Genomic DNA, 57,671 nt, shown 5'->3' on the forward strand with positions numbered 1-57,671 from the left:
ACATTGTATAATCTCGCTGCGTGCGCTTGGCTTTTATCTTATCTCGATTTTCCATAATAAGTCTATTTTGTGTAAACTTATTGTAGGACGGGACATAGATACAAAAAGAGGCTGTCTCAAAAGGACAGTCTCTTTTTTTGTTCAAGTTAGTTGAAAAATTATTCTGAAAAAAATTTGAGCTTTAAATGAATCAATCTTTTCAGAATAATTTTTTTCTATTTTAAACAGCCTTTTTATTTTCGGCTAAGAGATTTTTTAATTCAAACATATCTCTGCCAATTTTTTTATCCTGTATTTTAGCGTAGTGCTGAGTCATTCTGATATTAGTATGTCCAAGCATTTTACTGACAGTTTCCAAAGGCAACCCATTATTAAGGGTAACTGTAGTAGCAAAAGTATGTCTTGCCGTGTGGAAGGTAATATCAAAATCAATTTCACATAATTCTCCAATTTCCTTTAAATATTCGTTCATCTTTTGATTGCTGAATACGGGTAAAACAGTCATTTCATTTACACATTTCGGATGATTTTCGTACGTATCTAAAATTTCCTGTGCAGCCTTTAATATCGGAATACTCGCTTCAACATTCGTTTTGGTTCTCTTGATTTTTATCCATAATCCGCCGTCAATTCCTTTCATTACTTTATGCTTTACAAGGCTCTTAACATCAATATAAGCAAGACCTGTATAACAGCAGAATACAAAAATATCACGAACAATTCTCAAGCGGTCAGAAATGAATTGCTTTTCCCTAATTTTTTTTAATTGCAGATCTGTTAAGAATCTTACATCAACGTTTACGATTTTAGATTTATAGCACGTAAAAGGGTTCTTGTTGATTCATTCATTATCAATACAGATATTGATGATTTTTTGAAAATTCTTAATATACTTGACCGCAGAATTATTGGAGCAATTTCTTACTGTTCGCAAATAAAATTCATAATCAGCAACAAACCCAGGATTAATATGACGAATATCAATTATACTAAATTTCCATTTCATAAATGCCTGAGTATGTCTTAAAGAGGTCTCATACCTTTCCCATGTTCCCTTGTAATATGCTTTTCCTATAAGCTCCTCCATCTTTGAGTTATCATCTTTAAAAGCCTCTATCAGCGTAACTTTTCTATCTTCAACTCCTAAATACCTGTTACGGAGATTTTCGCAGGTTATTTCTTTGCCTTCATTAAACAGGTTATTGTAGCATTCGAATAATCTCGCTCTTACTCCCTCTAAAAAAGAATTTAATTGTTTTGTACTCGGAGTATTGCCAATGTTTTAATAATCTGACCTGTTGAAATTTCTGTTCTTTTACCGGAAATTGTAATTCGTAAGTAAATGGTAGAAATTGTGGGATTGTTTTTGACTTTTTTTGCGTAGAAAAGTACATTGTAAGTTTCCATAACTTTAGATTTTTAAGATTAGTAATTTATTTGAGAATCTTAAAACCTACAAGATGTTCAATAGATGAATAGGCTATTTACGTGTTTTTCGGTGAGTAAAAAATGTGACTTCAAGCCACTCACCGAATTACTCACTTTCAATTTGTATTTCTTTGATATATTTTGACAACTTCAAACAACAAAAAAGCCTTTAAATACTAAAATTTAAAGGCTTTTGATTTTATTTGTTTCTCCAACTTGCGGAGAGTGAGGGATTCGAACCCCCGGACCTGTTACAGTCAACAGTTTTCAAGACTGCCGCAATCGACCACTCTGCCAACTCTCCTTAAACTCCGATAATATCGTTGTTTTCAGTGGTGCAAATATAGAACGTTTTTCAATTCTGACAAAATATTTTTAATACAAATTTTAACAAAACTTAATAATCGACTAAAAACCAGCTTAATTATTTTCATCAAACACTGATGAACATTAGAAAAATTAATATTAAAAAATAAAAAAACGCACCCCGGAAGATGCGTTTCATATTTTAAATTAAAATGAATTAATGTAATTCTGCCAAATATTTTTCAGCATCCATAGCCGCCATACAACCGCTTCCTGCAGCCGTAATTGCTTGTCTGTAGATATGATCCTGAACATCTCCTGCAGCAAAAACTCCGGGAAGATTTGTTCTTGAAGAACCTTTTTCAGTTTCTATATATCCGTTTTCATCCAGGTCAATCTGCCCCGCAAAAATATCTGTATTCGGTTTGTGACCGATAGCAATGAAAATTCCGTGAACATCAACCGTAGATTTTTCCTGAGTCTGATTATTGATAACAACCGCTCTTTCCACTAAATTGTTTTCCCCTTCAATACCAATCAGTTCGTGATGAAATTTCACGTCAATATTCGGGGTATTCTGAACTCTGTGAATCATGGCTTTAGAAGCTCTAAACTCATCTTTTCTCACCAACATAGTTACTTTATTCACCAGTTTTGCAAGGTAAGTTGCTTCTTCAGCTGCTGTATCACCTGCTCCTACTACCACAACATCTTTTCCTCTGTAGAAAAATCCGTCGCAGGTTGCACATGCAGAAACTCCGCCACCGTTATATTTCTTTTCATCGTCAAGCCCTAAATATTTTGCGGTAGCTCCGGTAGAAATAATCACTGTTTTAGCAAATATTTCTTTGGTTCCGGCATATAGTTTATGAACACCGCCCACTTCTTTAGAAAATTCAACTTTAGTGATCATTTCATAATGCACTTTAGTATCGAATCTTTCTGCTTGTTTTTGCAAATCCATCATCATTTCAGGACCTGTAATTCCTGCAGGATATCCTGGAAAGTTATCGACTTCAGTAGTGGTAGTCAATTGTCCGCCCGGCTCCAATCCTGTATATAATTCAGGTTTTAAGTCTGCTCTTGCAGCATAAATTGCCGCTGTGAAACCAGAAGGTCCAGATCCAACGATCACACAATCTAAAATGTTTTGCTCCATAATTTGCTTTTCAAAAGATTTAAAAATTTACGACTGCTAATTTCGTAATTTTTAATATTTAATTAAAGTTATTTTAATGATACTTGTCAATATTTAATATGTTCGTTTTCGATGATGTTATGAGTTATAAATTATGAGTTACAGGTTATTTAAAAACTAATTTGTATTACTAAAAACTCTTAACTCTTCACTTAAAACTTATAACTATTTTACACTTTCATCTTAATTTTATCGACATTGATGATTTTATAAACCAGTTCCTTGATGAGTTCGGCTTCATTCATATTTACAGCTCCCAGACCTTTTCCTTTCATATCAAATTCTCTTAAAATTGAAATGACTCTTGTGGCATGCTTTAAAGGATACAATCTTGCCGATTCTGCATAATCTTTAATAAAATAAGGATTCACCCCCATCTGAGAGGCAATTACCTGAGGTGGCTGACCCATCATTGTATTATAAATAATGACATTGGAAAAATAATTGTAAAGGCTTGCCAACATCATTACAAAAGGATTGTTTTTAGGATTTTTACCCATAAAATGAGCAATTTTAAAGGCTGCATTAGCATTTTTGGTTCCTAAAGCCTTCTGTAATTCGAAGACATTATATTCTTTACTGATTCCGATGTGGTTTTCAATAATAGCACCATCAAGAATTTCACCTTCTTTAAGGATAATCTTCAGTTTATTAAGTTCGTTGGCAATTCTTGAAAGGTCATTTCCAAGATATTCAGCCAGCAAATGAGAAATATTCGGGGCTGTTTTTATTTTTAATGAAATACATTCGTCTGCAATCCATTTGGGAAGCTGAGCTTCTTTGACAGGTTCGCTTAAAAATAAAGCATTGGCTTTATCCAGAGATTTTGTAACCTTTTTCCGGCTGTCAAGTTTTTTATGTTTGTGGGCAAAAACCAAAACCGTGGAGATTACGGGGTTCTGAATATACGCTTCCAAAGCCGTATTCTCACTTTCCGCAAGCCTCAAATCCTGAGCTTCTTTCACAATGATCACCTGCTTATCGCCCATCATCGGAAACTGTCTTGCCAGAGAAAGAATTTCATGATATGTTGTGTCTTTTCCGTATACTACGGTCTGATTGAAAGCCTTTTCATCTTCGTTCAAAAAGTCGTGTTCAAGAGCTTTTACCGCAAGATCAATAAAGTAAGGTTCTTCTCCGTGGAAAAAATAAATCGGTAAAACTTCTTTATTTTTAATATTTTTGAGGATTAAATCTAATTCTTTCATCTTATAAATGGAACTTCCAAAACTGAATTTTCAGGAAACTTTTGATTTTAAATTCAAGAAAGACAAAGATAAGTTTTTTATTTATGATTTAGTTCGTAAAACTTACCTTTTGCTCACCCCGGAAGAATGGGTGCGCCAGCATTGGATTCACTATTATCTGACGGTTAAATCCTACTCTACTTCTGCTTTAATTACAGAAAAAAAGATCGTTCTCAATGGTTTGACAAAACGAATTGACCTTCTGATTACTGAAAAAACAGAGCCTGTTATTCTGATCGAATGCAAGGCTCCGCAAATCAAATTAACTGAAAAAACATTTGAACAGACCGCGAGATATAACTCTATTATCGGAGCAAAAGAAATCATTTTAACGAATGGTCTGCAGCATATCAATGCCTATTATGAAAATGAACAATATCAGTTTTACAGATAAGATTGAGGTAAGGTCCAGATAAAGCTTAATTATCATATCTGGATCCTTTATAACAATTTATTAATCCTTTTTCTGAGTTATTTTATTAATTTAGATGAAGGATTTTCTCTTTATGGCGAGAAATGGGATAACAAATGACCCGTTGAATTTTAAATAAAAATATGATTTGATCATGAACATTTGAAAATCACGCAAAATACCTAGCCCCGATTGAAACGACATCCTTTTTGGTTGCGGTCGGAGCGAAGCGGAGACCGTAACCAAAAAGATACAGTGGAAAGCGGGAATCTGCTCCTTAAAAACAATGAAAATAATTAATTTCAAATACAGTTAAATTACAAAATATGATACGTTCAATATTATTATCCGCCTTTCTGATGACATCAGGATCAATTTTCAGTCAAAATCTTAAATCTGTTTCTTATCAGGACGGTTCACAGAAGCTCAACGGTTTGGTAACTTCCAATGCAGGAAAAAAACTTCCGGGAGTTTTGATTTTACCGGCCTGGAAAGGTATTGATGATGAGGCAAAAACAGCTGCTGCAGAATTGGAAAAACAAGGCTATATTGCTTTTGTTGCAGATATTTACGGAGAAGGAAATATACCTTCTGACAATGCAAGTGCAGGTAAAACCGCAGGTTACTACAAACAAAATTATGAAGCTTACCAGAAAAGAATTTCTCTGGCTTTGGAACAGTTAAAGAAAAACGGGGCCATTTCTAATAAGATTGCAGTGATCGGATATTGTTTTGGGGGAACAGGAGCACTGGAATCTGCACGAGGAAGCCTTCCGGTTGTGGGAGTTGTTTCCATTCACGGAAGCATAGGGAAAGATCAGGCAAGAAAAAACGGGCCTATTTCTGCTAAAATTTTGGTTGAAAACCCTGCAGACGACCAGAGCGTGACGCCGGAAGATTACAATAATCTGATCAAAGAGATGAATGAAGGGAATGCAGACTGGCAAATGATCACCTACGCCCATTCAAAACATACGTTTACGGATCCAAAATCACCGGATTACAATGAAGTGATGGCGAAAAGAGCGTGGAATCATACGCTGATGTTTCTGAAGGAGATTTTGAAGTAAAATTTAGTTTAAATAAAAAATGCTTCGACAGGCTCAGCATGGCATCGCTACAAATTAACTGCTAATAAAGTAATTAGTATTAGAAATGTCATGCTAAGCGTAGTCGAAGCATTTTTTATTTTGCTTCCTCTAACTCTACAATATAAGTCTTCGGAGAATATTTCGTTAAAGAACCTGTAGCAGCATCAATACCAACACCGATTGCTCCTCCAAGAAGAATATTGACTAAGGTAACTGCATTAAAATTTTTCGTTAGTTTTACTTCTTTGTCATTAAATCCTTCTTTCTGAAAGATAACCGTCTGTTTGCTTAATGATCTTGAGATCTCGGCAGTACAAGGGGTAGTACATTTTTCGACTCCTTTATGGAATACCTTTGCTCCTTCCGGAGTTGAGCTGAAAGATATTTTATCCTTAGTTCCTGTAATAATGGTTGCACACGAAGTTGTAGATAAGGTAATACCTAATAATATTACCATTGACAGCCTGCTTTTCATAGTTAAAAGTTTAATTCCTAATTAATTTTTTCAGTGCGCGAACTTACAAAAATTATTTAAGCAAAAAACTTTGAATAGTTTTTACAAACAAGATTTAACTAAAAAAAATCAAACTATATTTCCATCTCATTGATTTCATTACAATTAGAACACCACCAATATTCTCCTTTTTTATCTTTCAACTTAATTTTTGTACTCTTATCACAATTTTCACAGATACATTTATCACTTTCGCTTTCTTTTGCTTCATAATCACAATCGAAACAACTCCAACTCGTAAAATGAGTTTTTCCATTAGTAAACCAAGTAAATGAATTTCCCTTACATTTAGGACAAATTTGTAACGCCATATTTAAATTATTTCTTCTCTGTTCACCAAATCCATAGAAAATGCCGGAAGGCAAACAGCAACATATTCACAAGGTTCCGAAAACGGGTTGCTGTAACGAACCCTCGCTCCTTTTTCCACCAAAATGCTCTGCCCTTTTTCTAAGATAACAATCTCACCATCAATTTCGAATTGTTTTTTACCCGAAATAATCAATGTATACTCATCGAACTGAGGGGTTTGGTACGGCTCACTCCAATCCGGAGGAGCAATCATATGAGCGATTGAGATATCAGAATTCTGGGTAGAATTTCCCCAGTGCTCTTCAATCAGTTTTCCATCTGTGGTAGGAACGACAAACGGTGATTTTTGAATTTTATACTTTTTCATTTCAGACGGTTTTTATTTTTTGATTTCGTAAACAAAATTAGTTCTTGTCGGTTCTCCAAAATAGGCTACTTCCTCTTCAGCTACTTTTTTTCCGCCTAATCTTTCCAGTGCAATCTGGGAACGGAAATTTTCTTTTCCGATATGAAAATGCACTTTATCTACAAATTGAAAAATATAGTCAAGCATAAGCTTTTTAATCTGAGGATTGATGCCCTTTCCCCATGATTTTGTTCCGTAGAAAGTATATCCTATGAAAATGCTGTTTCCATTTTCATCATAGTCATAAAAACGGGTACTTCCCAATACATCACCGGTTGATTTTTCAATAATCTTAAAAGCTCCTTTGCTTTCCAGAGCTCCTTTAAAAAAGTTTTCAAAAACTTCCCGCTGATAACGGTCTTTATTGGGATGCTGTTCCCAAACCCTCGGATCGGAGGCTACTTCATATAAAGACTCAAAATCCCCTTGCTTTAAGGGGATTAATTGATATTCTTGATTTTCTAAAACAGGTTGAATAGAAAAATTCATCTTAAATATTTTTGTTTAAAATCATCAGACCAAATCTTGCGATCTTATGTCTTAGCTTTTTGCTTTTGCTGCGTCTGATTCTATTTTTTTAATTTCTTTTAATTTATCTGCAATCTTAGTGACAGCATCCGGGCTTGATGGTCTTAAAGCTACTTCAGCCTGAGCCATATCCCACTTGATTACAAGGTTTCCTGTATTTTCTCCTGTTGGATTTAAAGTAATTTCAAACCACTCCTGTTTGTCTGCCAGTTTATTTACAGGCACGGTAACATCTACCACATCCTGTTTTGGATCATAAGTATAAGCTCCCCACTGTTGGAAATCTTTATTTAAGATCACTTTCCATTCTTTTTCTGTCGGAACAATAAATAGTCCGTAAGTTCCTGCAGGAACTACTTTTCCTCCGAAGTTTATAGACTGTCCGAATGTAATTTTTGTAGATGAGTTAGCACCCGCTCTCCAAACCTGTCCGTAAGGTACCAATTCTCCGAAGATCTTACGTCCTTTCACTCCAGGTCTTCCGTAATCAACAGAAACTTTAGACATTGAAAACTGCTGCTCTACCTTCTGACGCGGGCTCGCTGCCGGTACAGAATAATCCTGAGCAAAACTTAAAGCTGAAGCTGATATGCAAAGTGCAAATAGTAACTTTTTCACGTGTAAATTTTTGTTTAAAATTACAAAATCAAAACAGAATAGCCTTCTCCAATTCCAATAATTTTTGTTTTCTCCAGATTCCTCCTGCATAGCCTACCAATTCTCCGCTTGAACCGATTACCCGATGACAGGGAATTAAAATCGCTATTTTATTGATCCCATTAGCCGTTCCAACAGCCCGGATTGCTTTTGGATTTCCTAAAAATTCAGATTGCTGCTTATAAGTGCGGGTCTCTCCTATCGGGATCTCTCTCAATAACTGCCATACTTTTTGCTGAAACTCGGTCCCTGTGATATATAACGGAACATCGAATTTTTCTCTTTTGCCCTCAAAATATTCTTTCAATTCATCTTCCAGCTGCCTGAAATGTTTATTTTCGCCCTGTACAATTTCTGCATTTAAAGCTTTGGACAAGGAAATGAACTGTTTTTCCATATTTTTGCGGTCTGTAAATTCCAGCAGACAGATTCCTTCATCTATTGCGCAGGCATACATCGTTCCGAGCGGAGTTTCGATTCTTTTAAGATCGATGATCATTTGTACTTTACTCTTTTTAGGCGAAATTCCGAGAACATTTTTAAATCGTTCGTTGAATCCGCTCAAACTTTCATATCCGGAATCTAAAGCCGTTTCTATAATGCTTTCACCATTTTTAATTTTCTTAAAAGCGGCATTCATCCGGAATTCTCTCTGAAAAGCCTGGAAGGTCATTCCATGATTTTTTAAAAACCATCGACGAAGTGTCACCGGTTCTATATTTCTTTCTAAAAGATCCACATCTTTTATCTTCAGCGATATATTTTGTGCGAGTTCTGCCAATAATTCCCGGATATATTGGGGTGTTTCATTTAGTTTTTTTAGAGGCTTACATACTTTACAGGCTCTGTATCCTTTTTCAATAGCCTCTTCTGTGCTAAGAAAAAATTCTACGTTTTCCTTTTTTGGCTTCCGTGCAGTACAGGTCGGCCTGCAGAAAATTCCGGTAGTTTTTACAGCCATCCAGTAGGTTCCTTCAAATGAAGAATCCTTATCCAAAGATGCCTGATACATTCTATCCTCTGTCAGTTTCATTATGCTGTAAAAATGGGTAAAAAACTGTTATCATTAATAATTTCTCTACCTTTTTCTTCTAGTTTTTTATAAATATAGCCGTTGGCAAAATTTCCTGAAGAAATTCTTTTCACGCCTAATTTTTTCAGTGTATTAAAATCCGGAAGCTCAGGCATCGCCATTACATTAACAGGGATTTTTGTTGAATTTACAATGGTTTCGATATCATTTTCAGACGTGATACAGGGAACAAAAATTCCGTCAATCCCGGTTTCTTCAAATAATTTTATTCTCTGAAGCGTTTCCCCGACAGGATTTTCCAGTCCTAATAAAAACGGATCGGTTCTCAGATTGATGAAAATATCAATATTCTTTTCTTTTAATTTTACAATAATGGATTTGAGTTTTTCAGCAAAAACTTCTGCATTTTCAATTTCCCTGATTCCGTCAATAAAAGTGCTGTCTTCAATATTGATCCCAACTGCTCCTACCTCAGCAAGTTTTGAAATATTTGAAACAATTTCTTCAGCATTTTCCCCGTAACCACCTTCCAAATCAACCGTTAATGGAATTGATACTGATTTTAAAATTCTTTCTACGATATAAAGATATTCTCCAAAAGTCATATTTTCACCATCTTCATATCCCAAACTATGGGCAACGGCCGAACTGGAGGTTGCCAGCGCTTTATACCCCAAGCTTTCATAAACTTTTGCACTTTGTGGATTCCATACATTTCCCAGCAATAAAGGTTCTTCATTTTTATGCAGTTCTTTAAAAGTCTGAATATTTGTCATATTGTTTTTTTTACAAAACTAGTGTTTATAGCCGTCTGTATACAACCGAAAAATGGACAAGTATTTTTACCTCTTTTTTTCAAAAATAAAAGAGTAATTTAATCCTTCTGAATTTTAAACTGATAATCCATTCATAAAATGTTCAAAAAACAAACCCTCGCAAAAAGTATTGCGAGGGTTATTATTAAATTATTGTGGCAGTGACTTCCATTTCTTGAGTACAGCAGTATAAAAATACATGAATATAAAGCCGGAAATCAATATAATATAGCTTAAATTCAGATCCAGTTTAGTGATAATCGTTTTACAGTCGTAATATTTACCACCAAGATTTGAAGCTTTGCAGGCTGCCTGCTGATGAATGGAAATAATTACAAAAATCAGAAGGACAAAAAGAACAAATCCGTTTATTGAGATATTTACAAAAATTGAAGATATCAGTTTGCTTAATTTTCGCATCATCAAAAGGGGCATCAACAGAATAAAAAGACTGATTCCGAGAACAAGGTAAGCAATAAAAAACTCTTCCCCATGTCTTCCTACAGACAAAGTATATAAAACTGTAATTAAAACAACCGCCAGCACAAGCACTCCCGCACTGATTACGCTGAACAACAGTTGTTTTAACCCCGTAATTCGGAAGCTAAAGACTCCTGTAGCCAGGAAAAAAGCAATCCAAAGATAAATATGAATATTCTCTGAGAAAAAATCAGTAGATTTTACGATATCCACATTCCCTAAAAAGTTTCGGAGATCATCGGTATTGTAATAATAGTCTGTAAGATTAGCTTTAAAATAATCCTCTGGTGATAGCTGATTATTAATCTCAGGATTAAAATCTTTTATCTGCACCTCATCATCAACTACTTCTCCATTAACAACTCTCCTTGCATCTGCCACCGCAACCGTTGAATCTACAGCTACAGCTGTCTCCGTAGTAACATCATAGCCATAATCGTCATCATATCTTCTGTTCTTATTGGGATCATAATCTTCTCCGGATCTGTTTTTATATTTTTTGATAAAATAGTGAACTTCAAAATTTTCAGGAAGATAAACCATTTTCATCCAGCCTTTCGCATCAAGATTGGTATCAATGGCAAATTCTTTTGAAAGCTTAAGAAAATTATTCATTAATTTATCCAGTTCTGGAGGATTTTTTTTATTTAAAAGCGCAGTCGTAAGTCTATTGATTTCAAACGCTTCTTTCTTATAGGTATCTTTAGGATCTATATTATCATTGTAATAATCTCTTCTCAGATAATTTTTTTCCTTTAAATTATTCTGATAAAAAATATTTGAAAAATTATAATATGTTAAGCCCGTTATTTTAATATAAGGAGATAAATCAAGAACGTCTTTTTTGAAATAATACGTTTTAGCGTTTCCTTTTTCTTCGGAATAAGCAAGATCACTTTCGGCTTCATGATCCGGAAAATAATAATCTCCGTACCGGTTCTTTTTATAGATTGTTTTCGAATATAATGTATAATATTGATATACCCTGTCATAGTAAACAAAATACTTTTTGTTTCGGTCTATTTTTTCAATATCTGTTTCACAATAGATATCCGGATATTGAGGATAGACTTTGTTGTCCAGTGTGTAATTTTCCAGTTCCTGAGAAAAAAACGGATAGGTTTTATTGATCAGCTCTACACTTTCCGCCATTTTATCATTCGGATATTTATTTTCAACAAACATCTTAAAACCTGCCATGTAAGAGAAAAAGAAGGTAGTGGAGGCAAATACAATCACAAAATACTGTACAAACTGTGAAAACAATTTCCATTGAGAAGATGGATAAAAGTTTTTGAAAGCGTTATTTTTAAACATCAGAATCAGCCATCCTACAATCATCAAAATTGAAATGATCAAGTGGATAAAAATCATTCCGTCTTTAAAATAATCGTCCCTCACATCGAACTTCTGAAGGGTAACAGGATCAGCATGGGAAACATAACCGATACTAAAAAAGATAATATGAACAAATACACTCGCCAAAAGCATCCAGACAATTTTGGTATTCCAGAGGGTAGGATATTTTTCGAGTAAATATTGATTGAATTTATATATTTTATGCATTTTTTTGTCGAATTAAGGTATTTAACTTACAAAGAACCTTCTGGTAGAAGATGAAATATTACGGATGTACACAATATCTATTTTTGCATTTCCCAAAGCAGCCATCACATCATAAAACTCTGTACCCACCGCAAAATAAGCTACATACACACCTCCGTTGAAATTCAGTTTTTCAAGATTAAAATTTTTGAAAACTTCCAGTAAGTCCTCTCTTGAATTCTGAGTATCAATTTCTATAATGACATTGCTGTTTTCATCATTCTTCAGTTCAGAATTGTCTTTATACTGCCCGTTTTTAAGAAAAATTACCTTATCCGAGACTTTTTCTACTTCGTATAATTGCTGCGAACTTAAAATCAGTGCAATTGGGTTGTTTACTGAGTTAGCAATTGATTTAAGATCTTCCAGAATAACCTGTTGAGCCAAAACATCAAGATTGGCCAGTGGCTCATCCAGCAGTAAAATTTCAGGTTTTCTTAAAAGAGTACGTGCCAGTTCGAACCGCATTTTGTAGCCCGAAGACAGTTCATTCCATTTCAGATGTTTGTAGTTCCAAAGTCCGAGACGAGCAATCATCAGTAATGTCCGGATTTCATTTTCTTCAGGTTTCACACCATAACTTGACAGGACAAATTTTAAATTATTCTTAAGACTTCCGTACCATTTTGCTGTTCGCTGCGGTATATAAACCAGCTTGGTCCGAAGATCGTAATCCTCTTTTGGATCTTCATTAAAAGAATAGTGCAGTTCACCTTCGTTAAAAGAAATTTCTTTTGCTAAAATCCTTAAAAGTGTCGTCTTTCCGTTTCCGTTCTCTCCTACCAATCCGTAAACCTGACCTTTATTAATTTCCATGGACACCGGCCCTAAAGAAAACCGGTTGCTTCCATAAGATTTTAAAATATTTCTGGCCCGGAGAACAGATTTCTCCAGTAGATGCTCTTTTACCGGAATTTTTTCGATTTTCTGAAGAAGATCTTTAGATTTTTCAATGAGCTCTTCGGTATAGGTCGGAAATTTCTCTTTCCAGTCTGTTAGCTCAATTGACGCCTTATAAATATCCATATTCTGAGTATCCATGGCACAGTCGAGCAGTTTTCTGAACCCCAGAACAGTGTCTTTATTCTCAAAAAAATGATAGACTTCGGCTACTCTTTGCTGATGTTTCGTCATTTGGTTTTTAAGTTATTAATTTAGGTTGATAAAGATATACATTACATTTTAATCATTGTATAACAAAAAACTTTCTTAAATATTTTATAAATTTGTTCAAAACAAAAAAGATGGAATCTATTACTTTAAAAAATATCAATGAAATCTTAAAAGATGCTCCGGAGAATATTCTGGAAAGGGTTTTAGGTTATATTGAAGGAATTTTAGAAGATGAAAATACCGAATTTGTTCTTTCAGAGGAGCAAAAAGAAAGCTTAAAAAAAATAAAAGACAGATCTTACGAACAACATACTGAAATTGATGTTTTTCTTAATGAAATGAAGTCGAAATATGGTATTTAAAATTATTATTTCAGCTGAAGCAAAAATTGATATCGAACATTCTTATCTTTATTATCTGACTAAAGTCAATACAAAAACCGCCAATAATTTTTTCAAAGACTTTAATTCTTGTGTAAATACTATTTCTAAAAACCCATATTTTAAAATTTGGTTTGAAGATTTTCATGCAAAACCAATGAAGAAGTATCCTTTTCTTATATTTTATAATATTAATAAGGAAAAGAAAATAGTTGTTATAGCGAGAGTTTTTCATACTTCGCAGAATCCTAAAAAGTATGATGCCATTTATTGGTAAAAATCAGGGATTATAGTTCTAATTTCATTTGAAACATCTTCTATTATTTTAACACAGGCCAAAACAAACTTATCATCGACTTCAATTAAAGTTGCAACTTCTGAAACATCACCTTCGTTGAAAAAATCTTCATTTGGTAATTTAATTCTAAAAGGTAATGAACTATATTTATTAACTAATGAATCATAACTTCTTCCTTTTCCGTGTTTAAGTACATTTATTGCACAGTTGAAATCTACAAATAAGTCATAAAGATCATTTTTATCTAAATTAATGAGAATCTTTTTTGCTTCTTCAAAGCCATTTTGGCATTGTAATCCCTCTTGAAGCATGGATTCAAATAAAGAAAAAATTCCAATCGAGATAATTACTTTATTTAATTGTATCATTTGAAGATTTTTTACAGCAACGGTTGATCCATTTGTTTGTAAATCTTCAATTATTTTAGATTCTGCATCTTTCATCATTTCTAATGAAAAATTGGCACTCCTGAATGCTAAATCATTAAAACTATGCATATATATTTATTTTGAAAAAAATACAAAATTTAATTTATTCTTTATTTATATAAACTTACAAAAAAACCTCGCAAGAAAACTTACGAGGCTTAAAAATATTTTAATCTGAAAATTACATCGTTTCCATTTTGAAACTCATACTTTCGATAACCTTCAGAATTGCTTCAACCGTATCCATTGATGTTAAACAAGGAACACCGTTTTCCACACTCATTCTTCTGATTTGGAAACCATCTCTTTCAGCTTGTTTTCCTTTCGTAGTCGTGTTCACAACGTATTGAACTTTTCCTTTCTGAATCAGATCGATCAGATTAACACTCTCCTCTCCGATTTTGTAGCCTATTTTGCAAGGAATTCCTTTTTCTTCGAAGAATTTTGCAGTTCCTTCCGTTGCCCAGATTCTGAAACCAACTTCATGGAATCTCGCTGCCAAATCTGCCGCTTCCTGCTTGTGTTTATCCGCTACTGTGAACAAGATCGAACCGTGCATCGGAACTTTTCTTCCTGCCGCGACCAATCCTTTGTACAATGCTTTTTCCAAAGTTGTGTCTTTCCCCATAACTTCTCCTGTAGACTTCATTTCTGGTCCTAGAGAGATGTCAACCTTCGTTAGTTTTGAGAAAGAGAACACAGGAACTTTTACGAAAACACCTTCTTTATTTGGAACCAATCCGTTTTTGTAGCCTAAATCCGTCAGTTTTTTACCTAAAATTGCTTTTGTAGCCAAATTAGCCATCGGAACTTCCGTAATTTTAGATAAGAAAGGAACCGTTCTTGATGAACGTGGATTTACTTCGATTACATACACATTTCCTTCGAAAAGAACGTACTGAATATTCATTAATCCAATCACATTCAATCCTTCAGCAAGTCTTTGCGTGTAATCTACCAGCGTTTCGATTTCGCTTTGTGAAATATTCTGAGGAGGATACACTGCAATTGAGTCTCCGGAGTGAACTCCCGCTCTTTCAATGTGTTCCATAATTCCCGGAATGATAACCGTTTCACCGTCGCAGATCGCATCAATTTCGATCTCTTTTCCGACCATATATTTGTCGACTAAGATTGGCTGATCAGGGCTTGCTTCTACCGCAAACTCCATATAGTGAGCTAATTCCGTTTCTGTGTAAACAATTTCCATGGCTCTACCTCCCAATACGTAGCTTGGACGAACCAATACCGGATAACCGATTTCGTTGGCAATTTTTATCGCTTCTTCTTTTGAAGTCGAAGTTTTTCCTAAAGGCTGAGGAATTCCCATTTCCTGAAGGGCTTTTTCGAACTTATCTCTGTTTTCAGCTCTGTCAAGATCCTCCAGAGAAGTTCCTAAAATCTGAACTCCGTGAGAAGCCAATTTATCCGCTAAGTTGATGGCTGTTTGTCCACCAAACTGTACCACAACACCTTTTGGTTTTTCAAGATCGATGATGTTCATTACATCTTCTTCCGTTAAAGGTTCAAAGTATAATTTATCTGAAATTGAGAAGTCTGTAGAAACTGTTTCAGGGTTGTTGTTGATGATAATCGCTTCGTAGCCCATTTCTTTGATTGCCCAAACTGAGTGAACTGTCGCGTAATCGAATTCAACTCCCTGTCCTATTCTGATTGGTCCTGAACCTAGAACGATGATTTTCTCTTTGTCTGAAACTACACTTTCGTTTTCTTCTTCGTAAGTTCCGTAGAAATATGGCGTTTCAGATTCGAATTCCGCAGCGCAGGTATCTACCATTTTGAAAACCGGCATTACTCCGTTTTCTTTTCTGAAATTGAAGATTTCACGCTCTGTTACATCCCAAAGAACTGCGATATTTACATCCGCAAAACCTAATTTTTTAGCTTCCAGTAAAGTGTCTTTGTTGAATTTATTTTCAGCAATTACTTTTTCGAAATCAATTAATTTCTTGATTTTCCAGATGAAGAATTTATCAATTTTACTCCATTCTACGATTTGCTCCCAGTCGTAACCTCTTCTTAAAGCATCTCCGATGATGAACAATCTTTCGTCATCACAAACTCTGATTCTTCTTTCGATTTCTTCCGCTGTAAGAGCTTCAGCCTGCTTCTTTTTTAAACCGATATGCTTAATTCCAGTTTCAAGAGAACGGATTGCTTTCTGTAAAGACTCTTCGAAATTTCTTCCGATCGCCATTACCTCACCCGTCGCTTTCATCTGTGTTGATAATCTTCTGTCCGCTGTTTCGAATTTATCAAAAGGGAATCTTGGGAATTTAGTTACTACATAATCCAAAGCAGGCTCAAAACAAGCGTACGTTTTTCCTGTAACCGGATTCATGATTTCATCAAGAGTCAATCCTACCGCAATTTTCGCTGCAATTTTTGCAATCGGATATCCTGTTGCTTTTGATGCTAATGCTGATGAACGGGAAACTCTCGGGTTCACCTCGATGATATAATATTCGAATGAATGTGGATCTAAAGCCAACTGTACGTTACATCCACCTTCGATTCCTAGTGCTCTGATGATTTTTAGTGATGCATTTCTCAACAATTGATACTCTCTGTCAGAAAGCGTCTGAGAAGGCGCCACAACGATTGAATCTCCTGTGTGGACTCCAACCGGATCTATATTTTCCATGTTACAAACCACAATCGCGTTGTCGTTTGCATCACGCATTACCTCATATTCAATTTCTTTGAAACCTGCAATTGATTTTTCGATAAGACATTGGGTAACAGGACTATATTTTAATCCTAATTCAGCAATCTCTTTCAGTTCAGTTTCGTTGGAAGCGATACCTCCTCCTGTTCCTCCCATTGTGAAGGCAGGACGAACAATGACAGGATATCCGATCTCATCAGCAAACCTTAATGCTCCTTCAACCGTATTTACGATATCTGATTCTGGAACCGGCTCGTTCAATTCTCTCATCAATTCACGGAACAAATCTCTGTCCTCCGCTCTGTTGATCGCCGAAAGTTTAGTTCCTAAAACCTCAACTTTACATTCTTCAAGAATTCCTGATTTTTCCAATTCTACTGCCATATTCAGACCGGTTTGCCCTCCCAAAGTCGGTAAAAGTGCATCCGGACGCTCTTTTCTGATGATATGACTTACAAACTGAAGTGAAATCGGCTCGATGTATACTTTATCTGCGATTTCAACATCCGTCATAATCGTTGCAGGGTTTGAATTGATCAAAATTACCTTGTAGCCCTCTTCCTTCAAAGACAGACAAGCCTGCGTTCCTGCGTAATCAAATTCCGCCGCCTGACCGATGATGATAGGTCCTGAACCGATTACTAAAATTGTTTTTATGTCGTTTCTTTTCATTTTTTTCTTTTTTATTGTTCCATGGATTTCATCCGTGGCTATTGTTGTTGAACCACTTCGTGGTTCTTTATCTTTTTGAGCAGCCACGAAGTGGCTGAATCTTAATAGCCGTAGGTGAAACCTATGGATTGGATAATTAAATCATTCCGACAACCCATGAAATGGGTTGAATATTATTTACCAAAGATATTTTTCGTCAAATTCAACTCCATTAGATTTTAGCAAATTTTTATATTCATCTTCAAAAGATTCATTCTTATGATGTTCTTTTTGATTTTTAATATAATTGACAATTATATCTTTCTCTCTTTCCGAATAAGTGAATGCGCCATAGCCACTCTGCCATTCTTCAAAATCAGGAAATAATCCGCTTTGCTTTATCCATAAGTTTGTTGAAACTTTGATATCTTTTACAAAACTGCTTAAAGAAACTGATGGATGCAGATCTATAAATAAATGAATATGATCCGGCATTCCATTAATCCTATAAAGTTTACAGTTTTTATTTTTAACAATTCCCCAAATATATTTGTATAATTCATCTTCATGCTCAATATTCAACACAGATTTTCTGTGCTTAGTACTGAATACAATCTGATAATATATTTGGCGAAAAGTTGACATTTATATTTCTAAATTTATTGATTCTTCTTATTCTTAAAATCCTCCATCAAGTGGATGAAATCATCGAATAAATAGTTCGCATCTTCAGGGCCTGGACTTGCTTCCGGGTGATACTGAACAGAGAAACAAGGGTGAATTTTATGTTTCAGACCTTCGTTCGTTCTGTCATTTAATGCGATGTGAGTTTCAATTAAATCTGTATCTTTTAAACTTTCCTGATCAACTGCATAACCGTGGTTTTGAGAAGTAATCGCTACTTTGTTTTTCTCTAAATCCAATACCGGGTGATTCCCACCTCTGTGTCCGAATTTTAACTTGAACGTTTTCGCGCCGCAAGCCAAACCGATTAATTGGTGTCCTAAACAAATTCCGAAAATTGGAACTTTTCCTAATAATCCGCGGATCATTTCCAAAGCCTGTTGGTTATCTTCCGGATCTCCAGGACCGTTTGATAACATGATTCCGTCTGGATTCATTAATAAGATTTCTTCTGCAGTTGTATCATGTGAAACAACGATGATATCGCAATTTCTCTGAGATAATTCTCTGATAATACCTAATTTCGAACCGAAATCTACCAGTACTACTTTAAAACCTCTTCCAGGATTGGCATAAGGTGTTTTTGTAGAAACCTGCTCCACCTGATTTGTAGGGAACGTTGTAGATTTTAATTCTGAAATGATTGCCTGATCATCCGTATCAGCGTTTACGATTTTTCCTTTCACTACTCCGGAGTTACGAAGAATTCTTGTCAGTCTTCTTGTATCGATTCCTGAAATTCCTGAAAGGTGTTTCTTTTTAAATAATTCATCTAAAGTAATCTGAGTACGGAAATTCGACGGCAAATCACAAAGTTCTTTTACGATAAGACCTTTTATAGCCGGCTCAATACTCTCATAATCATCTCTATTAATCCCATAGTTTCCGATAAGCGGATAGGTCATACAAACAATCTGACCGCAGTAAGACGGGTCAGAGATCAGTTCCTGATACCCTGTCATTCCGGTATTGAAAACCACTTCTCCTGCAGTTTCCAATTCTGCTCCGAAACCTTCTCCATGAAACACTTCACCGGACTCCAGTATTAACTTTTTCTTCATTTTTTAAATTAGATATTAGATTTTAGAAATTAGAAGCTAGACTTCTGCATTCTGTTATTTTATTTCTTATTTTTTCTATTTATTGTTTGAACCACCCCGTCAAAAATTTTTTGAATTTTCGCCACCCCTCCAGAATAGGGAAATTGGAGTACGTTCTACTTTAATCTTTTAACTTAGCTCTTATTTAAAAGTATATCCTTCTTTTTCTAAGGCTTCTTTTAAAATTGCCATTCTTGCGAAAACACCGTTCTGCATTTGTTTAAAAACTCTTGAACGTTCACATTCTACAAGGTCTGTATCAATTTCCACTCCTCTGTTGATTGGAGCTGGGTGCATGATAATCGCCTCTCTTTTCATCGCTTTTTCTCTTTCTTTCGTCAAACCGTATTTTCTGTGATAATCTGAAGCCGAGAAACTCATTTTTGCATCGTGTCTTTCGTGCTGGATTCTTAATAACATCAAAACATCCACTTCATTAATCAGCTCATCTACTGAAAGATAGGTCCCGTTGATCAGAGCACCTTCGTCAAACCATTGTTCCGGTCCTGAGAAGTAAACTTTAGCGCCTAATCTTCTCAAAGCTTCTGCGTTTGAATTCGCAACACGACTGTGTTTTACATCACCTACAATCCCAATTTTTAAACCTTCAAATTTTCCGAATTCCTGATAAATAGTCATCAAATCCAGCATACATTGAGATGGGTGATTTCCGGTTCCGTCTCCCCCGTTGATGACAGGAATTTTAATTTGAGTTAATTCGTCAAAATATCGGTCTTTCTTATCTCTGATTACAACAAGATTTACTCCAAGACTTTCAATAGTTTTTACCGTATCATAAAGACTTTCTCCTTTGTTTACCGAACTGTGAGACGCATCAAAAGGAACCACCTGTAATCCCAGCTTTCTTTCAGCAATATCAAAACTTGTTTTCGTCCTTGTACTGTCTTCGAAGAAAAGGTTTGAGCAAAAAACTTCCCCTTCAATTTTGGCAGTTTTTCCGTTTGCAAAAGCCAGTGCTTCTGTTACTATACTGTTGATTCTCTCGGTGCTTAGTTCTGTAATCGTAAACATAATATTTTAATTTTTTCACAAAAAAAAAGCGAAGAAAATATCTTCGCTTACTATAAATAAATATCGTAAAGGGCGTCTACGCCCGGTAATTCTAATGATATAAATACTGTGTTATTCATTAGGTGCAAAGATACAAAAATTTTACAAACCACCAAAACCAAAGTTTCAAATAAATTAAAAAACTTTAATCTCTCCTTATTTTCATTTTTAAATACTATTTTTGTTACAACTCAACCTTATTATATGGATTTAAAAGACAAAATGATTCTCAGTATTATTCAGGAAGACTCTACTTATTCGGTGAAAGAAATTTCAGAAAAGATTGGTCTTACCTTTACTCCGACCTATGAACGTATCAAACAATTGGAGAAACAGGGAATTATTGAGAAATATGTAGGTCTTTTAAACCGTGAAAAATTAGGTCTAAATATTGTCGTTTACTGCAACGTCCGTCTGAAAGAACAATCTCAAAAAGTATTGGAAACATTCGAAAAAAACATCGGAAAACACGATGAAGTTCAGGAAATAATCAGTCTTTCCGGAGAATATGATTATATGTTGAAAATCATTGCTAAGGATATTAATTCTTATAATGAATTTGCCGTAAACATTATTTCAAACATTCCTAATATCGGACAATACCACAGTTCTATCGTACTTCACGAGGTAAAAAAATCCACTAAGTTTAAAATTGATTTGGATTAAAATTTTATTTAAACCTAATTTTTTCTTAATAAATTAAAGATGCTTCGACTTCGCTCAGCATGACATCTCTAATACTAACGTTTTTTATTAGCGATTCATTTGTAGCGTTGTCATGCTGAGCTTGTCGAAGCATCTCATCATCAATCTTAAACATTCTTTTGTTTAAAATCAACCCAATAATTTATTTTTCAGTTTATTAAACTGATATTCTATTTTATCTAAACATAGATTTCCAATACTTCCCTGATGAGTATGATTCAGATTTCCGATTTCAAAATCAAACTCATTATTTTCAATCTCCTGCCCTACTTTTACATACGCATCACGGAATGAACTCCCATTTTTCACCTCTTCATTTATTTTCTCTACGCTGAAAAGATATTTATACTTTTCGTCTTCCAGAATTCCATCTTTCACCTGAATATTTGGCAATGTATAACTTAAAATCTCCAAGCATTCTTTTAAAGAATCAATGGCAGGGAAAAGAATTTCCTTCGTCAGCTGCATATCTCTGTGATAGCCTGAAGGCAGGTTATTTGTTAACAAAATAAACTCATTCGGCAACGACTGGATTCTGTTGCAACGTGCACGAACCAATTCGAAAATATCAGGATTTTTCTTATGTGGCATGATGCTGCTTCCCGTTGTAAACTCTTTAGGAAAGCTTATAAAATCAAAATTCTGACTTAAATACAGGCAAACATCATAAGCAAATTTCCCCAATGTTCCTGCCAAAGTTGCCATTGCCATCGATAACATTTTCTCTGATTTTCCACGCGTCATTTGAGCATACACCGAATTGTAATTCATCGATTGGAAACCTAAATTATAGGTCGTACTCTCACGGTCGATCGGGAAAGACGAACCATAGCCCGCAGCAGAACCCAATGGATTTTTATTAATGATATTTTTAACCGAGAACAACATTTCAACATCATCTAGCAATGCTTCAGCATATGCTCCAAACCACAATCCAAACGATGATGGCATCGCAATCTGTAAATGCGTATACCCAGGAAGCAGAACATTTTTATGCTGATCTGCCAGTTTGATTAATATTTGAAAGAATTCATCTGTCAGTGCCGCAATTTCACGAATTTCATCAACTAAATATAGTTTGATATCCAATAAAACTTGGTCATTTCTTGAACGTGCTGTATGAATTTTTTTTCCTGTATCCCCTAATTTTTCAATTAAGATAGATTCTACCTGCGAGTGAATGTCTTCCGCAGTTTTATCAATTTCAAAAGTTCCGTTTTCGATATCTTTCAAAATTTCTTCCAAAACAGATAACATCTGCTCTGATTCTTCATTGGAAATAATTCCAACTTCGGCCAACATTTTACAGTGCGCCATCGAGCCTTTAACATCATATTTTGCTAAACGCTCATCAAAGTCAAGATCTTTTCCAACTGTAAATGTATTGACTAATATATTGGTGGCAAGGTCATCTTTCTGCCAAATTTTTTTCATATTTTTTTCTTTAAAAATTTAGTTTGTTTTGACAACTCAGCAGGACACCCTTATTATTTTGTACAAGCAATAAACATTTCCACATGTAAAGCCTTTCATTTTTAATTGTAAATTTTTGCATAAATCTTTATTAAAAATATTCAAACTTCATCGCCTGCTGAGTAAGGTCAAAACATTAAAAAAACTAACTAAAATAAATTGTTTGGAATGGAAGTATGAAGCTGGATGCTGGAAGTTAATCCTCACACCTCACCATTCTACTTCTTCCCTATATTTTTTGAAAACTGAAAGAGTTTTATTGTAACACTCAAAAACCTCCTTCATCCCTCTTCCAGCTTCCAGCCTATAAAACTTTCTCTAGAATTTCGATATAAATCTCAATTCCTTCTTTTATTTCATTGATGTAAATAAATTCATCCGCCGTATGGGAGCGCCTGCTGTCGCCAGGACCGATTTTCACTGATGTACAAGGAATAATCGCCTGATCGGATGAAGTGGGTGAACCGTAAGTTGTCCTTTCGATTTCCAGACCGGCCTGTACAAAAGGATGTTCCATTTCAATTTTTGATGAATTTAATCTGAAAGACCTTGCCGTTAAGGTCGATTTCATCTGCGCCTGAATAATTTCAAACGCTTCTTTATTAGAATATTCATCTGTAACCCTCACATCCAACGTGAAAGCACACGATTCCGGAACTACATTATGCTGAACTCCGGCATGAATTCCCGAAAGCGTAACTTTAACTTCACCTAAATAATCTGAAACCTTCGGAAATTTGAAGTTTAAAATTTGCTGCAAATCTTCCATACATTTCACAATCGAGTTATCGTCATTAGGATGAGCGGCGTGAGAAGGAGTACCTTTCATTTCCCCGTCAATGACCAAAAGTCCTTTTTCCGCAATCGCCAGATTCATCTGCGTTGGCTCTCCTACAATAGCGAACTCCACATTCGGAAGCTGCGGAAATAAAGCTTCGATCCCGTCAAACCCTGAAATCTCCTCCTCAGCCGTCAAAGCAATAACTAAATTATATTTTAAATCTTCTTGAGCATAAAAATGTAAAAAAACCTGCGCCATCGAAACCAGAGAAGCCCCCGCATCATTACTTCCCAATCCGAATAACTTTCCATCCTTCTCAATGGCAAGAAACGGATCTAAAGTGTAAGCTTTATTTGGTTTTACCGTGTCATGATGGGTATTCAACAAAATTGACGGCTTGAAAACATCAAAATTTTTGTTCACCGCCCAGATATTATTTTTAAAACGTTTTGTTGGAATCTGATGTTTTTTGAAAAAATTTTCAATCTCCATCGACGTATTAAATTCATCCTTGCTGAATGACGGAATCTCAATCAGTTTTTTCAACAAATCTACTGCGTTATTCAGTAATTCTTCTTTATTATAAACAGATTTCAGTTCCTGCATGATGATTTTCTATATGGTTTTTTAGTTCGGTTTCTTTAATTAAGAATACCTTATTGACTTTATTTTTCACAGCTCCCAAAGCGTTTTCTAACTTTGGAAGAATTCCTTTATGAAGTCTCCCTTCCTCTTTTAAGATTGAAAACTCTCCTTCGGAAATATTTTTTATAACAGATTCTGGATTGTTTACATCTTCCAAAACGCCTTCTTTATCGAAACAATACAACAATTCAACATCATATTTTATTGATAAAGCCTGAGCAATCACCGAAGCAATCGTGTCTGCATTTGTATTAAAAAGATGTCCTTTTTTATCATGAGTAATCGCAGAGAATACAGGAACCAATTCAAGCTTCAATAACTTTGAAATCAACTTTCTGTTGACGCTTTTTTCAGTAATATCTCCTACAAACCCGAAATCTATTTCGGCGTGTTCTCTTTTTTTAGCCTTAATTAAGTTGGCATCAGCCCCCGAAAACCCCATTGCTTTGCATTTTTTATGCTGAAGTTTCGCCACAATATTTTTGTTGATTCCTCCCGCATATACCATTGCTACAATATCCAATGTATCTTTATCTGTGATTCTTCGTCCGTTAATCATTTTTTGTTCAACGCCTAGTTTATCAGCCAATGTGGTTGCTAATTTTCCCCCTCCATGAACCAGAATTTTCTTTTCCTGAATATCAGAAAACTGCTCCAGAAATTCGTTCAATAATTCCTCATCATCAATTAAAGCACCTCCGATTTTTATGATGTATAATTTTTCCTTCATTACAAACCTTTTTTAGAACCTTGTCAAGGTTTGCGATTGTAAATCTCATAGGTTTTTAAAACCTATGAGGTTTAGTTGTTAAGAATTCAAACCTTCCAAAATTTCAGAAAAAACCGCCTGAGCAGAGAAAATTCGGTTTTTTGCCTGTTGGTAAATGATAGAATTTTCGCCATCCATTACCTCGTCACTCAATTCCACGTTACGACGAACCGGAAGACAGTGCATTACTTTTGCCTGATTGGTATTTTCAAGTTTTTCATTCGTCAGCATCCAGCTTTCTTTTACTTCAGGTATTGCTGCATAATCATCAAAAGACGACCAGTTTTTCACATACACAAAATCTGCATCTTTTAACGCTTCATCCTGATTATGGATTATTTTAACATCTTTGGTGAAGTTTTTATCCAAATCATAACCTTCAGGATTCGCAATCACCAATTCCACATCCATTTCCTGCATCCATTCTGCGAAAGAATTTCCTACCGCATGGGCAATTGGTTTGATGTGAGGAGCCCAAGTTAAAACCACTTTCGGTTTTTTTTCTTCCTTCCAGTTTTCTGTAATCGTGATACAATCTGCCAAACTTTGTAAAGGGTGACGCGTTGCAGATTCCAAAGAGATAACCGGAACTTTTGCATGTTGCTCGAACTGACTTAAAATACTTTCGTTAACATCATCTTCCTTGCTTTTCATTCCAGCGAAACAACGAACCGCAATGATGTCACAATATTGATTTAACACTTCAATAGCATCTTTTATGTGTTCAACAGTGTCGCCGTTCATCACAGCTCCGTCTGCAAATTCCAGATTCCAGGCCTCTTGAGCTGCGTTTAACGTTAATACATTTAAGCCTAAATTTTGTGCCGCAATCTGACTGCTTAAACGGGTTCTCAAACTTGAATTTAAAAAGACAAGTCCAATTGTTTTTCCTTTTCCCTTTTCGGTTTCCGAAAGAGGATTTTCTTTAATTTGTAAAGCTTTTTGTATGATTTCCTGTAAGTTTTCAACATCACTTACAGAGGTAAATTTTTTCATTTTGAATTGATTTTAAACCAAAAAGTTTTAACACATTAGTACACTTTAAAAGTTTTATAATATTGAAATACTTAGAACACATGAGTTGAAAATCAAAGATTTTCAAAATCTTAAGTGAACTTCTTCAACTTTATTTTTTAACTTAATTAAACTAAAGTGGTTAAAATTTTGTGGTTAATTAAAATTTAAAGATTTTCTAAAACAGTTTTCAAAGCACTGATGAATAAATCAGTTTCTTCTTTTTGAATGTTAAGTGCCGGAAGAATCCTCAACACAGCCTTATCATTGGAGTTTCCGGTGAAAATATGATGATTGTACAACAGGCTGTTCCTCACTTCTGAGCAATCCCTATCGAGTTCAATTCCAATCATCAAGCCTTTCCTTCGGATCGTTTTAATATGTGGAAAATCTTTAATTTCATTTTCAATATATTCGCCCATTTCCTGAGCATTTTGGATGAGATTTTCATCTTTCATCACGTCTAAAACGGCAATCGCAGCGACACAAGCTAAGTGATTTCCGCCAAATGTTGTGCCCAATAAACCGTTGCTTGCCTTAAATTTCGGATGAATCAAAACACCACCGATTGGGAAACCATTCCCCATTCCTTTTGCTGTTGTAATGATATCGGCTTCAATTCCAAATTCCTGATGAGCAAAGAAATATCCGCTTCTTCCATAACCGGACTGAACTTCATCTAAAATCAAAACCACATCATATTTTTCGCACAGTTCTTTGATTTTCGTTAAAAATTCAACCGTTGGAATCATAATTCCTCCAACTCCCTGAATTCCTTCAATAATTACGGATGAAATTTCACTTCCCTGATTTTTAAAAACAGTTTCAAGCTGTTCTATATTATTCCATTCAGATTTAATAAATCTTTCGTCATAGTTTACCGGAGCAACAATTTTAGGATTATCAGTGACAGAAACCGCGGCTGAAGTTCTTCCATGAAACGAGCCTGAAAAGTAAAGAACCTTGCTCTTTCCGTTGTGGAAAGACGCCAGTTTTAAAGCATTTTCATTTGCTTCAGCTCCTGAATTACATAAAAACAAGTTGTAATCTTCCAACCCTGAAAGTTTTCCTAATTTTTCAGCCAATTCATTCTGCAATTCATTCTGAACCGAATTTGAATAGAAAGATATTTTATCTAACTGGTTTTTTAATTGAGTTTGATAATGCGGATGGTTGTGCCCGATAGAAATCACTGCGTGACCTCCGTAAAAATCAAGATATTTTTCTCCTTTATCGTCCCAAAGAAATGATCCCTGAGCTTTTACCGGATTTATGTTGAATAATGGATATACGTTGAATAAATTCATTTTCTAGTTGATTGTTGTTGGTTGATAGTTGTTAGTTTTACAACTTCATCTTTAAATTTTTCTTTTCTAATTTTTCTTTTGTCTTGAAACAAAAGAAACAAAAGTTCAAGACTTGGAAACTTTCGCTAAAAATTTAAATTAAATCCTAAAATCCCCAAAACTCGCACGAATTGAAGATTTGTTCTTCGATTGAAAGCTTGCCTAGTGCTCAAACAGTGGGAATTTCTTAACGGATTAAATTTCAATTTTCTTAACGCTCCATTTTCCTAGGTCGGTTTTGATTCGAGTTTTTAAAATTAATTAAAAACTACGATAGAGATGCTTCGACAAGCTCAGCAGGACAAACCTTTTACTTTGATATTAAAATGCTACTGGTTTCAAGTTTAATCCTGAATTTTCTTCCCAGTCCATTGCAAGATTCATGTTTTGAACAGCCTGCCCGGACGCTCCTTTCAACAAATTGTCAATCGCTGAGTGAATAACCGCAAAATTTCCACTCTTTTCTATATGAATCACACAGCGATTGGTATTGACAACCTGCTTTAAATCAATTGCTTTTTCGCTTACCTTTACAAAAGGTTCATCTGCATAAAAATCCTTAAACAATTGATGAATATCTGAAAGTTCTAAATCTGTCTTCACCGTGGAACTCGTAAAAATCCCTCTCGCAAAATCCCCTCTCCATGGAACAAAATTCAGACTGATTTCATTTGTATTAAAAGAAACTAATTGCTGTAAAATCTCATCCACATGCTGGTGGGTCAAAGTTTTATAGGCTGAAATATTATCATTCCTCCAGGTAAAATGCGTCGTTGCCTGCAAAGACTGACCCGCTCCTGTAGAACCTGTAATTCCCGTTGTGTACACTTCATTCAACAATCCTTTTTGAGCTAATGGAAGCAAAGCCAGTTGAATCGCCGTAGCAAAACATCCCGGATTTGCAATACTTTTCGCTCCTAAAAGTTGTTTTTTGTTAATTTCAGGCAGACCGTAGATAAAACTTCTGTTTGCGAAATTTCCATCTAAACGAAAATCATTTCCTAAATCGATGACCAAAGTTTCATCTTTTACTCCATTTTGAGCCAGCCAATTCTGACTTTCTTTGTGAGGAAGACATAAAAATAAAATATCTACCTCTTCAGGCTGATCTGTTAAAACCATTTCACAAACCGTCGTTAAATCCGGGTACAAATCTGAAATTTTTGTCCCCGAATTCGAACGACTATATAAAAAACTCAAAGACACATGAGGATGAAAAGCCAGCAGACGAACCAGTTCGCTTCCTGTGTAACCGTTGGCACCGATAATTCCTGCTGTTTTATTAATTTCAATCATTTTTATTTTTGCCATAGGTTTCACCTACGGCTACTGTTATTGAACCCTGCGGGTTCTCTGTTTATGTTGATCTTTTTTAATCCATAGGTTTCACCTACGGCTATTCCTATTGAACCCTACGGGTTCATCATCAAAACGCTGAATTAATCTGATGATATATATTTAAGGAATTACTTACAATTTTCGTGTAGCCTTTCACATCTTCGCCTGTCCATGCTCTGTTTGCTTCGCCATAACTTCCGAATTTATCGGACATTAGATCATGCTTAGATTCAATTCCATTTAAGATAAATCTGTACGGATGAAGCGTTACAAAAACTTTTCCGCTTACTGTTTTTTGAGAATCATCCAAAAAAGACTCGATATTTCTCATCACAGGATCTAAGAAAAGTGCTTCGTGAAGCCAGTTTCCATACCAGTCAGACAATTGAGATTTCATCATCTGCTGATATTTTGAGAGCGTATGTTTTTCCAATAAATGGTGTGCTTTGATAATCACAGACGCTGCTGCCGCTTCAAAACCTACTCTTCCTTTGATTCCGACAATTGTATCTCCAACATGGATGTCACGACCGATTCCGTAAGCTGAAGCTAATTCTTCAATTTTTTGAATGGCATAAACCGAGTGTTCAAAATTTTCACCGTTTACCGCTACAACTTCACCATTTTTAAACTCAATTTCCAGTTCTGAAGGCTGAGTTTCTTTAATTTGCGAAGGAAAAGCTTCTTCAGGAAGATAATTTCTTGATGTTAAAGTTTCTTTTCCACCGACTGAAGTTCCCCAAAGTCCTTTATTCACAGAATATTGTGCTTTTTGGAATTCCATTTCATAACCGTGGATTTTCAAAAACTCAATTTCTTCTTCGCGAGATAAAGCCATATCACGAATTGGCGTAATGATTTCCACATTCGGACACATTACTTGGAAGATCAAATCAAAACGTACCTGATCATTTCCAGCTCCCGTACTTCCGTGAGCGATGGCATCAGCCCCGATTTCAATGGCAAATTTTGCAATTTCCTGCGCCTGAATCGTACGCTCAGCACTTACAGACAAAGGATAGGTATTGTTTTTCAACACATTTCCAAATATCAAATACTTCACACAAGAATTGTAATAATCCTCCTGAGCATCTACACACCTGTATTCCTTTACCCCAAGATTGAAGGCTTTTTTCTCCAGTTCTTTTTCCTCTTCTTTAGAAAAACCTCCGGTATTTACAGTGACTGCATACACCTCATATCCAAGTGTTTCACTCAAATATTTGGCACAGTAAGAGGTATCGAGACCTCCGCTAAACGCTAAGATTACTTTCTTGCTCATTTCTATATTGATTTTCGGGCTGATTACTTACAACACCATTTACTTTATTATTATCCGGAACGAAAAGCATTGCTGTACAAAGGCAGTTTTTACGTTCTTTTTTCATTAAAATTTCATAATTCACACAGTTTTTGCAACCGTTCCAGAATTCTTCATCCTGTGTCAATTCAGAATAAATAACAGGTTTGTATCCTAAGTCACTGTTGATTTTCATGACTGCCAAACCTGTTGTCAATCCAAATACTTTCGCATTCGGATATTTATCTCTAGATAACTGGAAAACTTTATTCTTAATTAAAGTTGCGACTCCTCTGTTCCTGAAATTTGGTGAAACAATTAATCCGGAATTGGCCACAAACTGACCATGCGACCAGGTTTCTATATAGCAGAAACCTACCCACTCTCCATTTTCAGTAGCTACCACAGCATTGCCTTCTGAAATCTTTTTACTTAAATATTCTATGGAACGTTTCGCAATACCCGTCCCTCGTCGCTGTGCAGAATCGTACATTTCCTGCTGTATTTCACTCACATACATCAGATGTATGGATGAGGAAATTTCTATTTCCATTTATTTATCTGAATTTTTTGGCAAATTTAAAACATAATAACTTTAAAAACCAAATAAAAAAGATAATATTTTTGTTTTAATGAAATACACAGGTAAAATTATCTTTACATTGAATTAACATTTTGCTAAGTTATTATATATTTGCTAAAAAGATATAGTTATGGAAAATCAATGCCCAAAATGCAATAGCTCTAAAGTGGTGAAAAGCGGAATCGTGAACGAAAAACAACGCTTCCTCTGCAAAGACTGCAACTATTATTTTACGGTTAAAAAGCTCGGAAAAAAAATAGACGATTATTACGTAACAAAAGCATTACAACTTTATCTTGAAGGTTTAAGCTTCCGCGAAATAGAGCGAATCATAGGCGTTTCTCACGTTACGATCAGCTCCTGGATCAAGAAATATAATATCACAAGACCACCCCACTCAGAATTCCATCCCGTGTATAAAATTTTAAAACAAAATGAGCTCATTGAATATATGTCCAAAGAAGAAAACTTAAAAAATTCAGGTTTAATTATCACTCAATTTGCCGACAAATATATGCTGATCAAATGGGAAAGATTTAAAAAATAGGATTTTTGGGATTATAAGTTTTGAATTATAAGTTATGAGTTTATTTATCATGCATGAAACAACTTAAAACACAATAAATCAATATACTAAATTTAAAAATTAAAACATTTTAAAAACTCATAATTCATAACTTAAAACTCATAACTATATAATTAGCACTAATATATATTAAATTTCTTCAAACAAATTATTAATTACAATTTGGTCTTCATAAAAAACAACGCCAAAAATTGATAATTTATGAAGAAATCACTCACTTTTATTGGATTGGCTTTAATCAGCAATTCTTTATATTCTCAAGGTTCGCCTGATTATGGAAGTGGACTGAAAATTAACTTAAATCAGCAAGGCGATAAATACGTCAGATTTATTTTGTGGGACCAATTTTGGTTGAGAAACACCCAAATGAACCCAGGAAGTATGGTGGGTGGTGAAACTACTGACAATTCCTGGAGTCTAGGCAACAGACGATTACGCGCTCTGGCGTATGCTCAGATTTCCAAAAGATACATGATTTTAGCGCATTTTGGAATTAATAATCAAACATTTATCAACGGCGGTGGCTCAGGGACTTCAGGAACAGGAGGTTACGGAAATGGTAAAAAACCACAAATGTTTTTCCACGATGCCTGGAACGAATACGCAGTTATTTTACCTGGAGAAGCTGGAAAATTCAGTTTATCTTTAGGAGCGGGATTACATTATTACATGGGACTTTCCCGTATGACCATGGCTTCAACATTGAATTTCCTTACCGTTGATTCCCCTATTTTTTCATGGCCTTTGATTGATAATTCCGACCAATTTGCAAGGCAATTAGGAATGTTCGCGAAAGGAAAATATGGAAAATTTGAATATCGTTTTAGCTTAAACAAACCTTTTGCAACAGATTTAATACCTACAAACGTTACAGATCCAGCAAAAGCTATAGCCGTCGACAACAACGGAAATCCAAACTTTTCAAAAGCAGGTTATGTTGAATATCAATTTTTGGATGAAGAATCGAATTTATTGCCTTTCAAAGTGGGTTCTTATCTGGGAACGAAGAAGGTTTTCAATGTAGGTGCAGGTTTTTATCATCAAAAAGACGGAACACGAACTTCCGTGAATTCAAACATAGAAAAACACGACATTACACTCGTTGCCGTGGATGCTTTCGCAGATATTCCTTTGGGAAATGCAAAAAATAAAATGGCGGTTTCAGCATATGCAGGTTATTACAACTATCAATTTGGACCGAATTATATCAGAAATTTAGGAATTATGAATATCGCTTCATCAGATCCAAATTTCATCGGTGATAAAGCCATTGCAGGACCGGGAAATCTACAACCAACCATCGGAACAGGTAATATTATCTACGCACAAGCTGGTTTATTATTACCAAGTCAGGCCGAGAAGCCAAAAATCAGAATTCAGCCGTTTGCAGCGTATACACACAAAAACTTTGAAGCTTTTGATAAATCTTCATCACAATTTGATGTCGGTGCAAACTGGTTTATCGATGGTCATCATGCGAAAATCACTACACAATATTCTACAAGACCAATGTACACAAGCCCAACGGAAAGCCCGAAATCTAAAGGAGAATTTATTGTACAGTTTCAGATTTATTTATAAAACTCAGAAAACTCAATATCAATTAAACTAACATCAAAATTCAAGCAATATGAGCGAAAATCATCACGATGCCTACGAAAATATGACCGACAAGCAGAAAAACCGCACGATTTGGAGCGTTATCACTGCCTCATCACTCGGCACATTGATAGAATGGTATGACTTCTATATTTTTGGAAGTTTAGCCATCGTTTTAGCAACGAAATTTTTCCCAGCAGACAACCCGACCGCAGCATTTTTATCTACGCTTGCTACTTTTGCTGCAGGATTTGTGGTAAGACCTTTCGGCGCTTTGTTCTTCGGAAGATTGGGAGATATTATCGGAAGAAAATACACTTTTTTGGTAACTTTATTAATCATGGGATTCTCAACATTCCTTATCGGGTGCATCCCAAGTTATGAAACCATCGGATTTATGGCACCTGTTTTAGTTTTAATTTTAAGATTATTACAAGGTTTAGCTCTAGGCGGAGAATATGGAGGTGCCGCAACTTATGTCGCAGAATATGCACAACCTCACCGAAGAGGTTATTGGACTTCATGGATTCAAACGACAGCAACAGCAGGACTTTTCATTTCATTAATTGTAATTTTAATTACCAAAAACACCCTTTCTGCAGAAGAATTCGATGGTTGGGGATGGAGAGTTCCATTTTGGATTTCCATTTTAATGGTCGGTGTTTCTTATGTCATCAGAAAAAACATGAAAGAATCTCCTCTTTTTGCAAAGGCTAAAAGTGAAGGCAAAACTTCAAAAAATCCTTTGAAAGAAAGTTTCGGCAATAAATACAATTTCAAATTTGTCTTACTGGCGTTATTCGGAGCCGCAATGGGACAAGGGGTAATTTGGTACACAGGGCAATTTTATGCCATGAGTTTCCTGCAAAAAGTAATGAATGTAGAATCTGCACAGGTTGATTCATTAATGGCAACGGCTTTACTTTTAGGAACCCCATTCTTCGTATTTTTCGGTTGGTTATCTGATAAAATCGGACGAAAAGCCATTATGATGACCGGAATGCTAGTCGCTATTTTAGCCTACAGACCGATTTATGATGCGATGTTTAAAAGCGTAAATCTTGAAACCAAAACAGTCGCAGCCAACGGAATTACAGAAAAAAGAACCGCAAAAATTCATAAGGATATTGCGACTGATAGCTTAGTGACTTTTCATAAAGAAACTCTTTTCACAGACGGAACTTTAATTAAAAAAGACAGCGTTGTGCATTGGTCACCGAGCGGAGCAGTCATAAAAGACGGAAAAGCCGAAGAAGCAAAAGTTTCACAAACAGTAAAATTAGCTGATAATACAAAATGGTATTTGGTATTTCTGGTTTTCATTCAGGTGCTTTTTGTGACGATGGTGTATGGCCCGATTGCAGCATTTTTGGTGGAAATGTTCCCGGTGAGAATCCGTTATACCTCAATGTCTCTGCCTTATCACATCGGAAACGGAGTGTTTGGAGGATTGCTTCCGGCAGTTGCCACCTATTTAGTAACAACAGGAAAAGATGCTGGTCACGCAACATGGTATCTGGAAGGACTTTGGTATCCGATTGGAGTTGCCGCAGTCTGTTTACTCATCGGATTATTTTATCTTAAAAATAAGAACAATAATATTCACGATTAAGCACAGAATCACTTAAAAATTTATTAATTTTAAAACTACTAAAATGAACGGACTAAAAAAAATATTAGGCATACTCTGGATAGCCATTGCGCTGGTGGTGGGATATTTCGGAATTACAGTGTTGGGAATTCCAAAAATCTCTTCAGGGAAACAGGAAGACTTGGTTTTCGGAATCATTATCTTATTTGTTCTGATGCCGATTATCTCAGGTGGATTAGCAATTTTCGGTTACTATTCGCTGACAGGAGAATATTCTGATGAAAATGTTTAAATAAAAATAAGTTAGTGGTAATTGGCGGATAATTTCTGTCCGTCAATTATCTTTTTAATTATGAAAAAGAGACACGAACAAAAGCTGATCATTCTAAGCATCGGACTTCTGATAGCATTCAGCATTCCTATTTCATTGTTATTCAACAGTGAGCAGAAAGTTTTCGGCTATCCGATGATCCTGATCTACATTTTCGCTGTCTGGATGGTTTCCATCATTATTTCTTTTGTAATCGTAAAAAAATATGATGAGTAGTTTCGCGTTATTTACCGTGGTTTTGTTTTATCTGGCACTTTTATTCTTAGTCGCTCATTTGGCGGAGAAGAAAAAAAGTAAGCTTTGGATTAACAATCCTTACATCTACGCGCTTTCTTTGGCGGTGTACTGCACAGCCTGGACATACTACGGAAGCATTGGAGTTGCAGCGACAAGCGGCCTCAACTATCTCCCGATTTACATTGGTCCCATCATGGTAATTCCGGCATGGATTTACATTAATACCCGAATTGTACGGATTTCAAGAGTGAATAAAATCAGCAGTTTGGCAGATTTCATTTCGTTGAGATACGGCAACAGCAGAAGCTTCAGTGCAATTATTACGATCGTCTGCCTTTTGGCTATTGTTCCCTATATTGGTTTGCAGATTAAAGCTATTTCCGAAACTTTTCATTTAGTGACAGAAACTCCAATGTCGAATGATATTTTAACAGATAACGCAACTTTTGTTGTTGTCTTAATTGCTTTATTTTCTTCCTATTACGGAACAAAATACGTTGACGCTTCCGAAAAACGGTTGGGAATTATTTCAGCGATTGCTTTGGAGAGTTTTCTGAAACTTTTTTTCATTATTATTTTAGGATTTTTCGTGATTTATTTTGTCTTTGACGGATTTTCGGACATCTATGAAAAGGCGAGTAAATTTGAAGATTTTAAAGCAAAAAATACGTTCAACGGAATTGAGGGTGCGATGAACTGGATGGTGCTTTGTCTGATTTCAGGAACAGCGATTTGCATTCTCCCGAGACAGTTTCACACCGCGATTGTGGAGAACAGACAGGAAAAACATATCAAAACAGCGATTTGGTTTTTTCCTCTTTATTTATTGATTTTCACCATTTTTATCTTTCCAATCGCTTGGGGTGGAAGGCTAATTTTTGATGGGCAAAACGTTAATCCTGAGTTCTACTCTATTTTAATTCCGCAACATTTTGGCAATACCTGGATTACGGTTTTTGTTTTTCTAGGAGGGTTAAGCTCTTGTATTTCAATGATTATTATATCTGCAATTACTTTGTCCATCATGCTTTCAAACAATTTGATTATTCCGTATGGTTTATTAGGAAAATTCAAATCAGAAAATGAAGTCCAGAATACGAGAAATATTACCAATATCCGAAAATTCAGCATTTTCGCACTGATTATCATGGCGTTTGCCTTTTACAAATATTTTATTTTAAAAACTTCGCTGGATTCAGTAGGTTTGATTTCATTTGTGGTGATCGGGCAACTTGCACCTGCTTTTTTTGGCGCTATTTTCTGGCGAAGAGGAACTTATAAAGGTGCCGTAATCGGGCTATTGGCAGGATTGGCAATTTGCTATTTCGGGTTGATTATTCCTCAATATTATTTCTCTTACAATCAGGAACTCAAAGGCGTTTTGAGAGAAATGTATAATGCTTTTGACTTTTTTAAAATTTCGTTTTTGGGAAGAATTCCACAGATTTTCTTTTGGTCGATTTTAGTTAATACAGCACTTTTCAGCATCATTTCCGTAAGCGTAAAAGGAAATTATCGGGAAAGAAATTTCGCCGAATTATATGTTGATATCGATAAATACATTCAAAACCACGAAAATGCTTTCATCTGGCGCGGAACGGCTTATGTTTCAGATATTAAAAATATTCTGGAACGATTTTTAGGTAAAAACAAGACAGAACAGGCGCTCAGAATTTTCAATTTAAAATATAATATTGATTCCCAGACTGAAACCGCAGATTCAAGATTTATCAAATTCTCGGAAAACCTTTTGGCAGGAAGAATAGGGACCGCTTCAGCAAAAATTTTAATTGAAGGAGTAACCAAAGAAGATAAAATTTCGTTAAAGGAAGTTTTAAACATTTTAGAAGAATCTAAAGAAAATATTACACTTAATAAAAAACTGACCGAACAGTCCGAAGAACTTCAAAAACTATCCGATGATTTACGGAAAGCCAATGAAAGTTTAATCATCAAAGACCATCAAAAAGACGATTTTCTGGATTCCGTTGCCCACGAATTAAGAACTCCGATTACCGCGATTCGTTCAGCCGGAGAAATTTTAGCAGACGATGACGATATTCCCTTAGACATCAAAAGAGAATTTTTAAATAATATCATCACAGAATCTGACAGGTTGAGTGAAATTATTAATGATATTCTGTATCTGGATAAACTTCAACATGGCGAAATTGTTTTACATATTCAGGAAAATAATATTATTGAAACGTATAAAAAAGCATTAAATCCGCTTTTACATCTGATTCAGCAGAAAAATATTCATTTGAGTGAAGTCAATCTTCTCAATAACTTTTTGTTTGAATATGACGAAGCAAGGATGATTCAGTTATTTCAGAATATTTTAGGAAATGCTTTAAAATTTACGGATGAACAGGGAACAATTCAGGCTAAACTATCTGAAAAAGAAAATAACTTAGTCATTAAAATTTTCAACACCGGAAAACATATTCCCGAAGAAGATCTGGAAATGATTTTTGATAAATTTTACCAATCGAAAAATCAAAACATTTTAAAACCAACCGGAAGCGGACTGGGATTAGCCATTTCTAAAAAAATCGTTCAGGCTCAGGGCGGAACGATAAAAGCAGAAAACAGCGGACTGGGCGTAACTTTTACGATTACTTTACCCAGAGGAAATGGAATTGAGGACAGAGAACCCGAAGGGTTCAACAACAATAGCCGTAGGTGAAACCTATGGAAGAAATAAAACACAAACCAGAACCCGACACGGTTCAATAATAAAAACACAAATGAAAAATGGGAACATATCGATAAATATTTTATCATATCGTTTTCGGAACAAAACATCGGGAACCAACAATTAATGAAAATAATGAATCAGAGCTATACAAATATATTTGGGGTATTTTAAAGAATAAAAAATGTAAATTATATAGAATTAATGGAATGCCAGACCACATTCATATTTTTTGTGATCTGCATCCCAACATCAATCTCAGTAATTTGGTAAAAGATATAAAAGTTGCAACCAACTTATGGATGAAAGAATCGGCAATGTTTCCTGAATTTGTCGGATGGCAGGAAGGCTACGGAGCATTTACCAGTTCAATGAGAGATAAGGAAAGAATTATAAATTATATAAAAAATCAAAAAGAGCATCATAAAACGGAAAATTTTGAGGATGAATTTAAAAAGCTTTTAGCAGAACATGGAATCGAACCAGAACAAACATTAAATTAATAATATTCAACCCTTTCGGGTTGGTTTATTGCGAATTATAATACGTATTCCATATTCCATAGGTTTTACCTACGGCTATTAAAATTGAACCCTTCGGGTTCTCTATTAAAAAAGAAAAAACAATGAAGTTGAACACAGCTAAACATACAAAAAGCACCTTATGAAAAAGATAATTATTGCGGATGATGAGCACAAAATATTAATGTCACTGGAATACAGTTTTAAGAAAAACGGCTACGATGTATACATTGCCAGAGACGGAACCGAGGTTTTGGAGTTTTTAAAAACCATGATTCCGGACGTTATTTTACTGGATATTATGATGCCGAATCTGGATGGTTACAGTACATTGGATATCATTAAACAAGACGAAAAATTAAAAGATACAAAAGTCATTTTTCTGAGTGCAAAAAACAACCCGAGAGATATTGAAAAGGGGTTGGAAATGGGAGCCGATGCGTATGTTACAAAACCTTATTCTATTAAGAAATTGATGCAGCAGATTGAGGAAATGTTTGAATAGACCAAAGAAGATAGAGAAAAGACTTCCACACCAGTCATTGCGAACGAAGTGAAGCAAACTCAAATAAAACATGAAGAGATTGCTTCGTCGCTACGCTCCTCACAATGACCCCAAACACAAAAATTAATATGAATACAGACGATTTATTTAAACAAAGCATAGAAAATAAAGAGAATTTCTGGAAGAAACAGGCTCAGGAAATCGACTGGTTTGAATTCCCTACCCAAATTCTTTCAAAAGACAAAAATGAATATTCTCAATGGTTTTCTGATGGAAAGCTGAATATGTGTTATTTATGTATTGATAAACATATTGAAGACGGTTTTGGAGAGCAGATCGCGATCGTTTATGATTCCCCTGTTACCAATCAAAAGAAAACCTATACTTTCAGTCAGGCGAAGGAAGAAATTTCAAAACTGGCGGGAGGTTTGGCTTCTTTGGGACTGAAAAAAGGAGATACGGCTGTTATTTACATGCCGATGATTCCACAGACGCTTTTCGCCATGTTAGCCTGTGCGAGAATTGGCGTCATTCACAATGTGGTTTTTGGTGGTTTTGCACCGAATGAATTGGTAGTAAGAATTGACGATTGCAAGCCAAAAGCATTAATTACAGCAACAGCCGGAGTAGAAATAGCCAAGAGAATTCCATACTTACCTTTGGTTGAAAAAGCAATCGAATTAGCACAGGATAAAGTTGAAAATATTATTGTTTACAACAGAAAATTAGTAGATAATCAACACGAAATGTTTGAGGGACTGATTGATTATGAAGAATTAGTTCAACAATCAGCACCTGCAGATTGCGTTTCTGTTGAATCTACCCATCCGCTTTATTTATTATACACCTCAGGAACAACAGGAAAACCTAAAGGAATCACGCGTGACACAGGAGGTTACGCTACAGCTTTGAAATTTTCCATGAAATACATTTACGGCGTTGAACAAGGAGAAACGTATTGGGCGGCATCCGATTTTGGTTGGGCTGTCGGCCACAGTTTTTCAGTTTACGGACCATTAATTAACAGAAATACCACTATTATCTTCGAAGGAAAACCTATTATGACGCCGGATGCGGGAACATTTTGGAGAATCATTTCAGAATATAAAGTTTCGGTGATGTTTACGGCTCCAACAGCAATTCGAGCGATAAAAAAAGAAGATCCGAATGGAGAATTGGTTAAAAAATACGATTTAAGCCATTTCAAAAAACAATTTTTGGCGGGTGAAAGATGTGATGTTGCTACGTTAGATTGGTTTGCAGAGCACATCGGAGTTCCTGCGATCGACCATTGGTGGCAGACAGAATCCGGTTGGCCGATGTTGGGTTTAATGACTTTTGATGAAAATTATAAAATTAAAAGAGCTTCCGCCGGAAAACCAATTCCGGGCTATGATATTAAAATTTTTGATGAAAACGGATACGAATTGGATGCCCACCAGGAAGGGTATTTAATTATCAAACTTCCACTTCCACCTGGAGCTTTGCTTGGAATCTGGAATGATAATGACCGATTTCAGGACAGTTATTTATCACAATACAAAGGCTATTATTTCTCCGGAGACGGCGCGATAAAAGATGAAGACGGTTATATTTTTATTACAGGACGAGTTGACGACGTTATCAATGTTGCAGGACACCGGCTTTCGACTTCGGAAATGGAAGAAATTGTTTCATCACATCCTGATGTTGCAGAATGTGCGGTGGTCGGAATTGATGATGAACTGAAAGGACAAATTCCTTTTGCATCGGTTGTTTTAAAGAACGGATCAACAATTTCAGAAAAAGAGGTTGAAAAAGATATTGTAAAATCAGTTCGTGAAAAAATAGGAGCTGTAGCCTGTCTTAAAAATGTAATGACTGTCAAGCGTTTGCCCAAAACACGTTCAGGAAAAATTTTAAGAAAACTGATAAGAACACTATTAGACAGGAAAGAATTTCAGATTCCGTCGACGATTGATGATGAAAAAATTATAGAAGAAATTCAGCAAAAAATCGAGGTATATAGGGCTTAAACAAGAAATTAAGTATAAATTTAAAATAAATAAAATTCAAATTTCAAAAACGAAAGGGATATGAGAAATTACCTAATAGAAGATTTGCCACACTATTTTGAAGAGTATAAAAAGTCTATCAAAAATCCTAAAAAATTCTGGGACAAGATAGCGGATCAAAATTTCGTATGGTATCAGAGATGGAGCAAGGTCGTAAAATATGATATGAATGAAGCCAAAATCACTTGGTTTAAAAATGCTAAATTAAATATTACAAAAAACTGTCTGGACAGGCATTTGGCCGTAAGAGGAGAAAAGACAGCAATCATTTGGGAACCGAACGATCCAAAAGAAGAAGCACAGCATATTTCTTACAACGAATTATACACAAGAGTCAATAAAACAGCCAATGTTTTAAAAGGTATGGGCATCGAAAAAGGCGACAGAGTCTGTATCTACCTTCCGATGATTCCTGAACTGGCGATTACGATGTTGGCTTGTGCGAAATTAGGTGCGGTTCACTCCGTTATTTTCGCCGGATTTTCCGCTTCTGCTGTTGCTTCAAGAGTGAATGACTGTGAAGCTAAAATGGTCATCACATCCGATGGAAGCTACAGAGGAAGTAAGGTTTTAGACTTAAAAAGCATCGTTGATGAAGCGTTGGAAAAAACACCAACCGTTGACAATGTTTTGGTGGTAAAAAGAACGCATAACGAAATCAAAATGAAGGACGGCAGAGATCATTGGATGGCTGATTTATATGAAAAAGCATCTGCTGATTTTGTGACTATCATTATGGATGCAGAAGATCCATTGTTTATTTTATACACTTCCGGTTCTACTGGAAAACCGAAAGGAATGCTTCACACATCCGCAGGTTACATGGTTTACACGGCTTATACGTTCAAAAACGTATTCAATTATAAAGAAAATGATATTTATTGGTGTACTGCCGATATCGGCTGGATTACAGGACATTCGTATATTCTTTACGGACCATTATTAAACGGTGCAACAACCGTAATTTTCGAAGGGGTTCCTACATATCCTGAACCGGACAGATTCTGGGAAGTTATTGAAAAGCATAAAGTAACTCAATTCTACACAGCTCCGACTGCAATTCGTTCTTTAGCTAAAGAAAGCACAGAATGGGTGGATAAACATGATTTAAGCTCATTAAAAGTGATCGGTTCTGTTGGTGAACCTATTAATGATGAAGCCTGGCATTGGTTCAACGATCATGTCGGAAAGAAAAAATGTCCAATTGTTGATACTTGGTGGCAGACTGAAACAGGAGGAATTATGATTTCGCCACTTCCTTTTGTAACCCCGACGAAACCAACCTATGCCACTCTCCCATTGCCTGGAATTCAACCCGTTTTAATGGATGATAAACGTAATGAAATTTCAGGAAATCAGGTGACGGGAAATCTTTGCATCCGCTTTCCTTGGCCGGGAATCGCAAGAACAATCTGGGGTGATCACCAACGATATAAAGAAACGTATTTTTCAGCTTTCCCGGGCAAATATTTTACAGGTGATGGAGCTTTGAGAGATGAGGTTGGTTATTACAGAATTACGGGCCGTGTGGACGATGTCGTTATCGTTTCAGGACATAATCTAGGAACAGCCCCGATTGAAGACAGCATCAACGAACACCCTGCTGTAGCTGAATCAGCGATTGTTGGTTATCCTCATGACATTAAAGGAAATGCTTTATATGGCTTTGTAATTTTAAAAGATTCCGGAGCCGACAGAAAGCAGGAAAATCTGGTAAAAGAGATCAATCAGTTGATTTCAGATCAGATTGGACCGATTGCAAAACTGGATAAAATTCAGTTTGTATCCGGGCTTCCGAAAACACGTTCAGGGAAAATTATGCGTAGAATTCTGAGAAAAATTGCGGAAGGCGATTTCAGTAATTTCGGGGATATTTCTACTTTACTGAATCCGGAAATCGTGGAGGAAATTAAAAATGAAAGAATATAAATATTCATATCATATCATATATTAACAGAAACGGACTGATACGTCCGTTTTTTTTATTTTTAAGATTCCTCTACAAACGCGTAATTACAATTAAAATATGCTGTTTCGTTTTAAATCTGCAGAAGAATTTAATATTTCAATTAAAGAATCATTTAAACACATGTTCAATAGGCATTATCATAAATTTTAACAATATTTTATAGATAAAATAACATAATTAAAATTTTATTAAAATTTATTCAATTTATATTAGATTTAATTATTATCTTTAGAGTACAAACTTAAAACTATTGCTTATGTCAAATATATTAGCTGGGTTATTTGAACATCACAGCGATTACAAACAACTTGAAACGGACTTGGAAAATTCAGGTTTCAAAAGTTCAGATTATATTGTTTATCTCAATGATAGCAACCATAACTCCCAATATCTGGCGAGTGTAGCAGTTAAAGATCACGAACAGGCTGAAAATGTTCGCAGGATTTTCAACCAAAATATCGCTTTAAAAACTTTTCTATTCGAAAATATGAGCCTCGAACAAACTCATTATCAAAAGCTAAAAGACCTGATTCACGCGAGAAACAGAGCTGATATTCATAACAGCCCGGGTGTAAAAATTAAGTCCTCCAATAGTGGCATCGATTCCGCAGAAGTGAAATTTTAACAAAATATAAAGCTGATAACCGAAAACCCGCAGATCGTTTTGCGGGTTTTTTACTATTTGAAAAGTGTAAAAATTTTCGTATTTTCGTTTAAATATAGGTATTTGCACAAATGAGTTACGATTTAGAACAAGAGAACAAGGAGATTTTAGCCAGATATAAAGATCTGATATCTAACACCTACAGAACTTTGGATGAGGAAAATAATAAACTTATCCGAAAGGCTTTTGATATTGCGCTGGATGCACACAAAGATCAGAGAAGAAAAACGGGAGAACCTTACATCTACCACCCTATTGCTGTTGCAAAAATTGTAGCGACAGAAATTGGGTTGGGAGCAACTTCAATAGCCTGTGCACTTTTACATGATGTTATTGAAGATTCTGATTACAGCTATGAAGATCTTAAAAAGATTTTCGGGGAAAAAATCGCCAGCATCGTGAATGGATTAACAAAAATATCCATCATGAATCATCAGAATATTTCTGTACAGTCTGAAAACTACAGAAAACTCCTGCTTACCCTTTCTGAAGACTTCAGAGTTATCTTGATAAAGATTGCAGACCGCCTTCACAACATGCGTACTTTACAAAGTATGGCACCCGATAAGCAGAAGAAAATTGCTTCTGAAACGGTTTACATTTATGCACCGATGGCTCACCGTTTGGGTTTATATAATATTAAATCTGAACTGGAAGATCTTTCTTTAAAGTATAATAACCCTGAGGTTTATAATGAAATCACAGAAAAATTAGAATTAGCAAAAGAAAACAGAGAGAGGTATATCGAAGAATTTAAAAATGAGGTTTCGGAACAGTTAAAAGATGAAGGATTAAAATTCACCATTAAAGGCCGTGCGAAAGCTATTTCTTCGATTTACAGGAAAATGCTGAAACAGGGAGTTACTTTTGAAGAGGTTTTCGATAACTACGCGATCAGAATTATCTATAAATCTGATGCTAAAAATGAAAAATTTCTGGCCTGGAAAATCTACTCAATTGTTACCGACGTTTATCATACAAATCCTTCGCGAATGCGTGACTGGATCACTCAACCGCGTTCTACAGGCTACGAAAGTCTGCATTTAACCGTTCTTGGTCCTGATAAAAAATGGATCGAGGTTCAGATCCGCTCCGAAAGAATGGATGAAATTGCGGAGAAAGGTGTAGCCGCCCATTACAAATACAAAGAAGGTTATAAGCAAAGTACTGATGACAGGAATTTTGAAAAATGGGTAACAGAAATTCGTGAAGTTCTGGAGCAGCAGCAGAATCTCTCCACTTCAGAATTGTTGGATAATATCAAACTTAATTTATATTCAAAAGAAGTTTTTGTATTCACTCCGAAAGGTGAAATTAAAATTTTGCCTACCAATGCGACTGCACTGGATTTTGCATTTTCGGTTCACTCTGATCTGGGAATGAAATGTTTAGGTGCAAAAATCAACGGAAAGTTAGTTCCCATCTCGTATGTTCTTCAAAATGGAGATCAGGTAGATATTTTATCTTCACAAAACCAAAAACCTAAGTCTGACTGGCTGGAGTTTGTGGTGACTTCCAAAGCAAAATCAAAGATCAAAAGTTTCTTAAACTCACAAAAAAATCAAATTGTTGAAGAAGGAAAAGAAATTTTACAAAGAAAACTTCGTCATGCTAAAATTAATTTTAATGATGAAGAGATCAATAAACTACAAAAATTCTTCAACTTAAAATCTTCACAGGAATTATTTCTTAAATTTCAGACGAATGAACTTGATGCCAGCAGTTTAAGAAAATACATTGAAAGTAAAAATGTGTTTAATAATTTACTTTCAAGATTCAGAAAATCGCCTAATAAGAACACACATTACGAAGAGCCGAAAGAGCAAAACCTTGACATGATCATCTTCGGGAAAGATGAAGAAAAACTGAACTACAGTTATGCAAAATGCTGTACAGTAATTCCGGGGGATAAGATTTTTGGATTTATTACCATTTCTGAGGGGATAAAAGTGCATAGTGATAATTGCCCAAATGCAATTAATTTGCGTGCGCAGTACGACTACAGAGTTATTCCTGCCAAATGGGTTAATGCAGAGAGCTTCAAAAACAGAGTGAAGATTGAAATAGAAGGTCTTGACCGGATGGGTATGATCAATGATATTACAACAGTGATCAGTGGTGCTATGGGAATGGATATGAAGAGTATGTCTATTGAATCCAACAATGGAGTTTTTACAGGAAATATCAATCTTGAGGTTAAAAATAAAAACCAATTAGAACAAACATTTAAAAAACTTAAAGATATTAATGGGGTTTCAAGAGTGAGACGATTACAATCATAAATAGATATTAGAATTTAGACGTCTGATTGCATATATAATCAAAACGTTTAGCTCAAAACATATCATTAAATTCTTTAATATGAATTTATCTGTATATTTTAAAAAATTTTTCAATAACAGTCAGTCTTCCGGAATTATACTTATTTTTTGTGTTTTAATATCGTTATTAATCGCAAATTCCTCGATGGCTGAAGGATTTCAACAATTTCTGAACCAGGAAACCGGCATTGATCTTTTTCATCTTACCTACCCTGTAAGTATCTGGATCAATGACGGATTAATGGCTGTTTTCTTTCTTCTAGTAGGTCTTGAGATCAAGAGAGAGATGGTAGAAGGTGAACTTTCTTCATTTAAAAATGCTTCTTTACCTATTTTTGCGGCCATCGGCGGAATGCTTGTTCCTGCTGTTATTTTCACCGTCTTTAACCATGGAACTGAATATAGCAACGGATGGGGAATTCCCATGGCTACAGATATTGCTTTTTCTTTGGCGATAATCTCAATGCTTGGAAAAAAAATCCCGAACTCTATTAAAATATTTCTTGCCGCATTAGCCATTGTAGATGATCTGGGAGCCATTCTAGTGATTGCCATATTTTATACTGACCAAATTCATTGGATGTACTTATTGCTTTCATTTGGAGTTACTGCATTATTATTTATTTTAAACTTCCTGAAAGTCACGAAAATAATTTTCTATATTATTCCTGGATTATTTTTATGGTATTTTCTGCATCATTCAGGAATTCACGCTACTATTGCAGGTGTTTTATTAGCTTTTTCAATTCCTACAAATCCCTCTCATGTAGAAATCTCACCTTTAGAAAAATTAGAACATAAGCTTCATGTTCCTGTAAGCTTTTTTATCATGCCTATTTTTGCTTTGACGAACACAAACATCACCTTCAACAGTTCAATGATAGAAGGTTTAACAAGCACATTAGGTCTGGGAATTATTGGTGGTTTGATTTTAGGAAAATTAATCGGAATAAATTTATTTTCCTTTTTAGCCATTAAATTAAAGATCAGCACACTTCCGCAAAACAGTTCATGGTTTCAGATGTTAGGAGTCGGTCTTTTAGCAGGAATCGGTTTTACCATGTCTATTTTCATTGCATTATTGTCCTTTAAGGGAGAAATTGAAATCCAGGATGAAGCCAAATTTGCTATTCTTATCGCTTCATTTTTAGCGGCTAGTTTCGGATATATTATACTGAATATGAGCTCTAAAAAAAATATCGAATCAGGTGATTAATTTTTAACAACAGCCCAGCTTCCCTTTAAAGAACCCATTTTCCATGTTCCGGATTTGGCTTCTAAACTTCCATATAAAATAAATCCGGAGGGTGACGGGCTCATCGTAGAAAGTGCACCGCTTCCGCCACCCTGCATTGCTGTATAAAAGGTTTCCTTAAATTCCATTGAAGTTCTTGTTCCTTCAACGCCTCCTTTTTCTCCAACATTTAATACAAGAGTTCCGCTTTGGTCTCCTGTATAAGTTCCAACCCATTTTCCTTTATATGGCGTTACATAATTATCCTCTTCTCTATTTCTATAAATTTCTTCACAGGAAGTGAAAGAAATCAAAGATATTATTAAAGTAAAAATTTTAATCTTCTTTCGCATCGTTATAAAATTTTCTTCTATGCTCTTCATCACTTTCTAAATTCGGTTCTGAAGCAGCTGCGTGGTAACCTGAAGCTTCTTTTTTAAGCTCGTCTGACAGTAATTTTTCAATTCTCAATTTTCTGATCGCCATATTCAGTTCGTTTCCGAAAAGAAGAAGATAAACATTCACATTCACCCATACCATCAATAAAATCATGCTTCCAATGGAACCGTAAAGAACATTATACCTTGCAATATCTTTCACATAAATAGCAAAAAGATAGGTAGTAACCACAAATAAAACGGTCGTTAAAACAGCTCCCGGAACAGCATGTCTGAATCTTGTAATCTTAACAGTACCCAACCAGTAAAATAAAGCCAGAAGTATAAAATAAAACAGAGGAAAGGAAATAAATCCAATAATTTTTGAAAGATTATCTACCAGCCATGAAATTTCATAAGTAGGGGTAAATAGTTTCAATACAAACTCTGAATAATAAACTCCAAAAAGTGCTAAAAATATAATGGTAATAAATCCTATCGTAATAAAAAATGAAAGGATAAATTCTTTTACATCACTAAGTTTCTCATCGGTATTTTCATTAAACCCATTAATCAAGGAGAAAGTTCCGTTAGTTGCAAATATCAAAGCCAGGACAATTGAAAAATTGCTGATTCCTTTCATATTGGGGACGATATTCGATTCGATATACCCTCTCACATCGTGCTGCATGCTGGACGGAAATACATTCTGCATCAGCACATCAAAAATATAAAACTGAAGTCTGTCGTAATGTGGCATATAAGGTAGCACTGACAGAAGGAAAAGAATAAAAGGAAATAAACTTATGGTAAAGCTCCATGAAATTGCTGCTGCCTTACGTCCTATTTTATTTTTAAAAATCCCTGAAATATAGATCTGAAACATCTGCCAAAGCGATATTCCCAAAACAGGAATATGTATGTCATCAAAGAATTCTTGAATTTTCAAGATAAATCTAGGAACTTTTATGGCCATAAAGTATATTTGCGCTTAGCAAATATAAGAAATGCAGATTAATTTACTTTGTATCGGTAAAACAGACGATAAGGAAATCACCTCGCTCATCAGCTATTATCTAAAACGACTTCCAAAACACTGGAATTTTGAAATCATTGAAATCCCGGATGTAAAAAATGCAAAAAACCTGTCTTCAGATCTTTTAAAAAAAGAAGAGTCAAAACTGTTTATGAACCATATTGATAAAAATGACCTCGTCGTTATTTTAGATGAAAAGGGTAAACAGTTTACAAGTCGCGAATTTGCACAGAAAATAGACAACTGGATGAATTCTTCAGTGAAAAAAATTCATTTGCTGATTGGAGGTGCTTACGGATTTTCGGAGGAAATTTACAGCAGAACCAACGAAAAAATGTCATTATCCAAAATGACATTTACCCACCAGATGATCCGGTTATTTATCGTTGAACAGTTGTATCGCGCTGATCAGATTTTACAGGGAAAACCCTACCATAACGACTAAAACTACTTCATTCCAAATATTTCTTGCAATGAAATGCAGAAAAACATATCCGAATTCACGATGAATTCCCAATTAAATATTTATATTTTAGCTTTTAAACCTATCTGCCTTTTTGCCTCACCCACTACAAAAGCAACGGAATTTGCAATATTAAAGCTTCTGATTAATTTTGACATTGGAATAGTTAAATGATTTTCAAAACGAGCCAAAACCTCTTTGCTTAAACCAATGCTCTCCTTTCCGAAAACCAGCCAGTCTCCATCCTGAAAATCATTTTCCAGATAAGATTTGTCAGCATGCGAACTCATCAGAAAAACACGCGAAAGATCCGGAATATTCTGAATCCATTCTTCAATATCCGAATATTCTGTAACATCAAGATGTACCCAGTAATCCAAACCGGAGCGCTTTAAGTTTTTGTCATTAATGACAAATCCAAAAGGATGAATTAAATGCAATCTGCTTTCCGTCCCCACGCATAATCTTCCGATATTCCCTGTATTATTTGGAATTTCCGGTTCTACTAAAACAATGTTTAACATGTATCTATTTTAAGAGGTCCAAAAATAGTTAAAACAATAGAGTTTTGTATATTTCCCAGACGTTATTCTTAAGCTAAAGTAAAGTTTCTTCGTATATGACCTTTTTGAACTTCAGTAAAATACTTTTATCATATTGATTTTCAACAATTATAAGTATTAGTTTCAACCGGCTCGATCAATGTATGATTTAGCAGTATTAAATTGAGTTTGTCGAAATTTTATACATTTTACTGAATTAGATTTAAACAGGCGTCAAAATAAAATTAGAATTTCCATAGGGAGATTTTTTCGGTTTTATTTGAAGTTTCATCTCGGGCGGCTTCGCCGCCCGAGATGAAACCAGCTTATTTCTAAATTATTTCTTTATCTCGCACTTTTCATAATACGACAAAAGCAAAGGCTTTTCATAACCTAAACTTACTGCTTTATCCAAGCTTGCGCACGCTTCTTTGGGTTTTGCAGTTTCAAATAAAATTAATGCTTTATTTACGTAAGCCTGAGAAAATTTAGGATCAATTGAAATCGCTTTATTCACGTCTGCAAGAGCTTCCTTATTTTTCTTTAACTTAAAATAAACATCGCCTCTTCCGCTATACAAAAGAGACTCAGGTTTTTCGGAAATTAGTGTGTTATAATCTTTTAAAGCACCTTCAAGATCACCGCTATTCTTCTTAAGATTTGCTAAACCGGTTCTTGCATAGATATTATCCGGTGCAAAAGTCAAAATCTGATTTAGATCTTTAGCAGCAAGATCTTTTTTACCCAAATTCTCGTACACTTTTGACCGTGTAAGATATATATCTGCATTTTCAGGCTCTATCTGAAGACCTTTGCTAAGATAATCCAGAGCCGCCTGCTTATTACCCTTTTGCCCATGAATAGAGCCCAGGTTGGCATAAACCGCTGCTGACATAGGATTAGCTTTTAAGGCAGACTCATAAGATTTAAATGCTGAACTGGTCTTACCCAGTCTTCTCTGAGCCGTCCCTAGATAATTATAATATTCGGACTGAATCTGTTGAATTTTTTCACTTTGAGCCAATTTTGAGTATTGCTCTTCTGCGCATTTATAATCCGCTTTTTTAAAACATTCTTCTGCCACTTTTTTGTCCTGAGCGTAAAAATGTAATGATGAAAAAGCGAATGCCGCCAATAATAGATGTTTTTTCATATGGTTATATTTTGTTTGCTGATCACTTTTTTTGCGAGTGCACCAAAAATAACACCCAACAAAGATCCAACAAACGCCCCCACCAAAATATCTATCGGGAAATGCACTCCTAAATATATACGACTGTAAGCAACCACCACAGCCCATACAAATATAGCATAAGGAAGCCAATTAATTTTCTTTTTCAATAAAATACTTAAATAGGCTGCTAAAAAGAAAGTATTCGAAGCATGCGCAGAATAAAAACCAAACTGTCCTCCACACTTTACAATCCTCATATGATGTTCTAAAGTGGGATCATGGCAGGGTCTTAATCTTGCAACTCCGTATTTGAAAACACTGGCAAGCTGGTCAGAAACCGTAACGCCCAATGCTATGAATATAAGAATAAAAGCTAATGACCTTAGCTTATAATTTTTATATAGAAAATAACATAAAATAATATAAAGCGGAATCCAGATCCATGTACTGGAAATCAACATCCAAAACTGGTCGAAAGAAGTATCGCCCAGATTATTAAGGTATAAAAATACCTTTTTATCTTCCTGAATAATCTCCTCCATGGATTATCTGCTTACAGGACCTTCATAAGTATCATCTTCGGAAGGCTTTAATTTTGGAGGTTCATTAGATGCTAAAGGATCTTTCACGATATCTTTTTCAATATCTTTCATAGGATTGAAGTCTTTGGCTGCATCCTTTACTTTCTCAATCTCACGCTTGATTTCAGAAACAGGATTATCCGTCTCTTTCATGATCTCAGTTTTGATATCCTCTACTGCACCACGCATTTTTCTTACTCCTGAACCCAAGTCACGCGCTATTTGAGGAAGTTTATCCGGACCAAATAATACAACGATTGCAACGGCAATGAGTGCCATCTCTCCAATACTTAATTCCATTTAGCAAAATTACAAAAGATTATACATATGTGAGACAGTTATATAAGATTTTAAACAAATTTTAAGAAATCTAAATTTTGGAAGATAATCAAGATTTAGCAAAATAAGGAATATTACAAATTATTAATTCACATTAAAAAGATTTATTTTATAATTTTCACTACCTTTAAAACACCAACATTTAAATATTAATCATGAAAAAATTACTAACTACTTTTAAGCTGTTAGCTATGGCTACAGTCTTAACACTTGGCAGTTGCCAAAATGAAGACCATGAGATTTCAAAACAGGAAATCATCGAAGAAAAAGCGTCCGTTACTGATTTGAAAAAAGAGATCAAACCGCTAAATCAGGTAATTCCGGAGACCGTTCAAACTCAGATTACCGATTCGAAAACGAATCTTGAAAAGTACTTAAAAAGCGATTTACAGATTACAGGAATCTCTGTTTTAGGTAAACTCTCTTCCCGGAAATCATTGGAAATTACCCAGAATTTAATCGCCCAAAAAAACGCTTTTGTTGCTACCGGAAACATTATGGATCCGCAAACCGTAAAGATCGGGACAATTGGTAATTTAAATTCCGGAGAAGAATTAGCTGCCGCTCAAACTGAACTCAAGAATCTCATTGGAAAAGAAATTAATACAGAAGCCAATGTTTTGGAAATTTCATGGAATCATAAAGGAGAACAATTCTCAACGCTATGTTTTTATAATGATTCCGGAATTATCTGGGACAATGTATTGGCAGGACTGGTAATGATAAATCAAAGAGGAAATGTGGCGGAATCTAAGGAAGTGCAGGCAAAAGTATCTTCGAAATGGTACAAACAATGGTGGACTGCCAACTGGCTTTGGGGTTCTAAAAGAGGAGAAATCGGATATCAGATAACAATTTACTACACCGGTTCTTCAGTTTCAAATGTAGATGTAAGCGACTGGGGAAACATCAGCTTAGGGAAAGCAAAAAGCGAAAGTAAGGTCACTAAAAAAACAGGAGCTTACGGACAGTGCAGATATGCCTTGGGACTTTGTACACCAACAGGCTCTTTAAGTTTCAACTCAAGTAATTTTTCGGTATCATTCTCAGGATTGGGAAGCAATATCGTAAGCAACGGAACGAAATCATTATATCCTTAAATACTACATTCTTTCAACGAAACAGGGAGCCGAAATTCGACTCCCTGTTTTATTTTTACAACTACTTAATTATTTTTTTATTCCCTTTTTTTGAAACGCATAATATGTGATGACAACACTCGCTGTCATTAAAATAAACGCTAAAAAAAATGGCGCTCCGGAAAATTTAAACGGGGCTTCATCATGAGTAAAGAAATAAAATAAATTGGTCATCATGGGAGGTCCAACAATAGAAGTGGCACTCATTAAACTCGTTAATGCACCCTGTAATTCTCCCTGTTCGTTGGAAGGAACACTTTTCGTAATCACTGACTGAAGAGCCGGTCCACAAATTCCACCTAAACAATAAGGGATCAGAAATGCAAACATCATCCAGCCTTCGGTTGCAAAAGCAAAAAGTAACATTCCCAAAGCATAAAGCGCCAATCCGTAATAAATACTTTTCTGTTCGCCCAATCTTGGAGTCGTCCATCGAATCAGTCCACCTTGTACCAACCCTACCAACAATCCGACAACTCCTAAGGAAATACCAACCATCCTTTCGGTCCAGTTGAATTTATACATCGTAAAGAAACTCCAGTTACTTTGAACGGCATGTCCCGCTATGTAAATTAAGATCAGAGAAACAATCAATCCTGAAATTTCCGGATGTTTTCCCAAGAACTTAAATGATCCGATCGGATTTGCGCGTTTCCAGTTGAACTCTCTTCTTTTATCTTTATCCAAACTTTCCGGAAGAATGAAATATCCGTAAAGGAAATTAACAAGGCATAAACCTGCTGCCGCATAAAAAGGAACTCTTGCCCCATAATGTCCCAAAACACCACCCAAAACAGGTCCTATAATGAAACCCAGTCCAAAAGCAGCACCGATTAAACCAAAGTTCTTCGCCCGGTCTTCGTCAGTGGAAATATCAGCAATATAAGCACTCGCCGTCGTGACGCTCGCTCCTGTAATTCCTGCAATCACCCTTCCTAAAAATAACCACAAAATCGTAGGTGCCAATGCCAGTAAAATATAATCTATTGCAAAACCGAATAGTGAAATCAGAATAATAGGCCGTCTCCCATATTTATCACTCAGATTTCCTACCACCGGAGAAAAAATAAACTGAGTAAAAGCATAGGCAAACCCCAGCCAGCCTCCGTATTTAGCAGCCTCGCTAATATCCGCATGAATAAGCTCCTCAATAAGTTTTGGAACCACCGGAATGATAATACCCCATCCCGTAATGTCAATCAATAGCGTAATGAATATAAAGCTCATTGCAGCTTTTTTCTTCGAGTTTTCCATAATGCTGCAAAAATAATCAAATCAGGAAAAATAATGATTCTAAATTATATTAATTAGTTGCCGGGTTTTGGTTAATGATTGATGAAAGCTTTAATAATGGTAAAAAAAAAAAAAATTAACATAAAGGTTAACAATAATGACTCGGGTAGGCATGAAAAAAGCCTTTCAAAAATTGAAAGGCTTTTTCTTATTTATTGTAGTATATATTTACTTTGAAGCAAGTACTTCTTTTTCAGAAGTTGTTTTACCATGTACTTCACCTTCTTTTCCCGTTTTCAGGAAGTCGTAGGCAATCGCCGACGCAATGAAGATGGATGAGTAGGTACCGAACCCGATACCGATTAACATCGCAAACATAAATCCTCTCAAGTTATCTCCACCGAAAATGAAGATGGCCAAAATTACAAGGATCGTAGTAAATGAAGTGTTGAATGTTCTACCTAATGTACTTGAGATAGAATCATCGAACAAACCGGCTAATGTTAATGCTTTTTTCTCTCTTAAGTATTCTCTAATTCTGTCGAAGATAATTACCGTATCATTGATTGAATATCCTAATACAGTCAAGATCGCAGCAACAAAATCCTGATTGATTTCCATGTTGAACGGCATATACTTGTGAAGTAATGAATAGGCTCCCAAAATAATAACCGCATCGTGGAATAATGCCGCAACAGCACCTAAAGAGAACTGCCATTTTCTAAATCTCAACAAGATATATAAGAAAATACCTCCCAAAGCAGCAACTACTGCAAGAATACCATGAGTTTTAATATCATCAGCTACCGTAGGTCCTACTTTCTCAGAAGAAATAATTCCTGCGTGCTCTTTATCGGCAGATTTAAAATCGTTAAGCGTTACGTTAGAAGGTAAGCTTGATTTTAAACCTTCATATAATTTCTGTTCTACAGTCTGGTCAGCTTTTAAAGACTCATCTTCGATAAGATAATCTGTAGAAATCTTTAACTGCTTGTCGTTTCCGAAAGTTTTAGCCTCTACAGAAGAGTTCTTACCATCTGCGGTTTGGAATACTTTGATAAGATTTTGCTCGATATCTTCAGCATTTACGTCTTTATCAAATCTTACAACGTAGTTTCTACCTCCTGTAAAGTCAATACCGTATTTGAATCCGTGGATTGCAATTGAAGCAATACAAACAACTGTTAATACTGCAGAAACGATATAAGCATATTTTCTTTTTCCGATAAAATCGATCCAAGTATTTCTGAATAGATTTTTTGTTGGAGCTGTCCAAACAGAAAGGTGTTTTCCTTTGTTCAGTCTTGAGAAAATCATTACTCTTGAAAGCAATACTGAAGTGAAGAACGTCATTAAGATACCGATTCCTAAAGTTAAAGCAAATCCTTTGATAGGACCTGTTCCGAATAAGAATAGTACACCAGCTGTTAATAATGTTGTTAAGTGACCATCAACAATTGCACTTAATGCATGTTTGAAACCATCTTTATAAGCTTCTAAAATGCTTTTCCCTGCAAACAATTCCTCCTTCGTTCTTTCATAGATAATTACGTTCGTATCGACCGCCATAGCCATCGTAAGAACGATACCTGCGATACCAGGAAGCGTTAATGTAAAGTCTCCGGAATCCATAATTCCGAAAATATAGAATAAGTTAACGATCATCGCAATTACAGCGTATACTCCCGCACCACCGTAATAGAAAATGATATAAACAATAATAATTAAGAATGCAATAGCAAATGAAATAACCCCGGCGTTAATAGATTCCTGACCTAATGATGGTCCTACTACCGTAGCCTGAACTACTTTTGCACCTGCAGGTAATTTTCCAGCTCCTAAAACGTCAACCAGTTCTTTAGCTTCTTCCTGAGAGAAATTCCCCGAGATCTGAGTTCTACCGTTAGGAATTGCATTCACAACATTTGGCGCCGTATATACTCTTCCATCCAGTGTTACAGCTACTGGCTTACCAACATTTTTCTCTGTTAATGTTTTCCATTCTTTAGCCCCTTTAGAATCCATCTGCATGTCTACTATTACTCTGCTCAGCTCATCATAGCTGATGTTAGCAGTTTCAACAGCACCATCTACAGGAGCTTTCTGGTTGATGTTACCTCTGATGGCATACAATACTAAACTTTCAGTATCTGAAGATTCAGGTTTGTAACCCCACATGAACTGAGTATATTTAAGGTTTGCCGGACGTAAAGACTGTCCTACTTTGCTGTTTAAAATTTTATTTACAGCAGCAGTATCAGTTAGTTTTACACTTCCAACAGAGCTTTGACTCATTGATTTTCCACCCTGCATAAGGCTCATGAAATTGATGTTTTTTGCAACACCCATAGAATCACCTTTTGCAGCGATCATTGTAGTCAATGTTTGGAAATAAGGAGCAACCTCATTGATCTGCTGTACTTCCCAGAATTGAAGTTTTGCAGAAGTCTGAAGCATTTTCTTCACCTTATCGATATCTTTCATACCAGGCATTTCAACAGAAATTCTTGCTGTACCCGGTACTCTCTGAACGTTTGGCTGCACAGCACCCATTTTATCGATTCTGGTTCTGATTACCTCAAAAGCTGTACCTACAGAAAGATCAATTCTTCTTTTAATGATGCTTTTCACCTGATCATCAGAAGTGTTGTACTTGATCTCAGAAAGATTAGTATTTCCAAATAATTCAGGATCAGCAAGCTTAAGGTTGGTTCCTTTTGCTTTGTTGATCGCATCAAATTGTTCGAAGAAATTGTCGATGTAAGCTTTTGTAGAATTCTTCTGAACTTCATCAGTCTTGTTCAAAGCCTCGATTAAGACAGGGTTTGTAGAATAATTGGTTAAATCATTTACCAAATCTCTCTGGTTGATCTCCAAAAGTACGTTGATCCCTCCTTTCAAGTCAAGACCAAGTTTCATTTCTTTGTCTTTAGCTTTAGAGTAATAAAGTTTTGTGAATCCTAGATTCAAAGTATCCTTAGAAAGTTTCGCGATTTCTTTCTGGTACTTTTCCGGATTGTCTCCTGCAACAGCAGTTGCCTCTTTTTCAATTTTGCTTGCGTACCACGTTGGTAATAGCTCATTTAAGCAAATCAGCCCAAGTACAATAGCGACAATTGTAATAAGTCCTTTTCCTTGCATTTTGTTATAACTACGTTAAATTAAGTCGGCAAATATAATCATTTTCTTGAGTTTTATGAATTTTTAACAACAGAAATCATTTATTTTCAGAGATTTTGACAATTTTACCTCTATTTAAGATTTAGCAATTTTCCAGAGATATTTTCATGATTTTTTAAAATATTGATTGGTATGAAATTTTCATTCAACAAACAACACACTAATTCTCAAAATATTATGAAAAAACTACTTTTTACAGCGAGTATTTTTTCTTCCTTATTCCTTAATGCCCAGAGCATTATTTTGGAAGAATTTGCGAGCGGCTTTACGGCTCCGGTCGAGATTACAAATGCCAACGACAGCCGATTGTTTGTCGTACAACAGGATGGAATTATTAAAATTGTTCAGCTTAACGGAAGCATTAATTCCACCAATTTTTTGAATATCAGTTCTAAGGTTCTTTATGGCGGAGAAAGAGGACTTTTAGGATTAGCATTTCACCCACAATACTCGACGAACGGGTATTTTTTTGTTTATTACAATGACACAGACGGGAACATCACAATTGCCCGATATACCGTGAGCTCCGGAAATCCTGATGTGGCCGATGCTACATCTGAAAAGATTTTACTGAATCAGCCTAAACCTTACACCAATCATAATGGCGGAAGTATACATTTTGCACCTGATGGAAATTTATGGGCTATCACCGGAGATGGCGGAAATGCCGGAGACCCCAACAACAATGCTCAAAATAAAAATTCATTATTGGGAAAAATGCTTAGAATTGATGTGAATGCCACTGGCCCTTACAATATTCCTGCGGGAAATCCTTTTGCAGGAAGTACGGTCGATGGTTCTGATGAAGTCTGGTCCTACGGCCTGAGAAACGGTTGGAAATTCTCTTTTGATACCACGAGTAATAATGTTCTCATCGCAGATGTAGGGCAAGGACAA

Annotated in this window: 54 protein-coding genes, 1 tRNA gene and 1 pseudogene (1 of these 56 running past the window's edge); 21 read left to right on the forward strand and 35 right to left on the reverse strand. The window is 35.4% G+C overall.

All coding sequences use genetic code 11. The features are described from left to right. Window positions 1-220: 220 nt before the first annotated feature. The 6 genes from M2373_RS16480 to holA form a co-directional block, all read right to left on the reverse strand. Window positions 221-727 carry a site-specific integrase gene (locus M2373_RS16480; RefSeq protein WP_259112151.1) on the reverse strand — a complete coding sequence of 169 codons (507 nt, stop codon included), beginning with the start codon at window positions 725-727 and terminating at the stop codon, window positions 221-223. Window positions 728-841: 114 nt separating this feature from the next. Next, window positions 842-1,087, reverse strand: a complete 246-nt coding sequence (locus M2373_RS22595) for a phage integrase SAM-like domain-containing protein (protein ID WP_409013208.1) — start codon at window positions 1,085-1,087, stop codon at window positions 842-844. A gap of 161 nt (window positions 1,088-1,248) precedes the next feature. After that, window positions 1,249-1,407, reverse strand: a complete 159-nt coding sequence (locus M2373_RS16485; RefSeq protein ID WP_259112152.1) for a hypothetical protein — start codon at window positions 1,405-1,407, stop codon at window positions 1,249-1,251. Between the two features lie 240 nt (window positions 1,408-1,647). Then, a tRNA-Ser gene (locus M2373_RS16490) sits at window positions 1,648-1,732 on the reverse strand. A 219-nt stretch (window positions 1,733-1,951) separates the two neighbouring features. After that, entirely contained in the window at window positions 1,952-2,893 is a 942-nt protein-coding gene (gene trxB / locus M2373_RS16495; protein ID WP_259112153.1) for a thioredoxin-disulfide reductase, read from the reverse strand. 209 nt (window positions 2,894-3,102) lie between these two features. After that, window positions 3,103-4,140, reverse strand: a complete 1,038-nt coding sequence (holA, locus tag M2373_RS16500) for a DNA polymerase III subunit delta (RefSeq protein WP_259112154.1) — start codon at window positions 4,138-4,140, stop codon at window positions 3,103-3,105. Between the two features lie 7 nt (window positions 4,141-4,147). On the opposite strand from holA, the gene M2373_RS16505 reads away from it, so the two are divergent. Further along, window positions 4,148-4,573 (forward strand): type I restriction enzyme HsdR N-terminal domain-containing protein, encoded by a 426-nt coding sequence (locus tag M2373_RS16505; RefSeq protein ID WP_259112155.1) that lies wholly within the window; start codon window positions 4,148-4,150, stop codon window positions 4,571-4,573. A gap of 344 nt (window positions 4,574-4,917) precedes the next feature. Then, a complete protein-coding gene (locus tag M2373_RS16510) occupies window positions 4,918-5,661 on the forward strand; it encodes a dienelactone hydrolase family protein (RefSeq protein WP_259112156.1) in 744 nt (247 codons plus the stop codon). 115 nt (window positions 5,662-5,776) lie between these two features. Here M2373_RS16510 and M2373_RS16515 read toward each other — a convergent pair whose 3' ends face one another. From M2373_RS16515 to M2373_RS16550, 8 genes are all read right to left on the reverse strand, one after another. Beyond that, the gene (locus M2373_RS16515) at window positions 5,777-6,139 is read right to left on the reverse strand and encodes a PEGA domain-containing protein (RefSeq protein ID WP_259112157.1); all 363 of its coding nucleotides are present in this window, start codon (window positions 6,137-6,139) and stop codon (window positions 5,777-5,779) included. Between the two features lie 370 nt (window positions 6,140-6,509). After that, on the reverse strand, window positions 6,510-6,875 hold the full coding sequence (locus tag M2373_RS16520) for a cupin domain-containing protein (protein WP_259112158.1): 366 nt from the start codon (window positions 6,873-6,875) through the stop codon (window positions 6,510-6,512). A gap of 12 nt (window positions 6,876-6,887) precedes the next feature. Continuing rightward, complete coding sequence (locus tag M2373_RS16525) at window positions 6,888-7,403, reverse strand: GNAT family N-acetyltransferase (RefSeq protein ID WP_259112159.1); 516 nt, start codon at window positions 7,401-7,403, stop codon at window positions 6,888-6,890. Between the two features lie 51 nt (window positions 7,404-7,454). Continuing rightward, complete coding sequence (locus tag M2373_RS16530; RefSeq protein ID WP_259112160.1) at window positions 7,455-8,060, reverse strand: DUF2911 domain-containing protein; 606 nt, start codon at window positions 8,058-8,060, stop codon at window positions 7,455-7,457. A gap of 28 nt (window positions 8,061-8,088) precedes the next feature. Beyond that, window positions 8,089-9,132: a bifunctional transcriptional activator/DNA repair enzyme AdaA gene (locus M2373_RS16535; RefSeq protein ID WP_259112161.1), complete on the reverse strand. Its 1,044-nt coding sequence runs from the start codon at window positions 9,130-9,132 to the stop codon at window positions 8,089-8,091. Then, window positions 9,132-9,908, reverse strand: coding sequence for an isocitrate lyase/phosphoenolpyruvate mutase family protein (locus M2373_RS16540; RefSeq protein ID WP_259112162.1), 777 nt, complete (start codon window positions 9,906-9,908; stop codon window positions 9,132-9,134). Before M2373_RS16540 ends, M2373_RS16535 begins: the two co-directional genes overlap by 1 nt. Before the next feature lie 189 nt (window positions 9,909-10,097). Further along, window positions 10,098-11,993, reverse strand: a complete 1,896-nt coding sequence (locus M2373_RS16545; protein WP_259112163.1) for a hypothetical protein — start codon at window positions 11,991-11,993, stop codon at window positions 10,098-10,100. Window positions 11,994-12,014: 21 nt separating this feature from the next. After that, on the reverse strand, window positions 12,015-13,166 hold the full coding sequence (locus M2373_RS16550) for an ATP-binding cassette domain-containing protein (RefSeq protein WP_259112164.1): 1,152 nt from the start codon (window positions 13,164-13,166) through the stop codon (window positions 12,015-12,017). Between the two features lie 110 nt (window positions 13,167-13,276). Between M2373_RS16550 and M2373_RS16555 the strand changes: the two genes are divergently transcribed. Together M2373_RS16555 and M2373_RS16560 are read left to right on the forward strand one after the other, a co-directional pair. Continuing rightward, a complete protein-coding gene (locus M2373_RS16555; RefSeq protein WP_259112165.1) occupies window positions 13,277-13,507 on the forward strand; it encodes a hypothetical protein in 231 nt (76 codons plus the stop codon). Further along, the gene (locus M2373_RS16560) at window positions 13,497-13,802 is read left to right on the forward strand and encodes a type II toxin-antitoxin system RelE/ParE family toxin (protein WP_259112166.1); all 306 of its coding nucleotides are present in this window, start codon (window positions 13,497-13,499) and stop codon (window positions 13,800-13,802) included. Before M2373_RS16555 ends, M2373_RS16560 begins: the two co-directional genes overlap by 11 nt. Here M2373_RS16560 and M2373_RS16565 read toward each other — a convergent pair. The 5 genes from M2373_RS16565 to M2373_RS16585 form a co-directional block, all read right to left on the reverse strand. After that, window positions 13,793-14,320, reverse strand: coding sequence for a hypothetical protein (locus M2373_RS16565; protein WP_259112167.1), 528 nt, complete (start codon window positions 14,318-14,320; stop codon window positions 13,793-13,795). The genes M2373_RS16560 and M2373_RS16565 overlap by 10 nt on opposite strands. Window positions 14,321-14,432: 112 nt before the next feature. Next, window positions 14,433-17,612 (reverse strand): carbamoyl-phosphate synthase large subunit, encoded by a 3,180-nt coding sequence (carB, locus tag M2373_RS16570; protein ID WP_259112168.1) that lies wholly within the window; start codon window positions 17,610-17,612, stop codon window positions 14,433-14,435. 177 nt (window positions 17,613-17,789) lie between these two features. After that, entirely contained in the window at window positions 17,790-18,236 is a 447-nt protein-coding gene (tnpA, locus tag M2373_RS16575; protein ID WP_259112169.1) for an IS200/IS605 family transposase, read from the reverse strand. Window positions 18,237-18,250: 14 nt separating this feature from the next. Next, on the reverse strand, window positions 18,251-19,336 hold the full coding sequence (locus M2373_RS16580; protein WP_259112170.1) for a carbamoyl phosphate synthase small subunit: 1,086 nt from the start codon (window positions 19,334-19,336) through the stop codon (window positions 18,251-18,253). A gap of 180 nt (window positions 19,337-19,516) precedes the next feature. Next, entirely contained in the window at window positions 19,517-20,407 is an 891-nt protein-coding gene (locus tag M2373_RS16585; RefSeq protein WP_259112171.1) for an aspartate carbamoyltransferase catalytic subunit, read from the reverse strand. Window positions 20,408-20,650: 243 nt separating this feature from the next. On the opposite strand from M2373_RS16585, the gene M2373_RS16590 reads away from it, so the two are divergent. Further along, window positions 20,651-21,112: an Lrp/AsnC family transcriptional regulator gene (locus M2373_RS16590; protein ID WP_259112172.1), complete on the forward strand. Its 462-nt coding sequence runs from the start codon at window positions 20,651-20,653 to the stop codon at window positions 21,110-21,112. A 168-nt stretch (window positions 21,113-21,280) separates the two neighbouring features. Here M2373_RS16590 and argH read toward each other — a convergent pair whose 3' ends face one another. The 8 genes from argH to M2373_RS16630 form a co-directional block, all read right to left on the reverse strand. Then, window positions 21,281-22,585, reverse strand: coding sequence for an argininosuccinate lyase (gene argH, locus M2373_RS16595; RefSeq protein ID WP_259112173.1), 1,305 nt, complete (start codon window positions 22,583-22,585; stop codon window positions 21,281-21,283). Window positions 22,586-22,928: 343 nt separating this feature from the next. Next, window positions 22,929-24,011 carry a M20 family metallo-hydrolase gene (locus M2373_RS16600; RefSeq protein ID WP_259112174.1) on the reverse strand — a complete coding sequence of 361 codons (1,083 nt, stop codon included), beginning with the start codon at window positions 24,009-24,011 and terminating at the stop codon, window positions 22,929-22,931. Next, complete coding sequence (argB, locus tag M2373_RS16605) at window positions 23,986-24,780, reverse strand: acetylglutamate kinase (protein WP_259112175.1); 795 nt, start codon at window positions 24,778-24,780, stop codon at window positions 23,986-23,988. The genes M2373_RS16600 and argB overlap by 26 nt, the downstream gene beginning before the upstream one ends. A 78-nt stretch (window positions 24,781-24,858) precedes the next feature. Next, window positions 24,859-25,815, reverse strand: coding sequence for an N-acetylornithine carbamoyltransferase (locus tag M2373_RS16610; protein ID WP_259112177.1), 957 nt, complete (start codon window positions 25,813-25,815; stop codon window positions 24,859-24,861). A gap of 185 nt (window positions 25,816-26,000) precedes the next feature. Further along, window positions 26,001-27,140, reverse strand: coding sequence for an aspartate aminotransferase family protein (locus M2373_RS16615; RefSeq protein ID WP_259112178.1), 1,140 nt, complete (start codon window positions 27,138-27,140; stop codon window positions 26,001-26,003). A 360-nt stretch (window positions 27,141-27,500) separates the two neighbouring features. Beyond that, on the reverse strand, window positions 27,501-28,490 hold the full coding sequence (gene argC / locus M2373_RS16620; protein ID WP_259112180.1) for an N-acetyl-gamma-glutamyl-phosphate reductase: 990 nt from the start codon (window positions 28,488-28,490) through the stop codon (window positions 27,501-27,503). A 115-nt stretch (window positions 28,491-28,605) separates the two neighbouring features. Beyond that, window positions 28,606-29,799 carry an argininosuccinate synthase gene (argG, locus tag M2373_RS16625; RefSeq protein WP_259112183.1) on the reverse strand — a complete coding sequence of 398 codons (1,194 nt, stop codon included), beginning with the start codon at window positions 29,797-29,799 and terminating at the stop codon, window positions 28,606-28,608. Continuing rightward, complete coding sequence (locus M2373_RS16630) at window positions 29,771-30,370, reverse strand: GNAT family N-acetyltransferase (RefSeq protein ID WP_259112185.1); 600 nt, start codon at window positions 30,368-30,370, stop codon at window positions 29,771-29,773. Before M2373_RS16630 ends, argG begins: the two co-directional genes overlap by 29 nt. A 160-nt stretch (window positions 30,371-30,530) precedes the next feature. Here M2373_RS16630 and M2373_RS16635 point away from each other — a divergent pair, with 160 nt between their 5' ends. The 13 genes and pseudogenes from M2373_RS16635 to nhaA all read left to right on the forward strand — a co-directional run bounded on the left by M2373_RS16635 (window position 30,531) and on the right by nhaA (window position 46,692). Further along, window positions 30,531-30,947 carry a terminase gpP N-terminus-related DNA-binding protein gene (locus tag M2373_RS16635; protein ID WP_259112187.1) on the forward strand — a complete coding sequence of 139 codons (417 nt, stop codon included), beginning with the start codon at window positions 30,531-30,533 and terminating at the stop codon, window positions 30,945-30,947. A gap of 240 nt (window positions 30,948-31,187) precedes the next feature. After that, window positions 31,188-32,567 carry a porin gene (locus M2373_RS16640; protein ID WP_259112188.1) on the forward strand — a complete coding sequence of 460 codons (1,380 nt, stop codon included), beginning with the start codon at window positions 31,188-31,190 and terminating at the stop codon, window positions 32,565-32,567. Between the two features lie 49 nt (window positions 32,568-32,616). Beyond that, window positions 32,617-34,197 carry an MFS transporter gene (locus tag M2373_RS16645; protein WP_259112190.1) on the forward strand — a complete coding sequence of 527 codons (1,581 nt, stop codon included), beginning with the start codon at window positions 32,617-32,619 and terminating at the stop codon, window positions 34,195-34,197. Window positions 34,198-34,240: 43 nt separating this feature from the next. Continuing rightward, a complete protein-coding gene (locus M2373_RS16650) occupies window positions 34,241-34,468 on the forward strand; it encodes a DUF6814 family protein (protein WP_259112191.1) in 228 nt (75 codons plus the stop codon). Window positions 34,469-34,528: 60 nt separating this feature from the next. Continuing rightward, window positions 34,529-34,723, forward strand: a complete 195-nt coding sequence (locus M2373_RS16655) for a hypothetical protein (RefSeq protein ID WP_259112193.1) — start codon at window positions 34,529-34,531, stop codon at window positions 34,721-34,723. Further along, on the forward strand, window positions 34,716-37,433 hold the full coding sequence (locus M2373_RS16660) for a sensor histidine kinase (RefSeq protein ID WP_259112372.1): 2,718 nt from the start codon (window positions 34,716-34,718) through the stop codon (window positions 37,431-37,433). Before M2373_RS16655 ends, M2373_RS16660 begins: the two co-directional genes overlap by 8 nt. A 98-nt stretch (window positions 37,434-37,531) precedes the next feature. Further along, window positions 37,532-37,945, forward strand: coding sequence for an IS200/IS605 family transposase (tnpA, locus tag M2373_RS16665; RefSeq protein WP_259112373.1), 414 nt, complete (start codon window positions 37,532-37,534; stop codon window positions 37,943-37,945). Window positions 37,946-38,105: 160 nt separating this feature from the next. Next, window positions 38,106-38,468, forward strand: coding sequence for a response regulator transcription factor (locus tag M2373_RS16670; RefSeq protein WP_259112194.1), 363 nt, complete (start codon window positions 38,106-38,108; stop codon window positions 38,466-38,468). A gap of 128 nt (window positions 38,469-38,596) precedes the next feature. Then, the gene (locus M2373_RS16675) at window positions 38,597-40,483 is read left to right on the forward strand and encodes an AMP-binding protein (RefSeq protein WP_259112196.1); all 1,887 of its coding nucleotides are present in this window, start codon (window positions 38,597-38,599) and stop codon (window positions 40,481-40,483) included. A 54-nt stretch (window positions 40,484-40,537) separates the two neighbouring features. Next, window positions 40,538-42,451: pseudogene (acs, locus tag M2373_RS16680) on the forward strand (acetate--CoA ligase); the annotation flags it as partial. Window positions 42,452-42,747: 296 nt separating this feature from the next. Further along, window positions 42,748-43,116 carry a hypothetical protein gene (locus M2373_RS16685; protein WP_259112199.1) on the forward strand — a complete coding sequence of 123 codons (369 nt, stop codon included), beginning with the start codon at window positions 42,748-42,750 and terminating at the stop codon, window positions 43,114-43,116. A 110-nt stretch (window positions 43,117-43,226) separates the two neighbouring features. Beyond that, complete coding sequence (locus M2373_RS16690) at window positions 43,227-45,437, forward strand: bifunctional (p)ppGpp synthetase/guanosine-3',5'-bis(diphosphate) 3'-pyrophosphohydrolase (protein ID WP_259112201.1); 2,211 nt, start codon at window positions 43,227-43,229, stop codon at window positions 45,435-45,437. Between the two features lie 79 nt (window positions 45,438-45,516). Further along, window positions 45,517-46,692, forward strand: a complete 1,176-nt coding sequence (nhaA, locus tag M2373_RS16695; protein ID WP_259112202.1) for a Na+/H+ antiporter NhaA — start codon at window positions 45,517-45,519, stop codon at window positions 46,690-46,692. On the opposite strand, the gene M2373_RS16700 is transcribed toward nhaA, so the two are convergent. Further along, window positions 46,689-47,063 carry a hypothetical protein gene (locus M2373_RS16700; protein ID WP_259112203.1) on the reverse strand — a complete coding sequence of 125 codons (375 nt, stop codon included), beginning with the start codon at window positions 47,061-47,063 and terminating at the stop codon, window positions 46,689-46,691. The genes nhaA and M2373_RS16700 overlap by 4 nt on opposite strands. Beyond that, on the reverse strand, window positions 47,047-48,063 hold the full coding sequence (locus M2373_RS16705) for a YihY/virulence factor BrkB family protein (protein WP_259112204.1): 1,017 nt from the start codon (window positions 48,061-48,063) through the stop codon (window positions 47,047-47,049). The genes M2373_RS16700 and M2373_RS16705 overlap by 17 nt, the downstream gene beginning before the upstream one ends. Before the next feature lie 31 nt (window positions 48,064-48,094). Here M2373_RS16705 and M2373_RS16710 point away from each other — a divergent pair, with 31 nt between their 5' ends. Next, entirely contained in the window at window positions 48,095-48,568 is a 474-nt protein-coding gene (locus M2373_RS16710; RefSeq protein WP_259112206.1) for a 23S rRNA (pseudouridine(1915)-N(3))-methyltransferase RlmH, read from the forward strand. 80 nt (window positions 48,569-48,648) lie between these two features. Here M2373_RS16710 and M2373_RS16715 read toward each other — a convergent pair whose 3' ends face one another. From M2373_RS16715 to M2373_RS16730, 4 genes are all read right to left on the reverse strand, one after another. Next, window positions 48,649-49,110 (reverse strand): tRNA (cytidine(34)-2'-O)-methyltransferase, encoded by a 462-nt coding sequence (locus M2373_RS16715; RefSeq protein WP_259112208.1) that lies wholly within the window; start codon window positions 49,108-49,110, stop codon window positions 48,649-48,651. A 355-nt stretch (window positions 49,111-49,465) separates the two neighbouring features. Beyond that, the gene (locus M2373_RS16720) at window positions 49,466-50,281 is read right to left on the reverse strand and encodes a tetratricopeptide repeat protein (protein WP_259112209.1); all 816 of its coding nucleotides are present in this window, start codon (window positions 50,279-50,281) and stop codon (window positions 49,466-49,468) included. After that, window positions 50,278-50,844, reverse strand: a complete 567-nt coding sequence (locus M2373_RS16725; protein WP_259112211.1) for a phosphatase PAP2 family protein — start codon at window positions 50,842-50,844, stop codon at window positions 50,278-50,280. The genes M2373_RS16720 and M2373_RS16725 overlap by 4 nt, the downstream gene beginning before the upstream one ends. A 3-nt stretch (window positions 50,845-50,847) precedes the next feature. Then, window positions 50,848-51,183, reverse strand: a complete 336-nt coding sequence (locus M2373_RS16730) for a twin-arginine translocase TatA/TatE family subunit (protein WP_259112212.1) — start codon at window positions 51,181-51,183, stop codon at window positions 50,848-50,850. A gap of 194 nt (window positions 51,184-51,377) precedes the next feature. Between M2373_RS16730 and M2373_RS16735 the strand changes: the two genes are divergently transcribed. Continuing rightward, on the forward strand, window positions 51,378-52,322 hold the full coding sequence (locus M2373_RS16735; RefSeq protein WP_259112214.1) for a hypothetical protein: 945 nt from the start codon (window positions 51,378-51,380) through the stop codon (window positions 52,320-52,322). Window positions 52,323-52,391: 69 nt separating this feature from the next. Here M2373_RS16735 and M2373_RS16740 read toward each other — a convergent pair whose 3' ends face one another. Beyond that, window positions 52,392-53,615 carry a TCR/Tet family MFS transporter gene (locus tag M2373_RS16740; protein ID WP_259112215.1) on the reverse strand — a complete coding sequence of 408 codons (1,224 nt, stop codon included), beginning with the start codon at window positions 53,613-53,615 and terminating at the stop codon, window positions 52,392-52,394. 207 nt (window positions 53,616-53,822) lie between these two features. Continuing rightward, complete coding sequence (secD, locus tag M2373_RS16745) at window positions 53,823-56,735, reverse strand: protein translocase subunit SecD (protein ID WP_259112216.1); 2,913 nt, start codon at window positions 56,733-56,735, stop codon at window positions 53,823-53,825. A gap of 216 nt (window positions 56,736-56,951) precedes the next feature. Here secD and M2373_RS16750 point away from each other — a divergent pair, with 216 nt between their 5' ends. Further along, on the forward strand, window positions 56,952-57,671 hold the 5' portion of the coding sequence (locus tag M2373_RS16750) for a PQQ-dependent sugar dehydrogenase (RefSeq protein WP_259112217.1). The gene runs 654 nt beyond the window's last position; 720 of the gene's 1,374 nt are visible here — the first part of the coding sequence; its start codon is at window positions 56,952-56,954; its stop codon lies beyond the right edge, outside the window.

This window comes from Chryseobacterium sp. JUb7 (assembly GCF_024806495.1).
Classification (GTDB): Bacteria; Bacteroidota; Bacteroidia; order Flavobacteriales; family Weeksellaceae; genus Chryseobacterium.

Coding starts and splice junctions, on each gene's coding strand:
- M2373_RS16740 (WP_259112215.1), bottom strand. CDS start 53,615: ATGGAAAACTCGAAGAAAAAAGCTGCAATGAGCTTTATATTCATTACG.
- M2373_RS16590 (WP_259112172.1), top strand. CDS start 20,651: ATGGATTTAAAAGACAAAATGATTCTCAGTATTATTCAGGAAGACTCT.
- M2373_RS16585 (WP_259112171.1), bottom strand. CDS start 20,407: ATGTTTACGATTACAGAACTAAGCACCGAGAGAATCAACAGTATAGTA.
- carB (WP_259112168.1), bottom strand. CDS start 17,612: ATGAAAAGAAACGACATAAAAACAATTTTAGTAATCGGTTCAGGACCT.
- M2373_RS16555 (WP_259112165.1), top strand. CDS start 13,277: ATGGAATCTATTACTTTAAAAAATATCAATGAAATCTTAAAAGATGCT.
- M2373_RS16635 (WP_259112187.1), top strand. CDS start 30,531: ATGGAAAATCAATGCCCAAAATGCAATAGCTCTAAAGTGGTGAAAAGC.
- M2373_RS16675 (WP_259112196.1), top strand. CDS start 38,597: ATGAATACAGACGATTTATTTAAACAAAGCATAGAAAATAAAGAGAAT.
- M2373_RS16725 (WP_259112211.1), bottom strand. CDS start 50,844: ATGGAGGAGATTATTCAGGAAGATAAAAAGGTATTTTTATACCTTAAT.
- argH (WP_259112173.1), bottom strand. CDS start 22,585: ATGAAAAAAATTTGGCAGAAAGATGACCTTGCCACCAATATATTAGTC.
- M2373_RS16705 (WP_259112204.1), bottom strand. CDS start 48,063: ATGGCCATAAAAGTTCCTAGATTTATCTTGAAAATTCAAGAATTCTTT.
- M2373_RS16645 (WP_259112190.1), top strand. CDS start 32,617: ATGAGCGAAAATCATCACGATGCCTACGAAAATATGACCGACAAGCAG.
- M2373_RS16600 (WP_259112174.1), bottom strand. CDS start 24,011: ATGCAGGAACTGAAATCTGTTTATAATAAAGAAGAATTACTGAATAAC.
- secD (WP_259112216.1), bottom strand. CDS start 56,735: ATGCAAGGAAAAGGACTTATTACAATTGTCGCTATTGTACTTGGGCTG.
- M2373_RS16545 (WP_259112163.1), bottom strand. CDS start 11,993: ATGCATAAAATATATAAATTCAATCAATATTTACTCGAAAAATATCCT.
- M2373_RS16735 (WP_259112214.1), top strand. CDS start 51,378: ATGAAAAAATTACTAACTACTTTTAAGCTGTTAGCTATGGCTACAGTC.
- M2373_RS16710 (WP_259112206.1), top strand. CDS start 48,095: ATGCAGATTAATTTACTTTGTATCGGTAAAACAGACGATAAGGAAATC.
- M2373_RS16525 (WP_259112159.1), bottom strand. CDS start 7,403: ATGAATTTTTCTATTCAACCTGTTTTAGAAAATCAAGAATATCAATTA.
- M2373_RS16565 (WP_259112167.1), bottom strand. CDS start 14,320: ATGCATAGTTTTAATGATTTAGCATTCAGGAGTGCCAATTTTTCATTA.
- M2373_RS16610 (WP_259112177.1), bottom strand. CDS start 25,815: ATGAAAAAATTTACCTCTGTAAGTGATGTTGAAAACTTACAGGAAATC.
- M2373_RS16670 (WP_259112194.1), top strand. CDS start 38,106: ATGAAAAAGATAATTATTGCGGATGATGAGCACAAAATATTAATGTCA.
- M2373_RS16520 (WP_259112158.1), bottom strand. CDS start 6,875: ATGAAAAAGTATAAAATTCAAAAATCACCGTTTGTCGTTCCTACCACA.
- M2373_RS16535 (WP_259112161.1), bottom strand. CDS start 9,132: ATGAAACTGACAGAGGATAGAATGTATCAGGCATCTTTGGATAAGGAT.
- M2373_RS22595 (WP_409013208.1), bottom strand. CDS start 1,087: ATGGAGGAGCTTATAGGAAAAGCATATTACAAGGGAACATGGGAAAGG.
- M2373_RS16510 (WP_259112156.1), top strand. CDS start 4,918: ATGATACGTTCAATATTATTATCCGCCTTTCTGATGACATCAGGATCA.
- M2373_RS16730 (WP_259112212.1), bottom strand. CDS start 51,183: ATGGAATTAAGTATTGGAGAGATGGCACTCATTGCCGTTGCAATCGTT.
- trxB (WP_259112153.1), bottom strand. CDS start 2,893: ATGGAGCAAAACATTTTAGATTGTGTGATCGTTGGATCTGGACCTTCT.
- M2373_RS16720 (WP_259112209.1), bottom strand. CDS start 50,281: ATGAAAAAACATCTATTATTGGCGGCATTCGCTTTTTCATCATTACAT.
- holA (WP_259112154.1), bottom strand. CDS start 4,140: ATGAAAGAATTAGATTTAATCCTCAAAAATATTAAAAATAAAGAAGTT.
- tnpA (WP_259112169.1), bottom strand. CDS start 18,236: ATGTCAACTTTTCGCCAAATATATTATCAGATTGTATTCAGTACTAAG.
- argB (WP_259112175.1), bottom strand. CDS start 24,780: ATGAAGGAAAAATTATACATCATAAAAATCGGAGGTGCTTTAATTGAT.
- M2373_RS16515 (WP_259112157.1), bottom strand. CDS start 6,139: ATGGTAATATTATTAGGTATTACCTTATCTACAACTTCGTGTGCAACC.
- M2373_RS16540 (WP_259112162.1), bottom strand. CDS start 9,908: ATGACAAATATTCAGACTTTTAAAGAACTGCATAAAAATGAAGAACCT.
- M2373_RS16615 (WP_259112178.1), bottom strand. CDS start 27,140: ATGAATTTATTCAACGTATATCCATTATTCAACATAAATCCGGTAAAA.
- M2373_RS16560 (WP_259112166.1), top strand. CDS start 13,497: ATGGTATTTAAAATTATTATTTCAGCTGAAGCAAAAATTGATATCGAA.
- M2373_RS16715 (WP_259112208.1), bottom strand. CDS start 49,110: ATGTTAAACATTGTTTTAGTAGAACCGGAAATTCCAAATAATACAGGG.
- M2373_RS16655 (WP_259112193.1), top strand. CDS start 34,529: ATGAAAAAGAGACACGAACAAAAGCTGATCATTCTAAGCATCGGACTT.
- M2373_RS16550 (WP_259112164.1), bottom strand. CDS start 13,166: ATGACGAAACATCAGCAAAGAGTAGCCGAAGTCTATCATTTTTTTGAG.
- M2373_RS16630 (WP_259112185.1), bottom strand. CDS start 30,370: ATGGAAATAGAAATTTCCTCATCCATACATCTGATGTATGTGAGTGAA.
- M2373_RS16580 (WP_259112170.1), bottom strand. CDS start 19,336: ATGAAGAAAAAGTTAATACTGGAGTCCGGTGAAGTGTTTCATGGAGAA.
- M2373_RS16685 (WP_259112199.1), top strand. CDS start 42,748: ATGTCAAATATATTAGCTGGGTTATTTGAACATCACAGCGATTACAAA.
- argC (WP_259112180.1), bottom strand. CDS start 28,490: ATGGCAAAAATAAAAATGATTGAAATTAATAAAACAGCAGGAATTATC.
- argG (WP_259112183.1), bottom strand. CDS start 29,799: ATGAGCAAGAAAGTAATCTTAGCGTTTAGCGGAGGTCTCGATACCTCT.
- nhaA (WP_259112202.1), top strand. CDS start 45,517: ATGAATTTATCTGTATATTTTAAAAAATTTTTCAATAACAGTCAGTCT.
- M2373_RS16650 (WP_259112191.1), top strand. CDS start 34,241: ATGAACGGACTAAAAAAAATATTAGGCATACTCTGGATAGCCATTGCG.
- M2373_RS16660 (WP_259112372.1), top strand. CDS start 34,716: ATGAGTAGTTTCGCGTTATTTACCGTGGTTTTGTTTTATCTGGCACTT.
- M2373_RS16690 (WP_259112201.1), top strand. CDS start 43,227: ATGAGTTACGATTTAGAACAAGAGAACAAGGAGATTTTAGCCAGATAT.
- M2373_RS16700 (WP_259112203.1), bottom strand. CDS start 47,063: ATGCGAAAGAAGATTAAAATTTTTACTTTAATAATATCTTTGATTTCT.
- M2373_RS16485 (WP_259112152.1), bottom strand. CDS start 1,407: ATGGAAACTTACAATGTACTTTTCTACGCAAAAAAAGTCAAAAACAAT.
- M2373_RS16640 (WP_259112188.1), top strand. CDS start 31,188: ATGAAGAAATCACTCACTTTTATTGGATTGGCTTTAATCAGCAATTCT.
- M2373_RS16505 (WP_259112155.1), top strand. CDS start 4,148: ATGGAACTTCCAAAACTGAATTTTCAGGAAACTTTTGATTTTAAATTC.